This window comes from Paenibacillus sp. sgz302190 (assembly GCF_059820445.1).
Window position 1 is genome coordinate 55,374 of sequence record NZ_JBZYAO010000007.1, and the last position, 57,671, is coordinate 113,044.

Annotated in this window: 44 protein-coding genes and 1 riboswitch (2 of these 45 cut by a window edge); of the genes, 34 read left to right on the forward strand and 10 right to left on the reverse strand. The window is 50.3% G+C overall.

From position 1 onward, the window contains the following. The 5 genes from AC6RNO_RS10640 to AC6RNO_RS10660 form a co-directional block, all read left to right on the forward strand. Positions 1-650 carry the 3' portion of a GmrSD restriction endonuclease domain-containing protein gene (locus AC6RNO_RS10640; protein WP_497105419.1) on the forward strand. Its footprint begins 466 nt before the window's first position, so the window shows 650 of its 1,116 coding nt (coding positions 467-1,116); its start codon lies beyond the left edge, outside the window; the stop codon is at positions 648-650. Next, positions 644-1,759 carry a DUF3696 domain-containing protein gene (locus tag AC6RNO_RS10645; protein WP_497105420.1) on the forward strand — a complete coding sequence of 372 codons (1,116 nt, stop codon included), beginning with the start codon at positions 644-646 and terminating at the stop codon, positions 1,757-1,759. The genes AC6RNO_RS10640 and AC6RNO_RS10645 overlap by 7 nt, the downstream gene beginning before the upstream one ends. Further along, a complete protein-coding gene (locus tag AC6RNO_RS10650; protein ID WP_497105421.1) occupies positions 1,756-2,640 on the forward strand; it encodes a hypothetical protein in 885 nt (294 codons plus the stop codon). Before AC6RNO_RS10645 ends, AC6RNO_RS10650 begins: the two co-directional genes overlap by 4 nt. A gap of 302 nt (positions 2,641-2,942) precedes the next feature. Next, a complete protein-coding gene (locus AC6RNO_RS10655; RefSeq protein ID WP_497105422.1) occupies positions 2,943-3,281 on the forward strand; it encodes a DUF3139 domain-containing protein in 339 nt (112 codons plus the stop codon). A 34-nt stretch (positions 3,282-3,315) separates the two neighbouring features. Continuing rightward, positions 3,316-4,119, forward strand: coding sequence for a hypothetical protein (locus AC6RNO_RS10660; RefSeq protein WP_497105423.1), 804 nt, complete (start codon positions 3,316-3,318; stop codon positions 4,117-4,119). 160 nt (positions 4,120-4,279) lie between these two features. On the opposite strand, the gene AC6RNO_RS10665 is transcribed toward AC6RNO_RS10660, so the two are convergent. Genes AC6RNO_RS10665 through AC6RNO_RS10675 form a run of 3 tightly spaced genes read right to left on the reverse strand, consistent with a single transcriptional unit; the run spans position 4,280 to position 8,842 of the window. Next, positions 4,280-5,182 (reverse strand): ATP-binding cassette domain-containing protein, encoded by a 903-nt coding sequence (locus tag AC6RNO_RS10665; RefSeq protein ID WP_497105424.1) that lies wholly within the window; start codon positions 5,180-5,182, stop codon positions 4,280-4,282. A 4-nt stretch (positions 5,183-5,186) separates the two neighbouring features. Next, on the reverse strand, positions 5,187-7,607 hold the full coding sequence (locus AC6RNO_RS10670) for a hypothetical protein (protein WP_497105425.1): 2,421 nt from the start codon (positions 7,605-7,607) through the stop codon (positions 5,187-5,189). Positions 7,608-7,639: 32 nt separating this feature from the next. Next, complete coding sequence (locus tag AC6RNO_RS10675) at positions 7,640-8,842, reverse strand: hypothetical protein (protein ID WP_497105426.1); 1,203 nt, start codon at positions 8,840-8,842, stop codon at positions 7,640-7,642. A 747-nt stretch (positions 8,843-9,589) separates the two neighbouring features. On the opposite strand from AC6RNO_RS10675, the gene AC6RNO_RS10680 reads away from it, so the two are divergent. The 10 genes from AC6RNO_RS10680 to AC6RNO_RS10725 all read left to right on the forward strand — a co-directional run bounded on the left by AC6RNO_RS10680 (position 9,590) and on the right by AC6RNO_RS10725 (position 17,241). Then, on the forward strand, positions 9,590-10,414 hold the full coding sequence (locus AC6RNO_RS10680) for a helix-turn-helix transcriptional regulator (RefSeq protein WP_497105427.1): 825 nt from the start codon (positions 9,590-9,592) through the stop codon (positions 10,412-10,414). Between the two features lie 87 nt (positions 10,415-10,501). Beyond that, on the forward strand, positions 10,502-11,029 hold the full coding sequence (locus AC6RNO_RS10685; RefSeq protein WP_497105428.1) for a stage II sporulation protein M: 528 nt from the start codon (positions 10,502-10,504) through the stop codon (positions 11,027-11,029). 56 nt (positions 11,030-11,085) lie between these two features. After that, the gene (locus tag AC6RNO_RS10690) at positions 11,086-11,571 is read left to right on the forward strand and encodes a hypothetical protein (protein WP_474680151.1); all 486 of its coding nucleotides are present in this window, start codon (positions 11,086-11,088) and stop codon (positions 11,569-11,571) included. A gap of 33 nt (positions 11,572-11,604) precedes the next feature. Further along, positions 11,605-11,799 carry a hypothetical protein gene (locus AC6RNO_RS10695; protein WP_474680152.1) on the forward strand — a complete coding sequence of 65 codons (195 nt, stop codon included), beginning with the start codon at positions 11,605-11,607 and terminating at the stop codon, positions 11,797-11,799. Positions 11,800-12,006: 207 nt separating this feature from the next. Continuing rightward, a complete protein-coding gene (locus tag AC6RNO_RS10700; RefSeq protein WP_497105429.1) occupies positions 12,007-13,362 on the forward strand; it encodes a hypothetical protein in 1,356 nt (451 codons plus the stop codon). 3 nt (positions 13,363-13,365) lie between these two features. Further along, the gene (locus AC6RNO_RS10705; RefSeq protein ID WP_474680154.1) at positions 13,366-13,548 is read left to right on the forward strand and encodes a hypothetical protein; all 183 of its coding nucleotides are present in this window, start codon (positions 13,366-13,368) and stop codon (positions 13,546-13,548) included. Further along, a complete protein-coding gene (locus tag AC6RNO_RS10710) occupies positions 13,545-14,216 on the forward strand; it encodes an ATP-binding cassette domain-containing protein (RefSeq protein WP_497105430.1) in 672 nt (223 codons plus the stop codon). Before AC6RNO_RS10705 ends, AC6RNO_RS10710 begins: the two co-directional genes overlap by 4 nt. 10 nt (positions 14,217-14,226) lie before the next feature. Beyond that, positions 14,227-15,369 carry an efflux RND transporter periplasmic adaptor subunit gene (locus tag AC6RNO_RS10715; protein ID WP_497105431.1) on the forward strand — a complete coding sequence of 381 codons (1,143 nt, stop codon included), beginning with the start codon at positions 14,227-14,229 and terminating at the stop codon, positions 15,367-15,369. Continuing rightward, positions 15,353-16,027: an ABC transporter ATP-binding protein gene (locus tag AC6RNO_RS10720; protein ID WP_474680157.1), complete on the forward strand. Its 675-nt coding sequence runs from the start codon at positions 15,353-15,355 to the stop codon at positions 16,025-16,027. Before AC6RNO_RS10715 ends, AC6RNO_RS10720 begins: the two co-directional genes overlap by 17 nt. A 2-nt stretch (positions 16,028-16,029) precedes the next feature. After that, a complete protein-coding gene (locus tag AC6RNO_RS10725) occupies positions 16,030-17,241 on the forward strand; it encodes an ABC transporter permease (protein ID WP_497105432.1) in 1,212 nt (403 codons plus the stop codon). 151 nt (positions 17,242-17,392) lie between these two features. Here AC6RNO_RS10725 and AC6RNO_RS10730 read toward each other — a convergent pair whose 3' ends face one another. The 3 genes from AC6RNO_RS10730 to AC6RNO_RS10740 all read right to left on the reverse strand — a co-directional run bounded on the left by AC6RNO_RS10730 (position 17,393) and on the right by AC6RNO_RS10740 (position 24,276). Beyond that, entirely contained in the window at positions 17,393-18,196 is an 804-nt protein-coding gene (locus AC6RNO_RS10730) for a hypothetical protein (protein ID WP_497105514.1), read from the reverse strand. Between the two features lie 567 nt (positions 18,197-18,763). Beyond that, positions 18,764-22,504, reverse strand: coding sequence for an amino acid adenylation domain-containing protein (locus AC6RNO_RS10735; RefSeq protein ID WP_497105433.1), 3,741 nt, complete (start codon positions 22,502-22,504; stop codon positions 18,764-18,766). A 17-nt stretch (positions 22,505-22,521) separates the two neighbouring features. Continuing rightward, positions 22,522-24,276, reverse strand: coding sequence for a methyl-accepting chemotaxis protein (locus AC6RNO_RS10740; protein ID WP_474680160.1), 1,755 nt, complete (start codon positions 24,274-24,276; stop codon positions 22,522-22,524). Positions 24,277-24,768: 492 nt separating this feature from the next. Between AC6RNO_RS10740 and AC6RNO_RS10745 the strand changes: the two genes are divergently transcribed. Continuing rightward, positions 24,769-25,188, forward strand: coding sequence for a GNAT family N-acetyltransferase (locus tag AC6RNO_RS10745; RefSeq protein ID WP_497105434.1), 420 nt, complete (start codon positions 24,769-24,771; stop codon positions 25,186-25,188). A 145-nt stretch (positions 25,189-25,333) separates the two neighbouring features. Here AC6RNO_RS10745 and AC6RNO_RS10750 read toward each other — a convergent pair whose 3' ends face one another. From AC6RNO_RS10750 to AC6RNO_RS10760, 3 genes are read right to left on the reverse strand one after another with little or no spacing between them, the layout of a single operon-like run. Next, positions 25,334-27,406, reverse strand: a complete 2,073-nt coding sequence (locus AC6RNO_RS10750) for a glycoside hydrolase family 65 (protein ID WP_497105435.1) — start codon at positions 27,404-27,406, stop codon at positions 25,334-25,336. After that, entirely contained in the window at positions 27,403-30,075 is a 2,673-nt protein-coding gene (locus AC6RNO_RS10755) for a family 78 glycoside hydrolase catalytic domain (RefSeq protein ID WP_497105436.1), read from the reverse strand. Before AC6RNO_RS10755 ends, AC6RNO_RS10750 begins: the two co-directional genes overlap by 4 nt. A gap of 21 nt (positions 30,076-30,096) precedes the next feature. Next, positions 30,097-31,113, reverse strand: a complete 1,017-nt coding sequence (locus AC6RNO_RS10760) for a glycoside hydrolase family protein (RefSeq protein ID WP_497105437.1) — start codon at positions 31,111-31,113, stop codon at positions 30,097-30,099. Between the two features lie 216 nt (positions 31,114-31,329). Here AC6RNO_RS10760 and AC6RNO_RS10765 point away from each other — a divergent pair, with 216 nt between their 5' ends. The 15 genes from AC6RNO_RS10765 (at position 31,330) to AC6RNO_RS10835 (ending at position 52,643) form a co-directional block, all read left to right on the forward strand. Continuing rightward, positions 31,330-31,971: a GDSL-type esterase/lipase family protein gene (locus AC6RNO_RS10765; RefSeq protein WP_497105438.1), complete on the forward strand. Its 642-nt coding sequence runs from the start codon at positions 31,330-31,332 to the stop codon at positions 31,969-31,971. Positions 31,972-32,274: 303 nt separating this feature from the next. Then, positions 32,275-32,607: a hypothetical protein gene (locus tag AC6RNO_RS10770; protein WP_497105439.1), complete on the forward strand. Its 333-nt coding sequence runs from the start codon at positions 32,275-32,277 to the stop codon at positions 32,605-32,607. A 46-nt stretch (positions 32,608-32,653) separates the two neighbouring features. Then, positions 32,654-32,765: riboswitch (cyclic di-GMP riboswitch) on the forward strand. Between the two features lie 55 nt (positions 32,766-32,820). Beyond that, positions 32,821-34,122, forward strand: coding sequence for an S-layer homology domain-containing protein (locus tag AC6RNO_RS10775; protein ID WP_497105440.1), 1,302 nt, complete (start codon positions 32,821-32,823; stop codon positions 34,120-34,122). A 246-nt stretch (positions 34,123-34,368) separates the two neighbouring features. Beyond that, positions 34,369-37,368: a DUF5704 domain-containing protein gene (locus tag AC6RNO_RS10780; RefSeq protein ID WP_497105441.1), complete on the forward strand. Its 3,000-nt coding sequence runs from the start codon at positions 34,369-34,371 to the stop codon at positions 37,366-37,368. A gap of 17 nt (positions 37,369-37,385) precedes the next feature. Then, complete coding sequence (locus AC6RNO_RS10785; protein ID WP_497105442.1) at positions 37,386-37,619, forward strand: hypothetical protein; 234 nt, start codon at positions 37,386-37,388, stop codon at positions 37,617-37,619. Between the two features lie 35 nt (positions 37,620-37,654). Beyond that, positions 37,655-38,983 (forward strand): hypothetical protein, encoded by a 1,329-nt coding sequence (locus AC6RNO_RS10790; RefSeq protein WP_497105443.1) that lies wholly within the window; start codon positions 37,655-37,657, stop codon positions 38,981-38,983. Between the two features lie 13 nt (positions 38,984-38,996). Then, a complete protein-coding gene (locus AC6RNO_RS10795; RefSeq protein ID WP_488438546.1) occupies positions 38,997-39,620 on the forward strand; it encodes a pentapeptide repeat-containing protein in 624 nt (207 codons plus the stop codon). Positions 39,621-39,932: 312 nt separating this feature from the next. After that, complete coding sequence (locus AC6RNO_RS10800; RefSeq protein ID WP_497105444.1) at positions 39,933-40,703, forward strand: glucose 1-dehydrogenase; 771 nt, start codon at positions 39,933-39,935, stop codon at positions 40,701-40,703. Between the two features lie 19 nt (positions 40,704-40,722). Continuing rightward, complete coding sequence (locus AC6RNO_RS10805) at positions 40,723-42,048, forward strand: alpha-L-fucosidase (protein ID WP_497105445.1); 1,326 nt, start codon at positions 40,723-40,725, stop codon at positions 42,046-42,048. Further along, the gene (locus tag AC6RNO_RS10810; protein WP_497105446.1) at positions 42,045-44,792 is read left to right on the forward strand and encodes a hypothetical protein; all 2,748 of its coding nucleotides are present in this window, start codon (positions 42,045-42,047) and stop codon (positions 44,790-44,792) included. Before AC6RNO_RS10805 ends, AC6RNO_RS10810 begins: the two co-directional genes overlap by 4 nt. A 16-nt stretch (positions 44,793-44,808) precedes the next feature. Beyond that, positions 44,809-47,205 (forward strand): glycosyl hydrolase family 95 catalytic domain-containing protein, encoded by a 2,397-nt coding sequence (locus AC6RNO_RS10815; RefSeq protein ID WP_497105447.1) that lies wholly within the window; start codon positions 44,809-44,811, stop codon positions 47,203-47,205. Beyond that, a complete protein-coding gene (locus AC6RNO_RS10820) occupies positions 47,202-48,248 on the forward strand; it encodes an exo-alpha-sialidase (protein WP_497105448.1) in 1,047 nt (348 codons plus the stop codon). The genes AC6RNO_RS10815 and AC6RNO_RS10820 overlap by 4 nt, the downstream gene beginning before the upstream one ends. 114 nt (positions 48,249-48,362) lie before the next feature. Further along, complete coding sequence (locus AC6RNO_RS10825; RefSeq protein WP_497105449.1) at positions 48,363-50,534, forward strand: MGH1-like glycoside hydrolase domain-containing protein; 2,172 nt, start codon at positions 48,363-48,365, stop codon at positions 50,532-50,534. 47 nt (positions 50,535-50,581) lie between these two features. Further along, the gene (locus AC6RNO_RS10830; protein WP_497105450.1) at positions 50,582-51,649 is read left to right on the forward strand and encodes an exo-alpha-sialidase; all 1,068 of its coding nucleotides are present in this window, start codon (positions 50,582-50,584) and stop codon (positions 51,647-51,649) included. A gap of 103 nt (positions 51,650-51,752) precedes the next feature. Further along, the gene (locus tag AC6RNO_RS10835; RefSeq protein WP_474680179.1) at positions 51,753-52,643 is read left to right on the forward strand and encodes a helix-turn-helix domain-containing protein; all 891 of its coding nucleotides are present in this window, start codon (positions 51,753-51,755) and stop codon (positions 52,641-52,643) included. 173 nt (positions 52,644-52,816) lie between these two features. On the opposite strand, the gene AC6RNO_RS10840 is transcribed toward AC6RNO_RS10835, so the two are convergent. Beyond that, complete coding sequence (locus AC6RNO_RS10840; protein ID WP_497105451.1) at positions 52,817-53,383, reverse strand: hypothetical protein; 567 nt, start codon at positions 53,381-53,383, stop codon at positions 52,817-52,819. 422 nt (positions 53,384-53,805) lie between these two features. Here AC6RNO_RS10840 and AC6RNO_RS10845 point away from each other — a divergent pair, with 422 nt between their 5' ends. From AC6RNO_RS10845 to AC6RNO_RS10855, 3 genes are all read left to right on the forward strand, one after another. Beyond that, the gene (locus AC6RNO_RS10845) at positions 53,806-54,843 is read left to right on the forward strand and encodes an acetylxylan esterase (RefSeq protein ID WP_497105452.1); all 1,038 of its coding nucleotides are present in this window, start codon (positions 53,806-53,808) and stop codon (positions 54,841-54,843) included. Positions 54,844-54,953: 110 nt separating this feature from the next. Next, on the forward strand, positions 54,954-56,075 hold the full coding sequence (locus AC6RNO_RS10850) for a sn-glycerol-3-phosphate ABC transporter ATP-binding protein UgpC (RefSeq protein WP_497105453.1): 1,122 nt from the start codon (positions 54,954-54,956) through the stop codon (positions 56,073-56,075). A gap of 16 nt (positions 56,076-56,091) precedes the next feature. After that, positions 56,092-57,671, forward strand: the 5' portion of a protein-coding gene (locus AC6RNO_RS10855) for an extracellular solute-binding protein (RefSeq protein WP_497105454.1). Its footprint extends 1,393 nt past the window's final position; only the first 1,580 of its 2,973 coding nucleotides appear in the window; its start codon is at positions 56,092-56,094; its stop codon lies off the right edge, out of view.

The window sequence follows — 57,671 nt, forward strand, 5'->3', positions numbered from 1 at the left end:
CTAAATTTGACTTGTTTAGAAGGCTTAATACTGGGGGGGTACCTCTTAACTCCCAAGAGATTAGAAATTCTATAGCTACTGATAGTGTTCGTAGATTTCTTGTAAATCTTGTGAATGATCCTAATTTTCAATATATAGCCAACTATAGGGAAGATCCCCGAATGTTGCTTCAAGAACTAGTTTTAAGATTCTGTGCATTTTATGATGCTTATAATCGAAATGATGTTACGATATTCGGTTATAGAAGATTAGAAGAATTTCTAGACAGTTTTTTTGAGAAGTTGCTTAATATGCAAGTAGACAGTTTATATAATTACGAAACTGCTTTCAAAAGATCGATGGAAAATGCAAGAATATTGTTTGGAAATCTAGCGTTTCGACGCATACTTCCGTATGAACTTGATGAAACAAAAGCTAGAAATAAACCTCTTAATAAAACCCTTTTTACATCCCTTAGTGTTGAACTAGCGTATTATGATGTAGAAAATGTAAGGAATGCTGGAAATGCTGTCTTATGGAAACTCGCAGATACTTGTTATCAAAATTTCGAATTCGCACAAACCTTAAACAGATCTACTGCAAGCGTAGCAAGTATTAATATACAATTTAAGACTATTCATAGTATGCTAAAGGAGATATTTAAATGTTGAATTCAATTAAAATTGAGAATTTTAAATGTTTCATAGATAAAAAAATTGACTTAAAACCAGTCACTGTTTTAGTAGGTGCTAACGGAAGTGGAAAGTCGAGTGTGGTTCAATCCCTATTACTTGCACGTGAAGCAATTGAACAAGAAAGAATTAGTGGAGTTGGTAGAGAATTAGACATCTCAATAAACGGTCCCTTCATGTTGCAGATGGGACAAGCGTCGAGTGTTTTTTCTAATCCTGCAGTACCAAAAGTAGATGTAACATTAGAGAATACTAATGGAGACACAAAGGTATTTTCATTTACTTTTGATGGAAGAGATGCGTCGCATTTATTGAAAGGCATGATCAGTTCCAGTACAGAAGATCATTTATCTGGAGAATTTCAGTATTTACATGCAGAGAGATTAGGCCCCAGAAAATCCCTGGATATGCCGTCAAGTACTTTAATTGATATTGGATGTCAAGGAGAGTTTGTCTATCATTCTATATACATAGCTGATACTATGAAGATTTTAGTTCATGAAGCTCTTATGCAAAATGAAAATTCAACAAAGTTCTCTCATCAAGTAGAAGCATGGATGCAGTTTTTGTTTCCACATTTAAAATTTCAATATGAAACTATTAACGATTTGAATAAATTGACAATGAAGTTCAGTAATGCAACTGCTGATATAAGGTACTGTTCTCCCCCCAACACTGGATTCGGAATTAGTTATACCTTGCCAATAGTTACTGCAGGGTTAAAACTCTCTACTGGAACTAACCCTGTTCTTATTGTTGAGAATCCAGAAGCGCATTTACATCCTATGGGGCAGTCTAGGATAGGTAGATACTTGGGATTACTATCTTTAGCAGGTGTACAAGTGATTGTTGAAACACATAGTGAACACGTCATTAATGGGATACGCATTTTTATGGCGCGTTCGGGTCGCGCAAAAGATCTAGGTATCCAATATTTTTCACAAGAAGATGAGGGTATACGTGTTAAGTTGTTGGAACTTAAGGAAAATGGAGAGTTAACTGATTGGCCAATAGGTTTCTTTGATCAAGAACAAAATGATTTGAAGGAACTAATGTTTTTGAAAAGAGAGAAGGGGAATGCCAAATGAGTCTCGTACTTTGCCTTCATAATGACTCATTTTTATTAGCAGGTGAACAGGAAGACTTACATAGCAGACTAGAAATTATTCAAGAGGTTGCTGAGCAAGCCAAAATAGCTAGTGATAAAGTTTATTACAATCAAGAAATCTACAACATTCGGTTTAAGGAAGACACACTTCTTTGTGATTGGCTGTATGATACACAAACCAGCAAGATGCGTGATGAGCAGCGGTTATTAAATTTGATTATTAATACTTCTGAAGAAATTGATAATAATGAACTTCAAACGTTTTTAACAAAAATTCAGAGCGTAGAAGGTAGTCGAGAGTTTAGTCTTCTTTGTCTGTATGGAACAGATGAATCGCACTACTATATCTACGATCTTGAGGATCTACATATCAGACGTAGAATTTATCTTCATGGTGAAGATGATAAAATAGCTTTTTTAAGAGTAGCGAGATATAGTTTTCCAAACTTACATTTCCATGAACAAGTTGAAAAATCTTTGGACACTTTAAGTGCGCCTCTAAGGGAATATAGCAGAGAAATAATACGTCATTTATCTGCTTTGAATGACCAATTTCCCGGAATTTACAGAGAATGTAAGGGGAGGCAACTAAGTGAAGTTTTAAAAGTATTTTCAAGTACTGCTGAGATAGCATGTACACTCGAAGGTGATAGTGATTCTGCTAAAAGACGTTTTTCGTTTGTGTTTACTAAAAACTCTGGAGAAAAAATAATGCTTGTTTGTGAACCACACACTAAGCTAGAAAGTACTGGTAGTAGTGGAGATACTAAATACAGATTTGATCGTATTTATTTTTTTCAGGGGGAGCCTAGTATACACGATGGAAAATTATTAATTGCACATATTGGTGAACATCTATAAATTTGAAATGATTTTTGAAATGATTTGAGAGATTCAGTTTTCCGCGGTCCATTGAAAATGAAATGCCTTCATTTTCAGAAAATCGTTCAAATCCTTGCCACACAAGGCTTTACGCCTTAGTTCTCCTTATCTCCCACATCCCAAAAAACCCCTGAAATTTCGGAACCCACGCCCCGTTGGCCGGGTTCCTTTTTTTGTGCGGTGGAAGTAACTCATATGGGGTAAGGGTTTATGGGGTCTCTGGAGTGTGCCTAATGTGTCCTGTTGTATATAACGAACATTTAATTTAGCTTGAAGACGTGATGGGGTTGTTCAAAAGAAAAATTTTGCTATTAATCTTTATGCTGATTTTACTGTCAGTTCTGGGTATTTTTATAAAGATTAAGGTTGATATTCATCAGCTAGAAAAGAAGATGCATAATTATTTAATACATTCAAAAGGGTATAACGAAGATGAGATATTAAGCATCAAGTGTGAACTAAGTATTCTTCCAAAGTATCCTGTATATGTTACTTTCAAAGATGAACCGAATTATGTCTATCTGTATTCGTATTCTTCCGTATCAAATAGCTGGTATCAGTTCCCGCCTCAAGACAAATACGATCCGCAAAACTACAAGCACTTTGAGAAGAATAATTGATTCAAATGGAACAAGAAGTGAGGACTCGTGAAATATGAGTACTAGAACCGCATTCATTATATTACTGACGTGCATAATGCTGCTTGTTTGCTCTTGTGTAAAAGAGATTGGTAACGATGCCAATACCACTGTAGGGGCAGATCAAATGTTGCCCCCTGGCTTCACGACAAATAACATAAAAAATGCATTTGAAGTGTATATCAACTATCGGTTATGGTTTTATCCGAAAAAAGTAAACGGAAATAAAGGAGAGTTTGATCCCTATATCGGCAAAAAAATAGAAGCCGACACTCGACTTTACGAAAGCAACCCGAATGAAGTATTTCTCCATACTAATATCGGCAATTGGTTGGCGATAATCAAGGTTGATCATGGGATCGTGTATTTTGATGGTATTGTTGAAGAAAACGAAAGTAATGCACCGAAAGGAAATTATAAGGTTTTCGGCAAATTTTCGGTAACGGTAGAGCAACCTCATAATCCAAACTACGGACATTCGCCTCGAAAAGATAAAATGATAGCAGCTGTAGAAACTTATGTATTTGCCTATTGTAAAGATTTAATTAGTGGCGAGGAAAAAGAAAAATGGGCCAATGCCCAGATTTATATGGTTGATTTTTATGAGTACGAAACCAGTGTAAATGTTTGGATTGTCATGCAGGATGGCTACGCATGGTCTGCTCCTGCGATACTAATTGAAGAGAATGGGGATTTTAAAGCTCAAGGCTTAAAAGGCTATGGTTTGAAAAATATAAATAATTTAGATCCCTATGACCCCGGCCGCTATATGTTTGAAAAACAGATCAATGACGCAGTAAAACAATTTACATGTAAGTAAAGCGAAAATGGAACAAATTTGCCGCCGCGGAAAGAAGCCTCCCAGGCTCGGGAGGCTTTCCAATGGGCACACGGGACTACCCACCGCCAGGCAAGAACGTCAAGACGAGCGCTGAGACCCTGCCATAGCGCATAAGGTGGCGGCCAGCAACACGTTAACGCTATAACGACACCGTCGAACCGCTGGCATTCTCTTGCTCGAAGAGATACAAGTAGACGTCTTCCAGGTTCGGCTTGACGGGTGTCGCGGCCAGATTCTCCGGCGGATGATCGCCTACGATACGGACGCAGATGCCTTCTTTTTCGTTGGTAATATTGCTCACTTTGTACTGCTGTTCAATGCTTTCCAGTTGATTCTTCTCCGATACATATACCGTGTACACTTTGTCCTTCATCCATTCCAGCAGCGAATACGGGTCATTCTGCAGTACAATGTTCCCATGCCTCAGAAATATGATCTGCTTGGCGATAGATTCGATGTCGGAGACGACATGCGTAGCGATCAGAATGATTTTATTCGATGAGATTGCCGAGATAAAATTTCGTATTCGGATTCGTTCTTTTGGGTCAAGACCGGCGGTCGGCTCGTCCAACAGAACGATTTTGGGATCGTTTAGCAGCGCTTGGGCGATCATGATTCGCTGTTTCATGCCGCCGGAATAGGAGCCTAGTTTTTTGTGCGCGTCTTGCTGCAGGTTTACGATTTGGAGCAAATCATCGATTTGCGTCCTTGCTGCTTCTTTTTTCATGTCTTTTAGAGCGGCCATGTACCACAGAAACCGATGCCCGGTAAAGTCATCGTACAAGCCTTGCTGCTGCGGCATGTAGCCCAATATTTCTCGATAAGCTTTACCTAACCGGCGAATAGGGGTATGGTTGAAGCTGACCTCGCCGGTATCCGACAGCAGGTTATCCGTGATGATATTCATGAGCGTCGATTTGCCGGAGCCGTTTGGCCCCAGAATGCCGTATACCCCGGGAGTAAGCTCCAAATTGATGTTGTCCAAGGCGGCTTTTTTCCCCTGTTTGTAGTGTTTGCTGACATGATTTATTGTAAGCTGCACTTGATCAACTCCCTTTTTTCGATGGGGTCGCGTTGTGCTTGTGCCATGACATTCTCAAACACCAAGCGGCAAGCGCCCATAATGCGCAGAAATAATAGATGGTAGGCTGCAGGTGGACGCCGTTTGCGAGCTCAGTAAACAAGAGGCTGACATTGTTGAATGAAAACAGGCGGATAAAGTCAAGACCTGCATATTCGATCAATAACGGTATCACGAGCGCGGCGGACAGTATGAATAGCGACCAGGATTGCTTTTTCACGAGAAGGGTCAGATACAGAGCGCATTGTGTAATGGCTAAAGCGCCAAGCAACTGGAGCAAGCTTACAACAATCACAAACGTCCGAACGTCAACCGGCAAATTAAGCTCTCCGTAAAGCGCAATGCTCTGGATCGGCGCATCCCAATGGATTGGATTATAGCTTATGAGCAAATTTGCGTATTGCGGTAAATAAATAATAACCATGAGCAATATTGCGCAAAAAGCAGCTACGATGTTCTTCACTGCAAATAAGGAAAGCCGGCCTTTTGAAGAAGCTCTTAAAATAGCCATAATGCCGGTCTTATATTCGATCGTAAATATCGTGCTAAGACATAGGGTCAAAAGGATAGAGTAAACGATACTATTGGTAATATCGCGAAAATGATTGTCGAACAGATAGTCCGATGAAAGTTGATTGACAAAGTGCCCGTCGATTCCTTTTTCCTGCTGCAGTTTCAGTAAATGTTCATATTGGCGGTATACTTTATCGAAAGCTTTGCGCTTGAGCGCAAATAGTTTTAGGTCAGCAAGCTTTTCCGTGTACTCGCGTAGTGAAATCCGGCCTGCCGAATAAGCCTCGAATACTTCCTTTTGAGCGTTTGCAAGCTCGTCGAACTTGAGTTTTTCCGCTTCGATATCATTCTTTTTTTCCGCGGTAAGTTCACCGGACAGAGAACGCAGGTAAGTATTATAGATGGCATCCTCTTCATTGAAGCGGATTGCTTGCGAATCAATAGCGTTGTACCCGAAAAAGAGAGTGATAAGGATCACAAGTATGGAGCGGCCCGTGACAAAAGTCTTAAACAGCTCGTGCCGCAGCAGGTTCACATGACCCCTGGAGCGGAACAAGGGAAGTAAAGCCCTTCGTTTATCCCATATGACGGCCCACAATGCGGGGGAACCCCCGACGGTTTTTCGCGAATAGATTTGAATGATAGCAACGGGAAAGAGGAGCAACAGGACGGCGATGGCGCCTCCGGTTACCCAAATCTGGTTGATAGGGAAGCCAAAGAAGTCAATATTGTTATATTCAGCCATCAACCCGTACACATCGTAAAATGAAAAAAGGTTCACATACTTCGCCAGGTTGAGCGAGGACAAAGGATCGATAAGCACATAGGCGAAATAGCTGACTCCGAGAAAAGCCAACAGGTACATATAGATTTTGCTTGCGTGATGAAAGGCAAAGAAAAAAACAGCAATAACCAAGGCTGCAATCACGGACATGACGATTTTGCCGGCCCAAAATAGCGCCAAATATTGGCCGACGTTCAATGTCAAGTTGCTATGTTTGAATGAAGCCATGGACTGAATAAGCCTCGTTAAATCGCCGAATCCGTATAAAAGGTAGGCCGCGGCTATAATGGTTCCGTAAAAGACAAAAGCCAAAACGGCGCTCACTGCCGCTAATGCGAACACCTTGGCCCCCGCGATGCGGGCTCTGCCATTTTTGTTGGTGCGGATAAGGAGCGCAAGTCCGGTTTCTTTTTCGTACAAAAACAGAAGCATGCAAATCATAAACATCAATATCGCCAGCAAAATGTCCGTGACCTGAAATCGGGTGCTCGACACGATGCCGGTTTCCAGACCGATTTCAAGCGGAATTTGCTCCAAATGTTGAAAATCGCCAACCGTCTTCATAATATTGCGGTACGAAAATGAATTCTGTTCTTGAAATATGGATACGGAGAGCATGTCATTAGCCCGCTGCTGCATGCCCCCGATGTAGTCACGATGTTCCTGGATCGCCTGGAATTGCTTATAAATCAGATCGCTTAGATAGAAATCCAGGCCCAACCGCTCGGGGTCGTTCGCATATTCGCTGTTTATGAATGATTGTACCCATTCGGGCCGATTCTTTTTAATATCCTCCGAAAACTGCTTCAATATGGGGTCCTCGGGATCCCGCGCGGCATAGAACAAGGTAGAGAACGCACTTAACTCTTCTTTTTGCTGGGCAATCTTCTTACTGGCAGTAGGGATCGGCAGCACCTTGTAGGCTTGCTCCCAATCACGGTAAGCGCCGATATTGGCAATCGTATAACCGTGATTTGTCGTCTCCTGTTTATAATAAATGGCTGCGTTGGCCACCAAAAAGAGTGGAAGAAGGGCGACAAACCATTTCCTCTTGCATATTTTCAACAATTCGTATCCGATCAGCTTCATGATGTTCCTCCGCAGATAGGCGCTCAAGTAATTTAATGATATTTGGTTTCGATAAATGGTTTGAATGCGGCGTTTCCGGTTCCGATGTCACTTTTATCCAATATTTGCAAATGCTCAGCGCCATCCTTACTAAACCGGGCAAACATATAGCGCTCATCCCCGGGATTCAAGCTATGGGCCAAGGGCAGATACGAAAGGTTAAATTTATCGATAACTTGATATTTTTGATCGTATACGGTCATTTCGTCAGCAATATGTTTATTTTCTTCGCGGTTTAGATAAAACCATACGGGTCTTGCATAGAGAAAGGAACCGCTTGCGTATAAATGAGTGAGAAAATTCCTTTTTATTGGTACAACCTCTATTTGTTTGCCTTCCAGATCCGACGAGTACTGAACTGTAGATCGGCTGTCGTTCTCATCACCGTAAAAATACGAGAAATATAGCTTATCGCCGGCAATTCCGGAGATTATGGCGTTTCCATTGTCGGTATTTTCAAACATGGGCGAGACGTTGCTGGTCTTAAGGTCATACCGCATGGTTCGGTACATGTTTTTGCCTGACTCGAAGAAGTAAACATTACTGCGGTAAGGAATGATATCTAAAATATGGCCGGCTTCAAGACTTCCCGTATATATGGCTTGCGGTTTCGAGAAAATGCCACCGTTGAGATCGTACTTCATAATCTGATAATTTAATTCCGATTGCTTGGTGTAGCTCGAAGTTGAGTAATATACGACGCCCCTGTGAATGGCAATGGCATGCGGCGGGAAATCGAAGGTCATTATTTCTTTTCTTTTCGCCCCGTCCAGAGATACTTCAATAAGCTCCGTTTTCTGGGAGTTTTCTTTTTCAAAGCCGGGTTTGAGCCGGAGGGTATACAGCTTTCCGTTCTGATACTCAAGAAATCCATTATCTGACGGTATGTTGAAATAAGCGCGGCAGTTGGGCTTCTCGTCGATCTTGGTATCGTCGCAATCCGCGTTTGGACGATTGTCCAGCAGCACGGGCTTCATCGTATTTTTGTCGGCATAATACATATAATTGGCATTTAAAAAGTAATAGCCGTTTTTGCTGGCTGCCGTTTGAATCCTATGATTCTGTTCGTGAAAAACATATTGGTAGTCCGTCTCGCTGTTGTATTCGCCAGGATCATTCGCCTTGTTATTGCACCCCGATAAGCAGATGGGGATGATGGCGGCAATTAGTGCAAAGCAAAAAGATTTCTTATTCATTTTGTTTGACTCCTAGGGAAAAGGAATTCGCCTTTTGGACGATATGAACTCCAGAAAGGCGAACTCTTTTTATTTATTTAATAGTAAACATTAGGACGGTTATTTAATGTTGGTTGAATCCTTCCGATACCCTCCGTTGTAACTAACCTCATGGACTCCGGATGCCGAGAGGGATTGCGGATTGAAATGATTTGCGGTTGTACTTACGCTTGAGGAACCCGTGTGGTTTTACTGCTAATTCCGCCTGTTACTGATGTCGCTTCAAATGAATTGATTTAAAGGATAAATACCCCAATTGAACGTAGCATAACGGGAAAAAAATGTAAATAACATTAATCGTTAATTTCGAGACTGCCTTGCCTGAATTAATGCAAACGTTTCACCATTAGTCTATCGTCAAGTTCATTTTATTTCACGAGTGAAAGCATGAACTTCTTTTCGTATATGGGCCTAATGTCTTGGCTATTATTATTTAATCAATAAAATTCTACATAAAATAACATTTTTTTAGTTTTAAAAAGGGGAAAATAGTAATATATTACTATATTTAATTATCCGGAATAGTAATAGTATGTATGTATAATACAAAATTTTCCTGATAATTGCTTAAACAGGCGTCATCTGTTATTGCCCTACCCTAACTATTATTTATTATAATTGTAAGATAAAACTTACTACAAAGGAGGTACTTGATTAACAGCTTCTTCCCACTCACATAAGGGGTAAAATTTAATAAGGGGGATTCAAATGATTGACCTTTTTGGAATTGCCGTATCACAACAACCATGGATTAATCTTTCCGATGTGGAAATAAAGAAAATATATCTGTGGAATGAGTTGTTTAATAGAACGGGAATAAAGACAGACACTGCCAAACTTCCAGTTCGAATAGGAAAACTTCAGAGGCAAGAACTTGTAAAGAAAGAACAATTACTTGTTTCAATCATGCAAGAAGAGGTGAGTCCGCTAAAAAAAACAATGTCGGGCCTTTATTTAATCATTCTTACGAACCAGGACGGTGCGGTACTTGATATTATGGGACCCGATACAATCATAAGCTACTTGGAATCCGTAGATGTTGGCATTGGAACTTCTTTTTGTCTTGAACATGCTGGAATAAATGGCATATCAATGGCCATGCAAATGGATTCATTAGTGGCCGTCAAAGGTTTTGAGCATAGCTTAAAAATTTTTGAAAAATGGAATTGTATTTGTTCTCCGATTAAGCACAAAGACCAAAATCGCGGCTATTTGGAGATTTCGGTTTCTATTTCAGATGATGTAAAATTAATAGTTCCTTTGCTGGAGCGGATAGTGACAGATATTGAATTTAGTATTCAGTTAGCTGATCCTGGCATGAAGAAAGCAAAAATTTATGAACATTTTGACCAGTATGGTCTGACAAATCGGGAGAAGGAAATTGGATTTGGTTGGCTGCATAATGAAAGTGCAATACATATTTCTTTATGTTTAGGTATTTCAGAAGCAACTGTGCGGCATACTCTAAAAAAGATTTATAGCAAAACTAAGTGCTACGATAAGGGGGGATTCATAAGAAAGTTTATGAAATGATACCCTATTTATGGTATTTACTAGGATGTTCAGCTAGCGTATTATTAGGTTATAAGCAGCTGAGTGATGGCTAAGGGAGGCGGGAGGTTGAAAATTAAAGAGTTTATTTCCATCGAGCATAAAATTACTTTCATTATTATAGCCGCTAGTACAACAGTTGGTTTCATTTATGGGTTAGCATTTGATGAAGGTTCGAACATAACTCGCATGGACTTTTCCGGCAATAACTTTGCCAGTATTTTTTTTCAAATACTTTCGCATAACTTTTTAATTTCGTTGCTAGTTTTATTGTTATCCATATTTTTTTATGTAGGTTCTTCTGTTCCCGTTATGTTGACTTACTTTATATTCGGAGATAGTTTCGCGGTTATTGCTAAGAAAAATGGCATTTTAACAGCTTTCGCAACTTATCCGCATCTCATATTTGAGACTATTCAGATATTGTTGGTTTTATCGATAGCATTTAAAATATCTGGGAAAATATTAGAAATGGCTTCTTTAAAAAAGAAAAAAAATATTGGAGTTCGCGAGCGAATTCCTATGAACCTTATGGTTGCTTTGGTTTTTATGGTTTTGGCTGCAGTTACTGAGACAATCAGAATAGGTTACTTTTAAAACGTTAAAGATAGCTCAGCGAATGCTGGGATCCTTTAATCATGCAGGGGGACGCTATGAAGAATCAAAAGCTATTATTTTTCTTAACATTGACTGTATACATACTGATAGTAATCGTATTGAATTTTACTATAAAAAAGGGAGAGATTCTGGCTGTAATTAATAAAACGGCAAATTTATCGGACGATCAACTGATAGGTGCGATTGTGGTTGGGACCGTAATGACATTGGGTGTCTTGGCTGTAATCTTGGTCCTGATAAGGATTTTGCTTCAATTGGTGTTTAAGTTCATTTATAAAGGTTCGAAGGAGAGAACTTTTCTTAACGAATCTTACTTTGTTCCATTAACCTTCAAATTTATTTTGTTAATTACGGCGCAGCTTATGTTAGTCTTTGGAGTCTTATCCAGTAAATTGTGGATAAACATTGTTGTTATTCTTTTGTATACTCTGTATGTTTTGTTTTTTAATAATTTTGAAAAAATGAAAAAGGACAAGGGGGTTCAAATTGTTACAGGAATTTTATTAATCTTGGCCATTTAGGCTTATTTGGGGGCACGAAAGGAGGTGAAAAATATGTTTGAATTAGTAGCAACAGGGATTGCGGCTGATGTAGCAGCTAATGTTATTGACGCTATCTTGAACGGCTGGAGCATTGTCGCAGCACTGACGCTTATTGCTGGACTTGCTGGCGGAGCGGCAGCTGCACTGGAAGGCGCTCTTTCTCTCCTGATCAAATGGGCAGGAAGAAAAACCATTATCGCTTGGTAATCTAAGGTAACAACAAGGAGTAAGGAATGTATTAGATCCTCACAATACTAATACATTCCTTATTCCTATTCCTTTTTCCATAGAGCAACTGCCGACACCGCTTTATTAGCAGTATATCACAAAAAGAACGAATTATGCATGTATGATTTAAAAGTTGGGAATTAATTTGGAGTCTTGATGAAATCATAGACCAGGGTTGGAGGCAAAATGAACGCTGCATATATGTACCTAGCTCTTTTTTTAAAAAAGTATTACCGAAATTCATTTGAAAAGAAAATGTCCTACATTAGTACTGAATTTAGTTACCTTCATTCTAATATTTGCGCTTTGCTCAGCAAATTGTTTTCCGTTGTTGAGATTTTTGCGTTGTGTGTCATGCCCATATCCGCTTTTTTTTATTCGGCAATGTTCAAATACATTTTAATTGCTATTTTATTTATTGTATATATTTTAAAGATGAAGGAATTGAATGTGCGTAGTTTTAGAATGTTTTTTCATAAATTATTTGTTAAAGAAGCTGTTTTTCAATTTTATGGGATCGTTTTAATTTGTTTGAATTTAATGTTCTCGCTAGATATTAAAATATATGTCATTTTACTATTTTTACTCGGAATATCTTTTATAAATGTACAACGCTACTCCAGCGTCTTCATATATGCTTATTCTGCTATTTATTTGGCTCTTGCGATCTATTCTATTCATAGTTTTGAAGTTATTCTATATTGTGTTATATTATTCATGATTATGGTTGGTATGCTTTATTTTTACAGATACAGAGTGTTAAAATATAAAGAATATAACTTCAAAGAGAAGAAATCAAGCTTTTTAAGTATAAATTTGAAAAGGCTCATTAGAATGCTGTTTAGAAGCAAGCAAGAAATTGTCGCCTTTATATTCCCGTTCTACCTTCTTATATTTTTCTTTGCCAACTATATTTTACATAGCACAAATCAGATACTACTGGCTTCTGAAATACATAACATTGTTCTTCTTCTGGTTTATTTCTCTATTTATTATATTTACATCAAATTAAAAGTTTTGTCCTATGACGAATGTTTTTATTTTTCAACCACCAAATTGGAATTTTATAACATGGGCATTCTCTATAATTACTTCCAAAAGTTAGTTATTTTAATAGTATTCAATATTTTCAATGCAGGATGGGGAGTCATTTACTTACTCGCCTTGCTGAAGATCGATTGCAGCTTTCATAATATTTTGCTGCTGGGAACATCGCACTTTTTTATAACTATGATTTGTTTGTCTCCCAATATATTTGTTGAAAAAAATAAAGCTGATGTAACGAAGCAACCTGTGGATTTTCGAAGATACACCGGTTTAATTGAAGGTTTTTTAGTCATGTCGCTGTTTGTTACAATCAGTATTTATATCAATGTGAGCACCAATGAAGTGATTCCGAAAACGATAAAGGATACCCTTTTTAATATAGACCATGTTATTGATTTCGTGTTTTTGGCGGTATTGTTAGGGGCCGTTATTTCGGCAATAAAAACCGTTAATCACATTAGAATAGAGAAGCGAAATATTGAGAGGAGAATTTAAACTATGTATTTTCAATTGATCTTATTCGCCTTTTTGGCGTTGTACAGCATTCATACCTTAATTAAATCGTATAACGGGATTAAGAAAGGCGCTCATCCCAATTACTTGGTCATCGTTTTATCAATAATTGCTTTGATTGCATCGATTTTAGTATTGATTTTTCGCTTGGGAGGAATTAATGCGTGATCCTGCAATTAAATATTGATAAGTTTGCATTCGGCAAGAATGTGATTTTTTTAAATCAGGAAGTAAGTATCAGCGGCGGACATATGTTGGGGGTAGTAGGTGCGAACGGCACCGGAAAATCCACATTGGTCAATATTATAAACGGTAATTTAAAATCAACAGCAATATTAAAATATAACAATAAACCGCTAATACCCGGCTATAACAACACCATTGTATTCGTCTCTGATGATTTTATCGGGTTGGAGTATCTGACGCCTATAGAAGTCACACAGTACTTTTTACTGCTCTATTCCAGGAAGTTTGACGAAGTCAAGTTTAATGAAATAGTCAGTCTTGTGAACATGGACAAAGACACCGTTTTGAATCAAATGATTAAAACTTTGTCTAAAGGTACGAAGCAAAAAGTTATTTTTATCATTTACATGATGTTGGACAAGGATATTATTATTTTTGATGAAGGGCTTGAAAACATTGATGAAACTACGTTGAATCATATTTTAAAAGAATTGAAACAATGGACAAGCAACGATGCAAAGTGCTGCATCATCGCCACCCACAACAAGCTGATATTGGAATATGTGGACGAGTATATTTCTTTAGAAAGGCCGGAAGGTTATGTGGACGGTACGAAACTTACAACTATAAAAGGGAAGAAAAATAGTTGAGGGCGGTCAAATGAAAAATAAGCGTCTTTTGATGATACTCGGTATAGTGATTTTATGTTTCGTTGTGGTGAATGTGATTATATCCAAGTCAAAATCTTCTCTCACCAGCGTGACAAAAGTGCAGGTGGTTAAGGTGAATAAACAACAGATGTCGGATACCTTGATTGCTTCAGGTGTCATAACGCCTAGTGAGGAAGAGACCATATATAAAGATGAAACCATGGGATCGGTTAAAGATATATTTGTATATGAGGGACAGGAAATTACGAAGGATACTGAACTGTTTCGATACGATGAAGAAGAGATCGGGAATAAGATAACTTTGTTGGAAATTGCCAAGACGCGGCTAACCCTTGGACTTGAACAGCAGAGTGAAAAGCTGGATAATCTGGAGGCCGATTTTAAACATAATTTGAAAGATATTACACTTGTTGAGGAGTCAATTCGCCAGGCGGAGAAAGATAAGAAAGACTTGGAACGGCAGGTGAAGTATGCCATGCTGTCCATTAAGGAAAACGATATGGAAATGGAAAATCTTTTAAAGAAGAAAGATAAATTGGTCGTCAAAAGCACTATAGCAGGAGTTGTAGAGAAGGTTACCCGCAATGCGGGAGCACAAGAACCTATGATCCATATAGTATCTAATGAACCTTATAAAGTTAAGGGCACAATCACCGAATTTGATTCTGTGTTTGTAAAAACCGGCCAACCGGTAAAGGTAAAAGCCAAAGTATTTTCAAGTGAGATATGGAAGGGAAAGGTAGATACGATAAAGTTAAGCCCTGTTCAAAGCAGCACAAGTTCGACAGTAGAAAAGAAGGGATCTGTAACTTCATATCCTTTCGTAGTAAGCCTCATGGATAAACATGCTGAGCTGCAAGCAGGCTATCACGTATCTGTGGAAATAGAAATAAAAGCAAAAGATAGTGCACTTACCTTGCCGCATGATGCAACCTTTGTGCAAGATAACAAAGATTTTGTGTTTGTGGTTGAAGGCAACACGCTGTACAAGAAAGAAATAACGATCGGATTGATGAATGATCAGATTAAAGAAGTGCTTACAGGCGTTAATGAGGAAGATAACGTTGTCATACATCCAGCAGCAGATTGGAAAGAAGGAATGGAAGTGAAGGTTGATGCTGCATCTAAATAACATATGCAAAGCCTATAAATCCGATTCGCTTGAAGTGCCAGTTCTACATAATCTTAGCTTGTTGGTCGAACAAGGGGAATTTGTAGCTATAATGGGACCTTCGGGCTCAGGAAAGTCAACGCTTATGAGCATCATCGGATTGCTGGATACGATAACCTCCGGTACATACCTGTTGAATGGACAGGATGTATCGACATCTAGCGATAAGGAGTTGGCAAAATATCGTAACAAGCACATAGGCTTTGTTTTTCAACAATTTCATCTGCTCCCCAAATTAACTGCATTATCCAATACAGAACTTCCATTAATTTATGCCAGGGAGAAGAAAAGATCACGGATTGAAAAAGCGCATAGAGCTTTAGAAAGAGTGGGGCTTGGTGAGCGCAAGCATCATTATCCCAATCAACTGTCAGGCGGGCAAAAACAGCGAGTCAGTATTGCCAGAGCCATTATCAATAACCCCGATGTGATTCTTGCAGATGAACCTACAGGTTCTCTGGATACAAAGACAGGCGAACAAGTCATGAGTATTTTTTCCGAGTTTAACCGGGAAGGCAAGACGATTATTCTTGTTACCCATGAACCTGAAATAGCTCAGTATGCGCAAAGAACCATCCTTCTTCGAGACGGAAAAGTAGTAGAAGATCGGAGGATTTAGCGATGGACTTATGGGAATGCGTGAAGATGGCTATTACGTCTTTGTATGCGCATAAATTAAGATCGATGCTTACGATGCTAGGGATTGTTATCGCAGTGTCTTCTATTATTACCATTGTCGCTATCGGGCAAGGCGGCGAAGCTATTTTGAAAAAAAATTTCGTCGGTAATGGCAATAACTCGCTGGACATACTTTATCGAAAGCTGGAGACAGAAGGAGAAATAGAGCTGAGTGACGAAAAATCTACGGCCAGATTTGACGAGAGCGACGTCTTTGATCTGCAAAAGCTTCCTGAAATCTCAAAAATCATAACGATGAACTCCTCTTCTTCTGTGTTACATTATTTAGATAAGACAATGAATACTCAACTGATCGGAATGACAGAAGGATATTATGACGTATACCCTCTTGAGCTTGTATCAGGACGTTTTTTGACAAAGAGTGAGATCGAACAAGGGCGCAAGGTAGCATTGCTAAGTGAAAGTTCGCTTGAAAAATTAAGTAAAGGAAGAAGTGTAGTAGGAGAAATCATCGAATTGGAAGGAATATCTTTCAAAGTGGTGGGTATTTATAAAGAAAAAAAGAAAAGTTTACTAAATTTTGATATAAAAAAAACTCTTGTGCCTATTGCCGTTTGGCCTACTCTGTTCGGAGAGAATAACATTCATTCGCTGACTATTCAAGCCAAAGATTCCAGTAAGCTTCAGGAAGCTGGGCAGATGGCCGTTGACCTGCTTAATTTAAAATATCGAAGCAAGCAAACAAACGGAGAATATTATATTTTCAATATGGAGCAAATCCAGGAGTCCCTCTCCACGATCACGAATACGATGACCGCCATTATCGGCGGTATAGCTGGAATTTCATTGGTTGTAGGGGGGATAGGGGTGATGAACATTATGCTTGTTTCGGTCACGGAAAGAACGAGAGAAATTGGTATACGTAAAGCATTAGGAGCCACTCGGGGGAGTATTTTAGTTCAATTTTTAATTGAATCCATGATGCTAACGACATTAGGGGGAAGTATAGGCATATTGATCGGCACAGGTGGGGCCTACCTAGTGTCCGTGTTTACCCATTGGCCGCCACTTGTATCCATACCTGTGATTATTGGCGGGGTACTATTCTCGATGTCCATTGGTATTGTATTTGGGATGCTGCCGGCGAATAAGGCGGCAAAGTGCGATCCGAATGAATCCCTACGATATGAATGAGCCCATTCCGTCTTGGGATTCTCTCAAAAAGTCTTGTTGGCCTGTGAAACTGTAGTTCCATTGTGGAATATACAGAGATTCACAGGCCAAGACTTTTTCATTCATGGTTTTGACTGCCAGCTTGGCTAGTTTGGGTTAGCTTTTTGATCCGCTATTCCTGCTTCTGTATCTTAGCCGGGTTGTTGATTTTGTAAGGAACGGGGTGCTTGGTCAGCTTTTTGGCGACGATTTTGCCCTCGAATGTGAGGGTGTCTCCGACTTCCAGCTCCAGCTTCTTGAGTGTGGCGCTGTAGCTGGACCAGGCTTCGCCGATCGGCGTTTCCGGGTCGGTCATTGCTACGTTCTCGTAGATGATGACTTCATCGTCGTTATCGGAGAAGTGGTTCGGCACCGTCGTGAATTCCTTCACGGTCGCGGTCATTTTGACTTTTTCCTCGGGCAGCTCGAGCTTGGGGGCTTTTTCTTTTTTGCCCTTGGCTTTGGCCGGAGCGTCGGGGGCGGGCTCTTGTGCCGCGGGAGGTTCCGCCGGGGGAGCTACGGTCTCGGGCTCCGCTGGGATTGTCGCCGCGGGAGCAGCGGTCTCTGGCTCCGCCACGGTTTCCGCCGCGGGACCGGCAGGCTCGGCTGCGGACTCAAGGGGCGCGCTCTCCGGCTCAGCGGCTTCTTCGACGGTGGCGGCAGGTTTTTGCCCGTAGTTAGCTGCTTGCATTTCCTTCAGGAAGGAAGGGTGAATGCAATGTTTTTGCATGTTGTCCAGCTCGATGACGGCCGTTATTTTATCGACGAAACCGATGAGCCGGCAGGGCAGCGTCATGCCGTTCCTTTTGTAGAAGAACGCTTTGGTTTTGGAAGCTTTTTCGGACAGCAGCCCCCATTCTTTGCATTTTTCGATTTGCGCAGCCTCGTCTTCGAAGGCATTATAGGTTTGGGGCTCGATTATGAACGCGTATACCATCGCTTCTCCGCCTTTCTTCATATACAGCTCTAGTGTACCATTTTTCCACGGAATTGAGGCATATTGCTTCAGTATTTCCCGGCAAAAAGAGGCCGATACGAATGTATCGACCTCAGGCTGTTGAAAACCCCCCCCCACATTAGAGGAGATAGTCATAATCCGTTCGACTGCACGAAGAAAACCTGCAAAAATACATGAATTTGCGTCCTTGATCGCTGTCTACGAACAATTCCTGCAAAAGTGCAGGCTTTTCACCAAACATATAGACTCATGCTCACTTTCAGCGAAAATTCCTGCACTTTTGCAGGTTTTCCGCCAAAATAAGCCAGTCTCGGAGAAAAAACCTGCACTTTCGCAGGTTTTCTCCCTAGCAACCTGATTTTTGCCCAGTCGTGTAGTTCCGTGACCTACAGTGGGAGAGAGGTGCGCGCCCAGAAAAAGCGGCTGTCCCCCAAATTAGTCACATCGTTCCCCTATCCCTCACAGAGTGTCGCGACTTGCTTGGGTAAAAAGAAGCCGATACGAATGTATCGACCTCCTTATGAGGCTTGCAAAGCATGGCGTGTTTCAATTGGCCTGCAGCGCTGTGGCCGATTTCGGCTGTTGCGGCTGCAGCGAAGGCGGAGGGAAGTACCCGACATATACGGCATAGGCGATTAGCTTATGGATGAAGGAAAGGTCCGGCGCTGCGCATCGAAGTCCTGAAGCCTGGAGGTAAGCCAAGGTGCGCTCGCATCCGTACTGGCAATCGGAATCTTTGGCGCCGTCTCCTTCCAGTTGGGCCATGGCCAGTGCCCGCGCTTCCTGACTGACGGCTTGGCCGTCATCCAAAAGCCAGCTCGTATAGGCGCCGAATTCCATCGTCTCCACCTGATAGCCGCATTCGTTCACGTACTCGATCAATCGGGAGTAAGGGAGCGGCTGAGGGTTGCATATGTGAAAGACGTGCCCGATGGCGTCGGGCTGCATGACAAGCTCCGCGATGGCGCTGCTGGCATAATCGATGGGCGTCAGATCGACGTACCAATCGGCCGCAGGCGCTTTGCCCAAGAGGAGCATGGCTTTCAGCATCCGATAGAACGCGTTGCTGTCGATATTGCTCTGGAACTTGCCCGTGACCGAATGGGAGGTCAAGTTCGCCGGGCGGTAGATGCTGGCGGCCACGCCCCGTTTGGCTGCGGCCAGCACGAGCTTTTCGGCTTCCAGCTTGCTGCTGGTGTACACACTGTCGACGTGCAGATCGGGCGAAAAGTCATCAAGCTCCTCGACGGAATCCCACTGCCGGCTAAGCGCCAAGTCTTCGGGAATGGCGATGGTGGAAATGTAGTGGAACCTGATGCCCGGCCTCGTTTCCGCTAATTCGAGCAGATGCCGCGTGCCCTGTACGTTCGTTTGCTCGAACTGCTCCGGACTGCCAAAATGCCGCACGTCGGCAGCGGCGTGGAGAATCGTCCCGACGTTCAGCTGCAGCTCGCGCCAGGTTTCGGCGGGCAGCCCGAGCCTTGGAGCCGACAGGTCGCCTTCCAGCACCTGTACCCGCTCGTTCATGAGCTCCAGCAGGCTGTCTCCGAAATAATGCTGCATCACTTCTTGCAAGCGGGCGGTTGCTGTCTTACCGGCCGCCGGCCGAATGATAGCGATGATGCTCTGCGAGCTTATTTTCAGCAGCTCGTACAAAAGATGCGAACCCAGATAGCCGGTGGCTCCGGTCAACAAAATGCGGTTCGTCCGCTCATGTCCATCGGCAGGCGCAACATTCACCGCGGCGCGATATTTGATGCTCGGCAGTTCATGCAGCATGGTGACACCGCCTGACCGGGCAGGCTTGCGAACGCTGCGCGGCTCGTCGGCAGCCTCGTCCAGCTCTTCCATTCGCCCGGCCAGCTCGTCCATCGTTTTATGCCGGAACAGATCCTGAATCGTCAGCGTCTGGCAGTGCGGCTTGAGATGAACGAGCACCTGGATGACCGCAAGCGAGTCGCCGCCGATTTGGAAAAAATCGTCCTCGATGCTGAAATGCTTTCTGCCCAGCTGATGTTCCCAGGCAGCCGCAATCAGCTGATGATAAGCGGTATGCGGCTGCTTGTCCTCGTCCACGAGCGTCTCCTCGGGCTCTTGTTCGATCGGGTAGGCCGCGAGCTTTTTGCGTTCCACTTTGCCGGTCGGCGAAAGCGGCATTGTCTCCAGCTGAATGAGCCATTTTGGCACGTAGTAAGCCGGCAGCTTGCTGTGCAGGAACGTTCTGAGCACGGCGGCGGACAGCGGAGCGCCGTCCATGGTTGTATAGTAGCAAGCCAAAGCTTGCTGGCCGTTCGCTTCCTTGACCGGTATGACGGCGGTATCCTGCACGTTCGGATACTTCGTCAAGTAATCTTCAACCGCGCCGAGCTCGATGCGGTGACCGCGAATTTTGACCTGCGAGTCTCTGCGCGTCACGTATTCGATCGTCCCGTCTTCGAGCAGCTTCACGATATCGCCGGATCTGTACACCGTTTCGCCGGGGACGAACGGGCTCGGAATGAAGGCTTCGGCCGTTTTGGCCGGCTGATTCAGGTAGCCTTTGGCCAGTCCCACGCTGGCGATGAGCAGTTCGCCGGGCACGTTGAGCGGGCACAACTGCAGCTCGTTATTGACGATATAAACCCGATAATTGCCGTTGGGTGTTCCGATCGGAATATGGGTAATTTGCGATGAAATCGGCCCGATAATAGGGTGATAGGTCGTACCGATCGTACATTCCGTAGGCCCGTACAAATTGTAAACGCTAATGCGGCCGTTCGACTTCGTTTGAAAAGACCGAACCTGCTCGCCGTACAGCGCTTCGCCCGCCGTCATCACAGCTCTTAAGCTGGACAGCTTGCGGAAGCCGTCTTCGGACAGGCGGACTGCCAGCTGATTGAAGAAAACAGTCGGGATGGCAGGGATAAGCGTCGTCTGCGTTCTGGCTACGGCGTCGGCGAAAGCTTCCACGGATACGCGTTCCTCTGCGTTCAGCAAAACCAGGTGGGCTCCCGCATAAAGCGCGCTGATCGTTTCCCATACGGAAGCGTCGAAGCTGAACGTTGCGAACTGGGTCAGCACGTCATTTTCCGTGATCGCGAACTTGTCCCGGATAAAAGCGCCAAGATTAACGGCTCCTTCATGGGCAAGCAGAGTCCCTTTGGGCTGTCCGGTAGAGCCGGACGTATAGATGACATAGGCCAAATCGCTTGGCTGTACGCCGGCATCCGGATTATGCGCCGGCAAGTCCGGCCATTCGTCGTCCACCCGCAGTATGTGCTTCACGTCGCCCAAGTCGGAGGCCAGCTCGCGCAAGCGCTGCTCGTGAGCTCCTTTGGTCAGCACATACGCAGCTTTCGTATCTCCGATGATGTAGCGGATCCGCTCCTCCGGATAGTCCGGATCGACGGGCACGTAGGCGCCTCCGGCTTTCATGACGCCGAGCAGGCTGATGATCGTATCCAGGCTCCGCTCCATGAACAGCGTGACGAAGTCGCCTTTGCCAAGTCCGCTGCGGATCAGCATGTGCGCGATCCGGTTCGCCTGCGCATTCATTGCCTCGTACGTATACGACCGCTCTGCGGAAGAGATTGCAGGACGGCTGCCGAACTGCGAGGCGGCTTGTTCGATCATGCCGTGCACGGTGCTTTGAGCCGGATATTCGAAAGCCGTATCGTTCAATTGCTCATAGAGCGCCAATTCATGCTCGGTTAAAATAGGAATCGAGCCCACATTTACGGAGCTGTCCTCCAATACGGCCTGCATGAGTTTAAAATAACCTTGCATGTATCGATGAATCGTCGATTTCTTGAACAGAGAGGCGTCATATTCCATAGATAGTTCGATGTGCATCGCATATTCCGTGAATGACCAATTCAGTAAGGCACGATCCTGCTCATCCGGCTTCCGGTTTAACGTCAGAAACGTTTCCGGCTGCTTCGCTGCGGGTCCCGGCTTCCCGTCCAACTGGGCGCGCACATCGTGCCACAGGTCGAGGAACGATGTGCTCCGCTCCAAAGTTACAACGACGGGAAGCGGGGCAAGCCGGCTGCCGGCTGCGCCGACGGCAATCTCGTTCTCGCCGGAGAAGCGGTATATCCATGCCGCATACAGGCTGAGCAACAGCCCCAGACGATCCTGCTCGTCTGGGTACTGCTCGCAAGCTTTGAGGGCGAGATCCATCGGCAATTCGGCCTTGACCGAAGCTTGCCGGTAAGTTCTGGATTGGCGTTCGTAATCAAGCGGGACAGGAAGAATGTACAATTCGTTTTCTGCCGTTGCATCCGATGGTTTTCTCTCTATGGTCATATGGAATCTCCCTCACCTTACTTTTTCTTGACGCGAAATTGTTTAATGAGTTCACTGAGCTCGTCGGCTGTAGAAGAAAGAACGTTTGAAGAGTTCACGATCGATTCTAGATGATGTTTTTGCTCGTCAATGGAATGGCTGATTTCACTTGCATTGGAAGCCGTTTTGCTGACGGATACGCTGAGTTCGTCGGCGTTGGCGGATATTTCCTCCGTTCCGGCCGATATTTGCTGGGCTGCGCTTGACACCTCCTGTACTTGCGCCGAAACATTTTTGGTCGCAGTCAAAATGTCGGTAAACAACCGGCCGGTTTCGTCGGCCATGATCATGCCTTTTTCCACCACTTCCGTACCGTGTCCCATCGCCTGCGAGGCTTGATGAATTTCGTTTTGCACCTCTTTGATCAGGGATGAGATTTGATCGGCGGATTGATGGGATTGTTCAGCCAGCTTGCGGACTTCTCCGGCGACTACGGCGAAGCCTCGCCCGTGTTCGCCGACCCTCGAAGCCTCGATGGCCGCGTTCAGGGCGAGCAGGTTCGTCTGATTGGCAATTCCGCTGAGCACGTCGAGAATGCTGCCGATCTCCTGAGAACGGCGGTCCAGCAAGTTGACGGTGACGGATGTGTCGCTGACGAACTTCGTAATTTGGCCCATCTGATCGGCCATATTTTTCACTACGGTGTCGCCCTGCACAGACTTGTTTTCGACCGCGCTGGCTTCGTCGGCCAAGCTCGAAGAGCTTTGGGCAATCGTCTGGATGACGGTGCTGATTTCGGTAATGGCCCGCGAGCTTTCGATACTGGACTGCTCTTGGTGCTTGATGTTGCCTGTAATCATTTTGATATGGGAATTGATCGTTTCCGCATGATGGTTGTTTTGCTCCGTCGTCGCATACAGGCTTCTGGCCGATTCCGCAACTTGTACGGACAACTCCTGCACTTTGAGGATCGTGTTGTTCATGGTACTGGCCATTTGGTTGAATTTCTCGTTGATGATGCCGAGATCGTCCTTGCCTGTGCGGAGCTCTACGTCCAGGTTGCCGGAACTGATCTGTTCGATACCGCGAATCAGTTCGCGAATGGGGGACAGCGTCCTCCTTACGATAAAGTATTGCAGGGCGATGATGACAATCAGGGAAGCGATAAGTATGGTAATGCCGTATGTAATGAGCTTGCTCAGCCCTTCGGGAATCGCTTTGGCGTCGGTATCCACGGCGAAATAGGCGAAAATATTGCCGTTCGCGTCCTTAATCGGATAAGCGATCGTCGTCCACGTCCCGAGCTCGTCGTTATATACGTCGGAAAAAGTTTCCTTCTTCGCGTTCAGCATGTTGCGAACCGTGTCCGCAATCACTTTAGGCTGCTCGTACATATCGCCAATCGTCAGCTTGGACTCTTCAAGCGGTTGAATCAAATGCGTCGGAACGACGCCGAGCGACGTTTTATTGCCGTCCTGCAGCTCGGTACCGAATATGTAAGCTTGCGCGATGGTCGGGTTGTACTTGCTGATGGAATCCATCAGGCCGCGAAGCTCGGTTTGTACAGCCCCCTGGTAGCTTTTCTCCTGCATCGCTTTTTGAACTTTGCCGGCATCCAGCTGTTTGAACCATGCTTCCGTGACAGTCTTGATCTGGCTGTGAAGCTGATTCATTAAAATATTTTTCTGAATAAAATAACTGGAAACGATGAGTAAAGCGCCGATTAAGAAAATATTAAACGATGATAACAAAAGATTTTTCGTAAAAAAAGACATGCTGATTTTTTTTCTCATCTGGTCTGTCCCTCCACTCGGATGAAATATGGGCCCTATTTGTCAAATGGTTTCACAATGCAACCACATCCCTTCTATGTTAATTATCGGCCGAAATTCACAAATATGAAATCATTTTAGCCCATCTCCTCAAAATTGTCGAATAATGGGAGAAGGTAATCCCTTTAATTAAAATGGGTGTAACGTATGAATTTTGACTAAAAAAGGGCCAAATTCGCCTGATAATGGTCTTTTGTTTTTCATTTTGTTTTTTTGTAAATAGTGACAAAGTGGGGAATTCGAAAATAAATCATAATCCTGTAGTCCTGAGTCTATGAGCCGCGAACTGAAGTAAGACAAATAGATGGACAGCGCTTGCTTGCCGATGGTATATTATGGGTTGTTTGCGGTTTCAATGGAGAGGATGTAGGGGACAGATGCGAGGCGGTACTACGGTAGTATAAATTGAAGGAGACTCAGTCTGAAGAATGTACGTTAGAACGGAGTGAAAAAATGGATCTGCAAATTTCCAGTAGTTTAAATAGTGCTGAAAAGACGTTTATTAGAGATAAAATGATTGAGTTTAATCTGCAGCATTTCCCTGATGATTTAAAAGGCAGGTATCAAGAAGTAAATCTATTTTTGAAGAACGCAGATGGTCAGATTTATGGCGGAATCGTAGGTGAAATTAGTTGGAACTGGTTGGAAGTACACTACTTATTTGTTGATGAGAAGGTGCGTAAATTAGGTTACGGGAAAAGACTTTTGTCTGAAGCTGAAAAAATAGCTAAAGAGAAAAAGTGCGATTTCATAAAACTTGATACTTTAAGCTTCCAGGCTTTAGATTTTTACAAAAAGCAAGGTTTTGAAGTATATGGAGTTATACAAAACGCTGGGGGTCACACGCATTATTATCTAAAGAAAGACCTTTGACTTCTTGTGGAGAACCTGGGTGGCCATTTTAGTAAAAATACTTCAACGACGTTTGCCACGGCGGAATGATTATCTACATAGCGGCAAAAAGACGTACCGTCCAAGTCCATGACAGGACTTTCGGTACGTCTTTTTTTGCTGCATTTTACAACATTTTGGCCAGCCCCTCGTAGTTCACGCACCACGTGCCGTCCTGGGGAAATCCCGGGGCGTGGGCGTCCGGCCCGCCCTGCCAGCCGGCAGCCATCATCGCCGCTGCGGTCAACAGTCCTCCGTTTCCGGGGAGGTAGACGGTTAACGGCTTTCTTTGATAATTGTGGCCGTTCGGCAAAAAGGTGTTGGTGATTTTATCCATCAAAAGGGTGTCCACCGCCAATTGTCCCTCGCCAAGTCTGGCTGCGGTCATGGCCGCCATCGGATAGTCCCAACCCCAGGTCGCATCCCAATCCCATGCGTTCATCACTTCGCGAAGGGTACGGCGCATCGTTTCGGGATCGACTTTAACGCCGGGCAGGACACCTAGCGGCGCTAGCATCGTCGGGTGGTCTTTCGTTCCGCCGCCACCGCTGAACGTATCGGGAGCTGTCTCTGCGGCTGCGTACAGCCCGTCTGCCGCAGGCAGCTCGCTCAAATGCTCCAGGATGTGCTCCCACTTCTCCGTTCGCGGCAGCCCCAGACGTTCTTTCCACGCATTCGCCGTCAATAATCCGAACGCCCAGTAAGACAGTTCGAAGGCGGGATTCATCGTCACCGCATGGTCGTATATTTCTTGCGCAGGGGCGACGGGCGGTCCGAGCACATACCGCTGCCGCCCGGCATCCCATTCGGCGAAGGAGGCCATGAACGCCGCGCTTTCGAAGACGAGCTCGGCGTATTTTTCCAGCAGTTCGCGCCCGCCCTTGATGCTGTACAGCAGCTCGGCGTAATAGATCGGATGCGGCTGCTGCCAGATCAGAAACGGCTCGATGTAGCAGGGCGCGTTGACGCCGTCCGGGGCCGCGCATTTCGGCCAGCGCGCGCCTTCGTAGCCTTGCGAAGCGGCCAGCGCACGGGCTTTGTCCAATATGCCGAAGTACCATTCCAGGCTGTTCTCCATAAGTTCGGTCCGGTTCCAGAGCGCGAAGTGGACGGAATGCCACCAGTGCATTTCCAGATGAAATTTGCCGCCCCAGCTGTTATGGGTAAGGCCGGACTCCGCCGGAGGCAGCGCGCCGGACGATTGGATGGCCGTCACATATTGCGAGAGCACGATTCTGCGCTCCAGCTCGTGCGCCCGTTTATCCTTGCTGCCGGCCAGCTCGATGGCGCCGCCTGAATGCCAGAAGCCGGCCCAGTGGCGCTCGCTTGCCGAGCGCACCGCTTCGAACGACGGCAGCTCTTCGCCGGCCGGTTCCGGCGTGCAGCGGAATCTCAGCTCCAATTCATCTTGATCCGGGGACGGGGTCAAAAGCAGCAAATGTTTGTCGCCTTCATCGCGCGCCAACGTCCCGTTCGTCCAGACCGCGTGCATGACATAACCGTCCTGATCGAGCCGGCGGCGAATTTGGACGGAGCGTTCACCTTGCCGCTCGATGTGCGTTTCATGCCGGTCCGGCTTGCCCCAATCGGCGGCGGCGAATTTCCATGTGCCGTAAGGAAAATGGAAGGCAATCTGCAGGCGTCCCTGGCGGATCAGGCCGGATTTGACGCGAACGGCGATCGTATCCTGGCGGGGGTGGCAGACGGTCGTGACTTCGGTTCCGCTTCCCGCCATGGCGAAGCTGCTGCGGATGACGCCCGACCACAGATCGAGAACTTGCCGGATGTCTTCCAAATCTTCATGGGACGTCTCATTTCCGTCCGGCAGCGTCAGCCGGAACCCGATCCTCCCCAAATGAAGCTTGTGCGGATTGAATTTCAGCCATTTGTAGGCATCGCTCGTCTGGCCGGGCGGCATATACGGAAAGCCGACGCCTCTCCCGCCGAAGGTAGGGAAATAGGTGAGCGGAAACTTTTCCACAGCATAGCCTTCGGGATTTGGGGAGGTGTGCCATGCCCAGTTGGCCAAATGGCCCAGCGGCACGCCCCCGTCCGCGTAAAGCCCGGGAAACGTCTGCAATCCGGTGGCATCGACGGTAAACGCGTAGTTCCCGTTGCCGACCGACAGGGAGGATAATTTGTCAAATCCGGAAATATGCGGATTATGGCGCCAGACGAGCGCTTTACGGTCTATCTTCATAAGGGCACCACACTTTCAAAACGATACTGGCCCGATCCAGCTCGTACTACGGCATAACCGTGCTCATGCCGGACGATTTCGACAGCTTCGGCGGCTGTAACCGGAACTCCGCTTTCCATCAGCGTTTCCATACGCAATGAAGGAACGTGAATGTCTGCTGTGCAGTTGGCGGGGATGTCCGCGTCCAGCGTCAGCCGGTTCCGTCCGCTGCGCTTCCATGCGACGCGAATGCGTCCGGCGGGCAGGCGGTGTTCGGCGGCGGCTTCTTCAAGGCCGTCAGGCAAAAAAGGCCGAATCGACAGCCTGTAGCTTTCCAGGCCGGGATCGTAGCGGTAGTCAATGCCGGCCAAGCCGCTGTACAGCCATTCCTCCAAATGCCCGAGCATGAAATGGTTTTGCGATTTGCCGACGGTCGGACCGTCCCACGCTTCCGTCAGCGCCGTCGCGCCGTGTACGATTTGGTAGCCGTAGCTGGGATGGCCGGTTTGGCGGGTCATTTCGTAAATGATGTCCGAACGGCCGTTTTGCGCCAGCGCGAGGAGCACGTAACGGTGCCCGATGTCGCCTGCGGTCGTATGCCACCCGCGCTGCCGGATATCTTCTATAAGGCGGGAAAGGACGAATTCCTTGTCGAAGGCGTCGGCCAGTCCCAAAACGAGCGGCATCGCGTTGGTCGTCTGGCTGCCGGTCGCATACTGCCGCGTATTGCGGTCGAAAAAAGCGGCATTGAACGCCGATTTGATCTGTTCGCGGAGCCGTTCATATTCGGCCGCGTCCTGATGGTTGCCGACGGCCTGTGCGATTTGCGCGAACACATCCGTCATATGGTAAAACATCGCCGTTTCGGTATGCGCAACCGGCGTGTTTTGGACAAAACCGGGAGGATCGTCTCCCGCATCGTACCAATCGCCAAGGCCGCCCGTCACGATCAACCGGTCGGAGCAGGCGGCCACATAATCGACGTAGGCTTTCATCCCGTCGTAGTGCTCCTCCAAAACCCGGCTGTTGCCGTACATGCGCAGCAGGTTCCAGCCTGTAAGCACGTAGGCGGCGCCCCAGGATACGGAATCGCGGAAGCAGCGCCACTTGTCGGAGAAGACGACATATTCCGGCGCCGTCGTCGGCACCATGCCGTCCGGCAGCTGCGCGTCGCGGATGTCTTCCATCGTTTTCACGAACAAAGGCTCGACATCGTAGTTGAAGGCGACGGAAGGGCCCATCAGATGGACTTGCTCCAGCCAGCCGAGCTTTTCCCGATGCGGGCAATCCGTAAAAATGCTTTTCATGTTGCTGAGCACAGCCCGGTTAATGATGTCGTGCGTCCGGTTCAGCATCGCATCCGAGCTGGCGAAGCGGCCGCGAACGTCCGCAGCCGGGTAAATCATCCGGCCTTCGAGTCGGACAAGCACGGGAACGTCCGCGTCATTGCCGGCACGATCGGCGGGAACCGCGCCTTCGATTTGCACATAGCGGAAGCCGTAGTAGCTGAAGCGGGGCGACCATACTTCCTCCTCGCTGTCTCCGCTTAGGATGTAGGTGAACCGGTACGGGGAGCCGGTCCATTTTTGGTTGGCGGTGCCGTTGTCCTTCAGCAGCTCGGCAGGCGACAAGACGACTTTCGCCCCCTTTGGGCCGCGGACGGCTATTTCCACCCAGCCTGCAAAATTTTGCCCGAAGTCTGCGACGTACACTCCGGGACCCGGATGCGAGATGCTCGCGGGCAGGAACGTTTCCATTTCCTTCAAGGGGAACGTCGCTTGCGGCTTCAGCTTGCCCGCAGGGGGGGCCGTTTCTTCGGCAGGCTCCCACGCTTCGCCGGGGGCGAAGCCGGGGCGATCCCAGCCCGCTTGCAGGAGCCGCGCGTCGAAATCTTCGCCCCCATACATGCAGGAAAAGACGACCGGCCCCGGCGCGGTGCGCCAGCTTCCATCGCTGGCAATCGTCGAGCTCGTGCCGTCGGTATACGTAATTTCCAATTGGACGATGCATGTGGGCGTGCCGAATGAACGCTTGAACTTCGTATAGCGGCCGCCTGTCACGTTGAAAAATCCGTTCCCCAGCATGACGCCAATCGCATTGGCGCCCTCGTTCAGTGCGCCGGTCACATCGTACACGGAATAAAGGCACGTTTTGTTATAGTCGGTCCATCCCGGCTCCAGCACGCTGTCACCGACTTTATGCCCGTTCAGCCGCAGTTCGTACTGCCCCAAACCGCATATATAGGCTCTGGCCCTCGCCACCGGCTTGTGTACGCGGAATTCGCGCCTGAACAATGGGAGCGGAGCCTGCGCGTTTGCCTGCGGCGCGCTGCTGCGCCCGCCGATCCATCGGGCCGACCAATCGCCCTGGCCGAGCAGCCCCATTTCCCACCAGGATACGGGGCTTTCGGTCATTCGGCCGCCGCTGTCCCAAACCTGAATCTTCCAATAGTAGCGGTTTCGGGATTGGAGGGGAGCGCCGTCGTAGACGATGTGCACGTTGTTTCTGCTTAAGCGTTTGCCGCTGTCCCATACGCTGCCGCCTGCGCTGTCCGTTACGATGATCCGGTAAGCGCTTTGCATTTGCAGGCGTTCGGCCGCCGGCGGGAAGCTCCAGCCGAAAGCCGGGCGGCCGACGCCGACTCCGAGCGGGCAGCGCTTGCTTTCCACATACATTTCATCCACTTGCATCGGTTCCGGTCTCCTTTACAATCACGATGATGTGCCGAAAATCGGCTGTGAAGCGGCGACGCTGATTGTCCTGAACTCTTTGCCGTAGTTTTTGGTCGGATCGTCCTCCCGGTACGGCCGGCAGGAGCAGTAAAAATGATAAAGCACGCCTTGGTGCGTAATGACGGACGGCTTATGGGCAAAAATGGAGTCAATGCTGCCCTCATCTCCGACTCGGATAATCGGTTCGGGGTATTTGTCCCAATGCAGCAAATCGCCGGAAAGGGCAATGCCTTCCTGCGCCTGCTTGTAATTGTAGCCGAAGTAATACATGACCCACAGGCCGCGGTCGGGGTCGTGCAGCACGCACGGGTCGCTGGCGAAGCCGCAGTCCCATTCGTCCGGAGTCACGGGCAGTACAGGATTGCGCTCGTATCTTTGCCATTGCTGCAAGTCCCGGGAGAAGGCGACTCCCGTCTGTTCGATCCATCTGCCTTTATTTTTGTTTTTGGCGTTATAGAACAAATAAAATGCGCCCTCATGCTCAATCAGACATTCTTTATAGAGCCCGCCTTTTTCCCAATCTGCGCCTTCCTCGGGGGTCAAAATCGGATCCGGGCATTTGTGCCACTCCAGCAGCCGCTCGTCCTCCGTCCAGGCAATTCCGATTTTCGCCGAGCCCTCTTCGTACCCGGTTTCGGGATAGGCGTGGTAGACGAGCCAGTATTTGTCGTTCCATTTTTTCAGAACGGGAGGGGCATCGATGCGATTCTCTTTCAAAATCCACGTCCCGGCTATATTGACGGAATCCCAGGCCCCATGCTCGTTGCGCTGTAAAATGACGCTCAGATGCTCCCAGTCGAGCAGGTTTTTGCTGACGGCCAAAGCCGTCTGGTAGCCGATGCCGTCGAATCCGACATACATCATGTAAAACATATCGTTATGCTGAAAAACGAAGGGACAATCCACGGCTCGTTCATCGAAATGGCCGGGTTTACCGGAACCGGCAAGAACCGGCGCGCCCAATTTGTAAGGCGTCATATAGGGCTGGATTTGCAATGCGGCACGCTCCTTTATTTTCGCTGGCTTTTATCGCGGATATTGCCATTTTCAGCTTACAATTAACCGCTTTCATGCTGTGGGGGGGATTGTATCCGATATATAGGTCGATGCTACCTTCGGCCGCCGGCCGCATTGACTTGGCAGACAACCCGGCGTAGGATGAGGGGGTAAAAAGCCGCCCGTTTGCCGGCGGCAACATGAGGAGGCGTTACCGTGCCGTTTAAAGCCAAGGACAAGATCGTGTTTATCGGCGACAGCATCACTGACAAAGGAAGAAAAAAAGATCCCCTGAAGCTCGGGTCGGGCTATGTTCGCCTGATTCACGATTACTTGACGGCGGCGTACCCGAATCTTTCGCTGAAAATCATAAATGAAGGCGTTTCCGGCAACCGCGTGACCGACCTGGAAAAACGCTGGACACTCGATGTGCTCGATCACCGGCCGCAGTGGGTATCGGTTTCGATCGGCATCAACGACGTGTGGCGGCAATTGGACTCACCGGATGCGGAGCAGGTGTACCCCGACAAATTCGAAGCGGTATACCGTCACTTGCTGGAACAAACGAAGCAAATACCCGGCTGCCGCCCGATCCTCATGCAGCCTACGGTGATCAAGGAGTACCCGGATGCGACGGGAAATATACTGCTGCGCCCTTACGTGGACATCGTGAACCGGCTCGCCGGACAGTTCGACGCGATCCTGGTGCCCACGCATCAAGCGTTTATCGATTTTATTGCAAGTGAAACAGGCAAAGATTCGACTACCGACGGCGTACATATGAACCCGCTCGGGGACATGCTGATGGCCGTGACATGGCTGAAGGCCGTTATGGTGCCTTTTCCCGGAAACAAGTGATTCCGGGAGATTGTGGAATGGTCGGCCGGCTGCCGTCATGCGGTGCAACGCCGCGCGCTGGAAGCTGCGCGGCTTGGGTGGCGTTTGCTGGGGCAGCCAGGGGGGAGCTGATTTGGGGCGCGGTCATTCATGAAGCGGCTGGGTGTTGGCATTGGCACGGCATAGGCGTAGGCACAGCATCGGCATAGGCACAGGCAGCCCGAAAACCTGCAAAAGTGCAGGATTTTTCCATGAAAGTGGCTCGTTTTGGCGAAAAGCCTGCGATTATACAGGAATTTTCGCTTAAACGAGCCTGAGGTCCACGTGTTCGATGAAAAGCCTGCACATTTGCAGGAATTGTTTCATTGCCAGCCTATCAACGAGCAAAAACCTGCACTTTTGCAGGTTTTCTTTGTGTTGCTAGGCAGATGTGCCGCCGGTTCTAGCACGCCAGACCGAAAAGCTGCGTACCATCTTACGACGATGGGGGCGGCTTTTTATTTTGGGCGTGTCGATGAATCTTTTTTTGAAGGTAGCGATCACCTAAAAGCTGTAAAGCTAATTAGCGGGGGGTGTAAAACAAACGCGTTGAGCGCAAGGTATAATTTTTTTTGTGGAAATATGTTAGTTTATGGGTTAATATGGAACTCATATTAAATCTAATGTACTATTTTTATAGTTTTAAATACCTAAGAACCAAGTGGAATTGAAAAGGCAAACCTGTTCGAAAGACAGGGACGCAAAGCCACGGGCCTACTTCTACGGGGTACAAGTCGCTAGACTTCCCTCGGGGAAACGGCAGCCGGGCCGCCAAAGGCAGTTGGTTTTTTATTTTGGGAAAAGTAATTTTTTTACTATGGAGGCATAAAAATGAGAGCCCATTTGATTACATCACTGGCAGTTGTTGCACTACTGGGAAGTTCAATTCCGGATGTCAAAGCTGATTCAACCGCCGCTACGCCAGGCACGAAAACAACAAATGCCACCGGTACGGCTTCTACAGGCAGCTTCAGCGACACAAAAGGGCATTGGGCGGAGACGACCATCGCCGGCGCGGTACAAAAAGGATATGTCGACGGATACCAGGACCACTCCTTCAAACCGAATGCAAAAGTGACGCGCGCCGAGTTTATCAAACTGGTCGATACCGCGCTTCATATTCCAATCTCAGGGGTAACCGAAGGTAATGACTGGTACTTGCCTTACGTTAACGCGGCGACCAACGCGGGGATTTATAAGCGGAGCGATTTTACGAGCGGGGATTGGAACACGCCGATGACGCGTCAAGAAATGGCCAGAACGGCTGTTAGGGCCGCAACCGCCGACAAGAACATTGATGACACGAAGTGGATGTATCTAGCGACCAAAGCCGGTCTGATTACCGGTCTAGATGATAGGGGGACGCTCGGGGAAGACCAACCGACGACACGGGCTCAGGCGGTAACGACAATTGAACGCATTTTGACTGTTAAGGGAGGTCATTCGCTGGCCGTCGATGAAAAAGCCGTTGCCAGTGCGGAGCAATCCACGAATGCCCCCAAAGATCCTTGGGGACGCGCGATTCGCACAACAAATCTGCCGTCGAATAGCGGTGATTTCCCTTACATCCTACAGGATATTCCCAATGAAATGTACGAACATAAACATCCGTTTCAGACGGATTTGACCCGTTTTACTGCAAAGGAAATCATCCATGACTCCAGATATTACTCTAGGGATACAGTCGATCGATGGGTTAAACTCGTATCACAGTTTGGCAATCAGATACTGAATGTGGATTACGAGACAATAGACCAAAACTGGGTGGATGCTTTCGTACAAACCGTTAATATTCCGAAGCACGTCAGTGGTGATGCCCAAAAGTATGTCGAGTGGGTGAAGCAAAATCACATTCGAATTGAAGGCACTGTGACACCAGAACCTTCTATCGTTTTTTTCGGCGATAATAAGCATTGGGTACGAAGTATGTTTCGGTTTAGAGTAACCAGTTTTGATGAAAACAAAAATTTGTTTGTCGATATATGGGGGCCGAAAAATATTGAAAAAGACGTGTGGTATATTGGTTATACAGATGTGGCCATTGCGTCAGAAAATTTTGCTTCGCAACTTGCAGAAAAGAAAATAACATCTGATGCTGCATTCTTTGCTTATAAAACCTATCATGCAGAGTAGAAGGCAAATAACCTATGAAAAGAACTACAAAAAAATATATCAATTGTATTTCTTACGGCACTGTTACTAGTGCTTTTGCCATCTTTGTGGACGTATGCCTACCCAGTGTCAATTTATTTGGAGGAAAGTTCACATGATGTAACAATTGACATTACTTCAACTGCTGCCACAACCGGTATTCGGTACCGAATTGTCGGGTGGATGATTCATAGTGCTCCGGCATGTTCAAGTGGCAATTGCAAGCCGATGGATCTAACCGGTACTGTAGTTTATAACAATGCGGCGAATATAACTCAATTTCCGAATACGCCAATCCCTGGCGAACCGGTAAGAACTACCTTTAAATTTGACGGAGCTACGGTCGATCGGGATTTTTTTGACAGCTTTGACTCTGTCCTGCAGCCGGGGCAACCCATCTATTTCAGCGCAATCATGGAATCGTTCAATGCGTCCGACGGGAGCACAAGGCGTGGACCTTTTTATACACTTCAAGAAATTAAACGTGCGGAACCATGGGCCCACCCGGATGATCTTGATGATTATTATGATATACCTGCATCGTATACGCCTTATGAACCTTTAACCGTAGAAAGATATCTGGTTTCAGCAGACGGAACCACGAGAACGCTCATTGATATAGTGAAGACCGAAAATGTGTACCGTTATTTGGAAAGTGTGACTTACAACCTTCCTCCTGTTTATGATCACAATGGACAAACGGTCCCGATTTCAAAATCATATATTTACCCCACGATGGATCCGAGCGACATCAAGTTTCCGCAAGTGATAGGGGATGCTCACTTAACAAACCGAAATATAACGATGAATATCGGCGGTACCACCATTGTTGCCGAATACCGACCGGCGGCAGCCGGTCTAACGGTAAACGTTCCTGCAGGCTGCTTAAGTCCCGGTATGAACGCAACCAAACAATTGACGGCGACTTTAACAAAACCGGACGGGACGACTCAAAATGTTTCCAGCAGCCCGAACACGACATGGTCAAGCTCGAATCCGGCAGCAGCTTCCGTGAACTCAAGCGGATTGGTCACGGCAAGCTCGGCCGGCAGCGCTACGATCACAGCGCGCTATGTCGATCCAGCGGCAGGCATCAATCAAACGGGTACCGCATCGGTGACGGTATCCAGCAGCTGCGGGTCTCCACCCAGGTGCACCCGGCAAATCGGCCCCCCGGCCAAAGGAACGATCAATCAGGCCGCCGTCATGGACCCGGCGACAAGCGGCGTGCTTCTCGCGGATATGCGGGATGCGGAAAGATTCGATGTGTTAAAAGGAATCCCGACTTCGGAAAGCCTCTATGCGAACGTGTTGGGGCTGAATTATTTATTTCAAAATCAATTTGCGAATATGACCGGCGAGGTGTCGTATGCGGTTGAAGTGACCAAAACATACGTCTGGACGGAGGGCGGCGGGGAAGGGGTGCCACCGGCCCCTATGAAGGAAACCGTAAACCAAACTATGATCGTCAAACGGCCATATAGTTACTGGCAGATCGACAATTTAGAAGTCTACGGATTAGAGAAGTCCACGATCACGAATTATGCGCTCGGCGGCTATCCCGATGATACGGTTCAGTTGGACCCTCATGGTTATACGGCGCCAACGCTGCAATCCGGCAATAACGACGATGTGGCCACGCATGTGCATCTGGCTGCTTGTAATCCGGTTAACCTGGGAACAGGCGCCGGACCGCCGCCGGAGTTTCAATCAGCAGCTGAGAACGCCGTGGGCCGCAACCAGGTGAACAATGACCTGGTCGTGTTTAACGGCGTAACCGTTATGGAAAATTCCCGGCACGCCGATCAGGGACAGACGCCGGGAACGATTCCGCAGCCGACGCAAATCGGCCGGGATGTGCTGTTCGGCAATGGCTACGTCGTCAGCAATTCGTTCGTCAACCGGGCGGACCAGCCGACGACCGGCACGATCTATTACCCGCTGATCCCGGGGAATGTCAAAGGCGGATCGGATAAAACGTATCCGATCGACGGCATCAACCCGGTGACGGTGCACACACCGGTGGTCATGTATCCGTCTGTGACCGACGATCAGGCGCACAACGAAAAAGTCGTGCCCACCGCAGGGCGGGCGGCGGTCATTTTGGATCGGCCGTTCACGGTGTTCGTGCCGACGACCGGCCAGCATGACGCGTACCCCGGTTTCGGCGGGTACGGGGTCACGGGCGGTTACGGCGATTACGCCAAGTACACCGCCAACAAGCAAGTCCGCTTCGAGTTCGACGTCTGGAATGCGGACAAGTCGGCGTACATCACGGCCGGCACCTGGGTCGACATTCCGGTGAATCAGCCGGACATGACGTTCATCATGCCGACGTGGATCGACGAAGGCTTCTATACGGTTCATTTTCGGTCGATTGCGATCAATGCGCCTACTGACTTTACGACACAAACGAGCGCCAATTTCGATTGGCCGAATCATGTTGCGACGAACACGATCCCGGTGGAGGTGATCGGCAGGCTGTATGATTTTCATATCACGGATATCGGCGACTACGACTGGCAGTACGTGTTCCGCACGAGCGACGGCATCTCGCCGACAGGCGTTTCGTACTGGACCGGCACGAACGATATCGACGGAAACCCGCGGGGCAACAGCTATCCGTATGTGCTGCCGATTCACCCGGGAAGCCACCCGTTTCCAGGCTATGACCATACCGTGTCGATCAAGACCGGGTATCATTTTAAATTCGACTTGAAGACGAAAGGGAACATGTTCGGACGCCGGGATGGAATTCGGATCACGCCATCGTTTTATTTTGTGAATAAGGATGGCACGGGGCGCATCCCGGTGGATTTGTACTACCACGCCTACTCGGAGAAACCGGTGAGGTATTTTGTAAAAATCGGCTCCGCGGACGACAAGCAGCAGCGGCATGTGCTGCTGAACGACACGATGCGCAATGTGCCGGGCGAGGAGCTCGCCGATACGGCTGCGTATGTGGCGGACAACTATGGGGTGAGCGATTTTTTGTACCGGGCTAAGCGCAAGTCGTGGGTCGGCAACGCCTACGCATGGTTCACATCGCCATGGCTGACGCGGACGATGATCGGACCGAAAACCGGCGTGCCGAGCACGGTCGATCCACAGCGGGCGCTGGCTTCGATCCAGCACTGGTATGGCGAGTACAGCTTGCCGGCGGCTCCTTATGTGGTAGCAGCGGGCACGAACATCGCGGGCTGGACGATCATTCGCCGATCTTTTTGAAGGATGGCTACATCATCGTGAATTTCAACTTGGAGAGCATCAAGAGTGCCGATTATGTGAATCCCTTTTTGCGCTATTACCGGCTGTCCGGGGAGAGCGTCCCGCTGGACAACCAATGGCAGATGGAAGGATTCAGCAATACGACGACGGATAAATACGGCAACACGTTCACGCTGATGGATGGCGATGTGGCGTTCTATCACGGGGATTTGTCCAGTTATGACGATTTTGGCGCGAGGGTAACGCATTAAAAGAGCTTCGGTCCACTAACGAAAGGGGAACTTAGGTGCAAATACGTGTAGACACATCGACGCTGCGAGCCACGGCGAGCGAGCTTTATGCGACGATCGGGACACTGGAGCGCATCCAAAGCCAGCTTCGCGGCGCGATGAACGGACTCGCAATGTCCAGCCGCCAGCGGTACGATGTGGACAGCGGCTACCAATCGATTGACCGGATGCTGCAGGACCTGCGCTGCGAACTGCGGCAAATCCAGGACTTCGCCACGAAAAAAGCGAATCAATTCGATGAGGCGGACGGGAAAGGCAAAGCGATAACTGCCGGCGGTATTCTTTCTTTTGTGAAGAATGTCGTCAGCAAAGGGCTGGACTTTCTATCTCCGATTAACAATACCGCGAAGGTGATGTTGGCATTATTTGATCATGTTTATGCAGATATAAGTCAAGCGAATTTGAAGGAACTGGGATTGACAGCACTTGAAGCCTACGCGACAATGGTGAATACGAAAGCCAAGCTGATGGATTATGTAGAAGGAGAAATTGAGGAGTTTTTCCAATCTACAGTGGCGGGCTCATTTCTTCAGGGTGCAGGCAATGCGGCATTAAGCAATGCGACAATGGGAATAATAGAGAACGAAGCCATCACCGAGCATCCGAAAGCCTATTTGGCGGGGAAGATCGTCGGAGATATCGCTTCTATGGTAGGAGCTGCTGGGGAAGCAACGATAGGCGGAGTGGGTGAGGTCATCGGAACCGCTCTGGACGGCACTTTAGTTGGCGTCGTACCGGGCGTGGCCTTAAATATTGCCGGTGCGGTTGTCATCGGCCATGCCAGCTCCATGGCTTTTCAGGGTGCGAAAAATCTGGGCAAAGATAGCAGTGATTTGGTGCAGAGCTTTAAGAGCGATTCTTCCGGGGGGACGGGACAAGGTAATAAACCTAACCTCTATGATAAGGATGGGAATTATACTGGAGGAAGAACTCAAGCAAAGTTAGACGAATTGGCACACGATCCGGCTCATGCAGGTTCCACAAGGCAGATTGATATTGATAAAGGAAACCATGAGGCAAGGGTCGGGTTAGAACTAGAGCAGGCAAGAAAACTAGACGGGCCTATAACTAGAGATCCATCTGGAAAGGCGGAATTTATAGATGCCAAAGGGCAAGCGTGGGATGTTAAGTCATTTAATTCAAATTATCCGCCCAAAAAGGGAGGTTATAAACTTTCAAGCGCCATGAGGTCAGTTAATAACTCTCTAAGTGAAGGTGAAAATGTAATACTTGATGTCTCAAATTTAAGTATGGAGAACAAAGCAGAGCTTTTGCGAGAAATTTCAAATCAAGGTTTAATGGATAAAATAGTTGTATGGCCTTAGGAGGTGGTAGTAAATGGATCTATTTACAAAGTTAAAGAAATATACTGAATTTTCAATGGGGCTATCCAAAGAAGTGTGCGAACTTATTTATCAAGATACTTCTTTTGATGGAATAGTATTTACGGGATATGATTTGAACAATAGCAGTTTTTTAGAAGTAGTATTTAATAATTGCGACTTTTCAAAAGTATATTTAAGCGGAGCATCGCTATGCGGCAGCACCTTTAATAGCTGCAAATTTTCGGAAAATGTATTTAGGAAAGGTAAGGCTGATTATTCGAGTTTTAATTCAACAGTTCTCAATAACTTAGATTCATTTAGAACTACTTATTATGAATCTCAATTTTACGACGTGAAAGTTTCCCATTCCAAACTTGAGCTAACTTATATGGATGACTCAACATTTTCAGAAGTAGAATTTGAAAACACAGAGTTTCTATCATCAACATTTAATAATTCAACTTTTAAGAATGTAAAATTTACCAATTGTCACTTTGCGAATACGAAATTCCAAAATATCATTGGCTTTGGTGAAGCACATTTTATAAATTCAAGTATTACAATAAATGGAGAGCTGAAAATTGGCTTATCAAGCCACGAGATGAAGACTTTATTAGAATCTAACATTTCTCACTAACTGCTGTACTTTTTGCAACTCCTACAACCGGATGCACAGAACAACCCAAAAAACAAATATTTGAACTTTCAAAGGCTTATTCCAACTTGAATCATGAGTTAGGAGTAGGCCTTTTTTGCATACCCCCGCACTAAAGGCGAAGGATGTAATAATTGGAAGGTGAAGTGCGCCGCCCTATATTTTTGATGAATTCGCCCTATAATCGGCTTCGGACTTTCTTGTAAACTGATCAAGAACTCGATGCCGCCGGTCGCAAGCAGCGCGCAGAAGCCGGGCACGGGTCGTTAGCGGATCGTCAAAGGGGAGAAAAGCATGCGGTTGGAGCGCAAGGTGGCCGTCGTTACCGGCGGGGCTTCGGGGATCGGAGAGGCTGTCGCCAGAAGGTTCGCCGAAGAGGGAGCGAGTGTGGTTATCAATGATATCGCCGAAGATGGGGAACGGGTCGCCCAAGAGATCGTCCAGGCGGGCGGGAGGTGCATGTTCGCCCACGCCGACATACGCGCCGAGTCCAGTGTGATGGATTTGATGGAGGCGGCCGAAGGGCGTTTTGGCGCTCTGCATATTCTCGTAAATAACGCGGGAGTCAGCGGCAGCGCGAACGTCGTGACTTCCGGCGAGGCGGAGTGGGATCATGTGATGAATTTGAATTTGAAAAGCGCATGGTACTGCTGCAAGCACGCGATCCCGATCATGCTGAAGCATGGGGGAGGCAGCATCGTCAATATCGGCTCGACCCATGTGTCGCGCACGCAGAAAAATCATTTTCCGTATCACGCTTCCAAAGCGGGCATGCTGGCTATGGCCCAGGGGATTTGCGTCGATTTCGGCGGGCAGGGCATTCGTGCGAATACGGTCAGTCCGGGGTATATCGAGACACCGATGGCCGAGAACTACATGAGAACTTATCCGAACCGGGAGCAAAAGCGCAGCGCGATGCTGGCGGCTCACCCGCTGGGGCGATTCGGGAAACCGGCGGATGTCGCGAATGCGGCGCTGTTTCTCGCTTCCGATGAGGCCGCATTTATTGCCGGGGCGAATCTCGTCGTGGACGGGGGCCGGTCCGTTTTGCAAGTTTTTGATTAACGAAGGGGGAGAGAGATTGATGTTTGAAGTTGAACCGACGGCCGGAGACAGCGGATGGTTTACGCACGACCGCTTCGGCATGTTCATTCATTGGGGGCTGTATTCGCTGGCGGCGAGGCATGAATGGCTGCAGTCCAGAGAGCAATCGAGCGGGGAAAAGTACCGGAGCAAATATATGAACAAATTCGATCCCGACCTGTTCGATCCGGAATTGTGGGCGCAGCTCGCCGCCGGCGCAGGCATGAAGTATGCGGTGGCGACGGCCAAGCACCATGAAGGATTTTGCCTGTGGGACAGTAAGCTGACCGATTACAAGGCGCCGAACGCGCCGGCCGGTCGCGATTTGATCAGGCCGATGGCCGAGGCGTTCCGCAGCCGGGGCTTGAAAATGGGTTTTTATTATTCGCTGCTCGACTGGCATCATCCGCATTATACCGTCGACACGAAGCATCCGCTGCGGTTCGACCCGGAGGCTGCCGGCTCCGAAGAAAGCGGGGCGAAGGACTTTTCCATGTACCGGGAATATTTGTACGGACAAACGAAAGAGCTGCTGACGGAATACGGCAAGGTGGATCTGCTGTTTTATGACTTTTCGTTCCCGGCGGAAAAAGGGCTGCCCGGCAAAGGGAAGGACGATTGGGGCAGCGAGGAGCTGATCAGGCTTGTCCGTTCGCTGCAGCCGGACATTTTGCTGAACGACCGGCTGCAGGTCGGCGGCGATATTACGACTCCGGAGCAATATTTGCCGACCCGTTGGGTGAATATCGACGGCAAGCGCGTCGTCTGGGAGACGCCGCATACGTTCAGCGGTTCGTGGGGGTATTACCGCGATGAGGAATCGTGGAAAAGCGTCGATATGCTGGTCAAAATGCTGATCGATATCGTGAGCAAGGGCGGCAACCTGCTGCTGAACGTCGGCCCGACCGGGCGCGGCGAGTTTGACGAGCGCACGATAGACCGCCTGAAAGGGATCGGCGAATGGATGAAGCGCCACAGCCGTTCCATCTACGGCTGCACGCAAGCGCCGGACGATATCGGGTGTCCGCAGGACTGCCGGTTGACCTATAATCCGGCAAGGAACCGGCTGTACGTTCACGTATACAGCTGGCCTTTTAAAAGCATTCACCTGTACGGCATGGCAGGCCGGGTGGAGTATGCGCAGCTGCTTAATGACGCATCGGAAATCCGGTTCAAGGAAGGCTTCGTGGCAAGCGGCATCGAGAACGGGGCGTATAAAGAGGGCAGAGACGAAGGTACGCTGGTGCTGTCGCTGCCTGTCAGAAAGCCGGATGTGCCGGTGCCGGTTATCGAGCTGTTTTTAAAGGAAGGGGGCGGCCCGAGATGAAAGCCGTAACGTTGGGCTGCGACCGCAATCCCGCGCCGCGGGTGGAATACGGCATTTTGCAGCTGAAACAGGCGCTGCAGGATTGCGGCTTCGTGGTGCGGACGGAAGAAGGACAGTGGACGCCGGATAATTACCGATCGGTACAGGGAGCGCAGGGAACACAGGGCACACAGGGAACACAGGGAACGAAAATTTACATCGGGAACCGGCTGGAGTCCGAATTGCTGCAGCAATTGGAGCGGAGCGAAGTTTTGCTGTACCATACGGAAGCCCCGGAGGGAGAAGGATTTTATTTGGCCTCCTGCCCGGGGGGGCTGCTGGCGGTTTCCGGAGGAAGCGACTCCGGCGCGCTGTATGGCTGTCTGGAGCTCGCGATGCGCATCCGCGCCCTCGGCAAGCTGCCGGGCGATATCGCTTACGGCGATGCGCCGCGCTTTAAACTGCGAGGGCCGGCAATCGGCCTGCAAAAAACGACCGTCGAGCCGCCGCGCCAGACGTATGAGTATCCGCTGACCCCGGCTCGGTTTCCGTGGTTTTACGACCGGGAGTTGTGGCGCGATTTTCTCGATATGATGGTCGGGCAGCGGTGCAATGTCGTTTATTTGTGGTCCGGCCATCCGTTCTCATCCCTGGTAAAGCTGGAGGATTACCCGGAAGCACTGGAGGTATCGGAAGAGGAATTCGCGCTGAACGCGGAGACGTTCCGCTGGCTCGCGGAAGAAGCGGACCGCCGGGGCATATGGGTCGTGCTGAAATTTTACAACATCCACATCCCGCTGCCGTTCGCCGAAAAGCACGGCTTGAAGCTGCACCAGCCGAAGCCGCTGCCGATTACAAGCGATTACTACCGCAAGTCGATTGCCGCTTTTGTCCGCTCGTTTCCGAATGTGGGGATGATGATTTGTCTCGGTGAGGCGCTGCAGGGGCAAATTTACGGTGTCGAGTGGTTTACCGAAACGATTTTGGCCGGATTGCTGGAAGGGCTGCGGCATTCCGGGGCGAAGGAGAAGCCGCCGATTATTTTGCGTTCCCATGCCATCGAGCTGCAAAAAGTGATTGAAGCCGCGCTGCCGCTGTATCCGAATCTGTACACGGAAGCCAAATATAACGGCGAATCGCTGACCACGTACACGCCGCGAGGCAAATGGCAGGCTATCCACAACCGGCTCGGCTCGCTGCAGACGATTCATATTGTAAATGTGCATATTTTGGCCAATTTGGAGCCTTTCCGCTACGGCGCGCCGTCGTTTATTCAAAAATGCATGCAGGCGGCCCGCTATCGCCTGAAGGCGAACGGGCTTCATTTGTATCCTTTGTTTTTTTGGGATTGGCCGTACGCCCCGGACAAGGCGGAGCCAAGACTCAGGCAGTTGGACCGCGACTGGATCTGGTTTGCGGCCTGGTTTCGCTATGCCTGGAACCCGGACCGCGATCCGGAAGCCGAGCGGCATTATTGGGCGGAAGCGCTGGCCGCGCGGTTCGGGAGCAGGGAGGCGGGCGAAGCGGTTTTGGACGCCTGCGAAGCCGCAGGGGAATGCGCGCCCAAATTGCTGCGCAGATTCGGCATTACCGAAGGCAACCGTCAAACGATGAGCCTCGGCATGACGATGAGCCAACTGACGAATCCGGAGCGGCACATGCCGTGGCCGGATTTGTGGGAATCCCAGTCGCCGCAGGGCGAGCGGCTGGAGGAATATGTCGTCCGCGAGCTGAGCGGCGGGACGCATACCGGCGAGACGCCGGCGGATGCGATCGCCGACGCGGAGCGGCACGCCCGCGATGCGGCGGCGGCGATCGAGCGGGCGCAGGCTCACGTCGCCCAGGGCCACGGCGAGTTCGAGCGCCTGACGGGCGACGTGCAGGCGATCCGCCATATGGTGCAGGCGTACGCGCATAAGGTCCGGGCGGCGATCCTCATTTTAACGTATAAGCATACGGTAAAAGGGGCGTATTTCGACCGGCTGGACTTGCTGGAAGAGGCCGCCGTTCATTTGGAGCGCAGTCTGGACAGCTACCGCGAGCTGACGGCTCTCACGGAGCAAACGTATTTGTACGCCAACAGCATGCAGACGCCGCAGCGGAAAGTGCCTGTCCGGGGCGGGCTCGAATTCCGGCACTGGACGGATTGCCTGCCTGTCTACGAAACGGAGCTGAACCGCTTCCGGTTTCATTTGGACGAATTAAAGTCCGGCATTTTGCCCGAAGCGCTCAAGCACCGGGAGGAGCCGATCGCCGCCTACCGCGAAGCCCCGTTCACGCTGCATTCCGGGAACGCGGAGACGTACCGCGTGGAGAAGGAGGCGCAGGTGTTCACGGACGGCGATATTCACATTGTCGGCTGCGCGGAGGAATTGCAAGGGCTGACAGGGATACGGTTCAGCCAAATGGAAGCGGGCCGGGGCGGCACGGCGATCGAGCTTGAACTGCATCAGCCTGCGAACGTGCTGATCGGCTATTTCAACTCCAAGGATGAGCAGTGGCTGCAAGTTCCGAGTCTGGAGGAGAACACGCATGCGGACGACCGGGGCGGGTATGCTCCGGTACTGCGCAAAGGGCTGCGCCTGTACGCATACCCTTCGGTAAATATTCACGCCTTCAGGTACGAAGCCGGGCGGCATACGCTCGATTTTGGCAGGGGAGCTTACTTGATTGCGGGCGTTATCCCCGCCGGACAGGCGCTCCGGCCGCGCGATGTCGAACATAAAAACGACGGCATTGACACCTTGGATTGGCTGTACGAGTAAAAGTGGAGGGAACCGTATGTCGATGAACAAATTGGCGCTGTGGTATGCGCAGCCGGCCAGGTCGTGGTTCGAAGCGCTGCCTGTCGGCAATGGCCGGTTCGGCGGTATGGCGTACGGAGGCGTGGACCGGGAACGCATTCAATTGAACGAGGATACGCTCTGGTCGGGGGAACCCCGGGAAACGGTCAATCCTGATGCGGCGGGCCATCTGGAGCGGGTGCGCGGGCTGATTTTTGCGGGAAAATACGCGGAAGCGGAGGCGGTTATCGAGCGCCATATGGAAGGGCCCGAGATCGAATCGTACATGCCGCTCGGGGATTTGGAGCTTATTTTCGATCAAGAAACCGCCCCCTCGGACTATGCGTATACGGACTATCGCAGGGAACTGGACCTCACGGAAGGCATCGTGCGTGTGCAGTACCGCATGCACGAAGCCGAATATGTCCGCGAACTGTTCGTATCGGCCGTCGATCAGGTGATGGCGATACGTTTGCACAGCGGGCGCAAAACCGGGTTTACCGCCGTGCTGCACAGCCCGCTGCAGTTCCAGGTTTGCAAAGCGTCGTGGAACCGGGTGACGCTGTCCGGGAGCTGCCCTGTACATGTTGAACCCAATACGGTCAAAACGTCCGATCCGGTGCAGTATGCCGAAGGGAGAGGCATAGGCTTCGAGCTTCACCTGCTCGCGCTTGCCGACCAGGGCAGGGTGGAAGCGAGCGGCGGGCGGATTCGCGTCAGCGGGACGGGCACGGTCACTTTGCTGCTGGCCGCAGCGACCGGCTACAGCGGCTTCGACCGGGACCCGGCCGCAGCGGGCACAAATCCGGGCGGGCTGTGCGACGCGCGGCTGGCCCGGGCCGCTGCGCTCGGGTACGACCGCTTGAAGGAGCGGCATATGCGCGATTACCGCGCGTTTTTCGGCAGAGTATCGCTCGAACTGGCCGGCGGCGATAAGGCGGGAATGCCGACGGATACGCGCATTCGGGCGGTCCGGGAGGGCGGGGACGATCCAGGCCTTGCCGCCCTGTTTTTCCAGTACGGCCGCTACCTGCTCTTGTCCAGCTCTCGTCTGGGCACGCAGCCGGCGAACTTGCAGGGCATTTGGAGCGACAGCGTCCGCCCGCCCTGGTGCGGCAGTTGGACGACCAATATCAATGTAGAAATGAACTATTGGCCGGCGGAAACGGCCAATGCGGCGGAATGCCATCAGCCGCTGTTCGAGCTGATCGAGGACCTGCGGGTCACCGGCCGAAAGGCGGCAAGCGTTCATTACCGCTGCCGGGGTTGGACGGCTCACCACAACATCGATCTTTGGCGGACTGCGACGCCTGTGGGCGGATCGCCGAGCTGGGCCTTTTGGCCCTTGGCCGGGGCGTGGCTGTGCCAGCATTTGTGGGAGCATTACGCGTTCAGCCAGGACGAAGGCTTTCTCAGGCAAGCTTACCCCGCGATGAAGGAAGCGGCGCTGTTTGCCCTGGACTGGCTCGTCGAAGCGCAGGACGGCAGTCTGGTCACTTGCCCTTCCACGTCGCCGGAAAATTTTTTCATAACACCGGATGGGCAAAAAAGCAGCGTGACCAAGGGAGCGACCCTGGATATCGCGCTGATCCGGGATTTGTTCGCCCATTGTCTGGAAGCCGGCCGCAAACTGGATACCGATGCCGCCTTTGTAGGGCAATTGGAGCAGGCGCTGCTGCGGCTGCCTCCTTTTCGCATTGGGAAATACGGCCAGCTTATGGAGTGGGACGAAGACTTTGCAGAGTTCGAGCCCGGGCATCGCCACATGGCGCATTTGGCGGCGCTGCATCCGCTGGGCCTCATCACGCTGCATGGCGAGCCGGAGCTTGCCGCCGCCTGCACGAAAACGCTTGAGCGGCGTCTTGAGCACGGCGGGGCGCATACGGGCTGGAGCTGCGCTTGGATGGTCAATCTATGGGCGCGATTGGAAAATCCGCAGGAAGCCGGCCGTTTTTTGAACGAACTGCTCGCCGGGCTGCATCCGAATCTGATGAATGCCCACAGGCACCCGAAGGTGAAGCAGGACATTTTTCAGATTGACGGCAATCTGGGCGGCGTGGCCGGCATGGCCGAAATGCTGCTGCAAAGCCACGGCGGTGAAATCCGCCTGCTCCCGGCTTTGCCGCCGGCGTGGAGCAGCGGCAGCGTGAAAGGGCTCAGGGCGCGCGGAGCGTTCGAAATCGCCATCGAATGGGCAGGGGGCCGGCTTGTGCACGCCCGCATCCGATCGATGGCCGGCAAGCAGTGCCGGCTGCGGACGGCGGAGCGGGTGCAGATACGGGGCGTGCAGGACGGGCGCCGTATCCGGACGGAGAGCTGCGGACCGGGCGTCGTCGCGTTCGGCACAGAGGCCGGGCAAATTTACGAAATCGTGCCGGGAGGCGATGAAGCGTGACGTATACCGCTCAAATCAAAGAATTTATTTTCGGGGAGGACCGGCCGTTCCCGAGCTGCCACGCCTCGACGCTGGAGCTGCTCCCCGGCGGGGAAGTGATCGCCGCCTGGTTCGGCGGAACGAAGGAGCAAGCCGGAGACGTGGCGATCTGGACGGCGCGCAGAGGGAAGGATGGCGGCTGGACGCCCCCCGTAAAAACGGCCGATCAAGACGGTCTGCCCCACTGGAATCCCGTCCTTTTTCGAAGAGCCGACGGCTTGCTGTTTCTTTTTTACAAAGCTGGAGCCGCTATCGAGAATTGGGAAACGCGGGTCATGCGTTCGGCGGACGGCGGCAGGACGTGGACCCCGCCGGTTCCTTTGGTCGAAGGGGATCAAGGAGGCCGGGGCCCGGTCAAAAATAAACCGGTCGCGCTTCACGACGGCACGATTGCCGCTCCGGCGTCGCTCGAACCCGCGTGGGAGGCGTTCGTCGACCTTTCCGCCGACGGCGGCGAGACGTGGACCCGAAGTGCGCCGGTCCCTTTGGACCGCAGCGGATTTTGCGGCATCGGCACCGGCGAGGGCGAGTCCGCGGGCGCGGACAGCAGCGAGGCCCGGGGGGAGAAGCGGGGCCGGGGCATCATTCAGCCCGCTATATGGGAATCCGCGCCGGGCATCGTGCACATGCTCGCCCGCAGCACCGAAGGGGCGATATTCCGCAGCGATTCGGCGGATGGCGGAAGAACATGGTGCCAAGCTTACCCGACTACGCTGCCCAACAATAACAGCGGGATCGACCTGGCGAAGCTCGATGACGGCACGCTGGCGCTTGCATACAATCCGACGCGCCCGGAAAAAGGCAAGCTGAAAGGCCCCAGAACGCCGCTCGTGATTCGCCTGTCGCGGGATAACGGCTTGACCTGGGACGACGAGCTGCTGCTGGACGAAGGGGAAAAGCAGTATTCCTACCCGGCCGTCATCGCAAGCGGGCGCGATTTGTACGTGACTTATACGTGGAAAAGGGAGCGCATCGCCTTCCAAAAAATTTCGCTCGGAGATTGAGCAGGATTGCCCTATATATTAGGGAAAAAAAGCCACTATTCGCGCATCGCAGTGTTATATAATGGTATGGGATCATTTAACTTCTCAACAAGTAGTTGGAAAGGGGCGGATTCATTGCTGACTGGCAACCAATTGGACGAACAATTGCAAGCGGGCAAAAAAACGCTTCGAACGCGTCCGGGCGCACTGCTGCTCGGCCCTACCGGAGCGAGGCTGTGGGCGGATTATTTGGATCCCGTTCCCGGATTTGCCGGGAGATTCGATTTTATACACAAGGTTAATATCCCGATGCTGTTTCAAATAGACAACAATTTGACGGAAAGCTTCGAGCCGTGCCGGACCGAATGGTATCCGAGCCATCTGCTCATGGAATATGCGGACAACCGGCTTGCGCTGGTCGAGCGCAAATTTATCGCCTGGAACGACTGCGCCGTTTCCTGCCAGACGTGGACCAACCGGAGCCGTGAAGAGCTTGTGCTGCGCCTGAAAACGTACGGTGACGCGTTCGCAGGAGGGCGCAGCGGAAATACTTTGCAGGGGCTTTTTCGCATCGAGCACTACAGTTTCGATATCGCTGGAGCCATTGCCGTCAGCGATCCCGCAATGCTAACGGAAGTGCGCTTGAAGCCGGGGGAGTCGAAAGCATTCGTCATCGCTGCGGCGCTCGGCATAGCGGGCAAGGACGGCATGGACATGCTGGAAGCCCGGGCGTCGGCCTATGCGGAGTATGGACCCGATGGGGACGGGGTGATCGACAAGCAGCGAGCGGAATACGGGCAATGGTTCGAAAAAACGCCTTCGTTCAGAAGCAGCGACCCGGTGCTCGACAAAACGTGGACGTACCGCTGGTTCCTGCTCCGGCACAATTTGGCCGATCCGCAGTACGGGCATTTGACGTATCCGTTGTTTTATGAAGGAAGATCGCACAAAAAAAGCAAGACGCCCTTCGGCAAAGGGGGCTGGGAGTTCAGCAAGCTTATCAATTTGTCCGTGCCGCTTCATCTGATGGACGCCAGGTGGCACCATGATCCGGCATACGGCGAAGGGCCGCTGCGCAATATGGCCGCCTCGCCGGGAGAGGGAGGGCTGTTCTGCTGCCTGACGGTAGATACCGTGATGCACGCCTTCGCCAACTTTTCCTGCTGGGCCGCTTACCAGTTGTATCTGGTGCACCGCAACCGCGATGCGATCGTCGAATTGCTGCCTGCGTTCAAAACGCAAATCGCCGAATGTAATCGCATTCATGGGAGCGGGAACGATCATTTGATGATCGAATACAAGCATACGCGGACAGGCAAAGAGTATCAGCCGAGCTACTGGTATTTCCATCAATTCCCTAGAAACCCGAAGGATAAGGCAACCTACACCCATCTGAAGAGGGTGGATCGCACCGTCTACCATTATTTAAACACGCTGGCGGTAGCCTGCATGTGCGAGCTTGCCGGGGATCCGGAAGCGGAAGCTTTTGCCCGGATGGCCGAGGACATCAAGCAGGACATTCTTGAAAAGATGTGGGATGAGGAGACGCGGTTTTTTTACGATCTCCACTATGAGACCGACGAGAAGGCGCTCGTCAAAAATATTGTCGGCTTTTACCCCGGTTGGGCGCAAATCATCGACGATAGCTATAACGGCATGGCGGAGCATTTGTTGGGCGATAGCGAATTCCGCACGAAGTGCCCGTTTCCGTCGGTTGCAGCCGACTGCCCGGCCTATTCGCCGGATGGGGGCTGGATGGGCCATTTTGTCAAGGGGCGCAACGGCTGCGTATGGGACGGCCCGACCTGGCCTTACACGAACTCGATTGCGCTCGACGCGCTCGCCAAGGAGAGCAAACGGCGGAATCATCAATTTGACAAAGCATTCGGCTATTATTTGCGCGAATATTCGTTCCTTCATTTTATGAAAAGAGATCTCAGCCAGCCCGGTCTTGTCGAGCATTACAACAGCGCTACGGGCGAACCGCTGAGCGACGAACAGGAATACAACCACTCGTTCTATATCGATTTGCTGATTTCGCATGTGGCGGGCTTAACCGTCGAAGAGGATCGCATCGTGCTTGATCCGCTGGATACGGGCCTGGATTATTTTTGCCTGGATTCCGTGAAAGCGGCGGGCAGGGAGCTGCGGATTACATACCGGAAACCGGATGCGCCGGCGGGCCCCCCGGATTCTCCGGATCTTATGTATCTTGAAGAAGGCTATTGCCTGTACGTAAACGGCAAGCTCGTGTTTGCGAGCGAAACGTTATGCCGGAAAGAGCTGCTCTGGAAGGAGCTGTCATAGATTGCAAACGTGTGCAAACAGAAAGAAGAAGGGTGGGGCTGTGTGTCATGAGTCGTTATAACGGAATTGTCGCGCAATCGGGAACAGACCCGGCGCTGGAGGAAGCATACCTTCCTACCCCGCAGCCGAGCGACAACCATGCGTCCAATTTGCTGGAGGTGGATAGCGGCGACCTGCTGTGCGTCTGGTTCTCCGGCAGCGGAGAGGGGAATCCCGATACGGATATCGTCATGTCGAGGCTGCCGGCCGGTTCCAGGCAGTGGACGGCTCCGGTCAAGCTGTCCGCAGACCGCGAACGGTCCGAGCAAAATCCGGTCCTGTTCCAGGCTCCTGACGGCAAGCTCTGGCTGTTCCATACGTCGAACGAACCGCACAACCAGAGAACGTCCAGAATCGTGTACAGGACTTCCGCAGACCGCGGGCTTACATGGAGCGAAGCCGGGGTCATACCCGCCGGGCCCGGCATCTTTTTGCGGCATCCGCCCCTGGTCCTGCACAACGGCGATTGGCTGCTTCCAGCCTACTACTGCCGGCTTGAAGGGCATTACAGCGTCGTCCTGATCAGCTCTGACGAGGGGGCGACGTGGCAAGAGCACGAAGTGCCGGGCAGCCTGCACCGCGTGCAGATGACCGCCGTGCAATTCGACGACGGCACGCTGTTTGCGATGTTCCGCAGCCGGCAGGCGGACCGGATGTACACGAGCGTTTCCGAAGGCAGCGGAAAGACATGGTCGGTTCCGGCCAAGAGCACCCTGCCGAACAACAATTCTTCGACGCAGCTCGTCAAGCTGCATAACGGCCATCTGGCTTTGATCTACAACAATTCCACGCTGGAGCGCGATCAGTTCAGGTGGGTGCAAAGAAAAGGGGAATTCCGCAAAAAACCGCTGCGCACGCCGCTTACCATTTCGATTTCGGAGGACCGGGGCGAGACTTGGCCGTATTTCAGAAACGTGCAGATGGCGGATCTTGAATATAAAGAAACCGAAATCGGTTATTCGTACCCTTCCATTATCGTGACGCGCGACGGCAAAATTCATCTCGCATTTTCGTATTTGCGCCAAGGCATCAAATATGTTTGTTTGACGGAGCAGTGGATCAAGGAAGGACAGTAGCATGTTGTTCAGCCGGAGCGGGGGATGCGCGTATGGCGGGTTCCCGCGTTCCGCGATCGATGGTTCAGCGGATAACAAATACCTGTATTAGAGGGTGATGGTTATGAATGGGAGAATCCAGCATTTAAGCGGCGATCTGTTTTTCGAGAAAGGCATGAACATCTTTTTGAACCGTGAATTGGAATCGTTTACAACGCTGCAGCACAGCCATGATTTCGTTGAAATCAGTTTTGTGGGAGAAGGCTGCGGGTATCACTACGTGGAAGATCAGGTCATACCCGTGAAGCAAGGGGATTTGTTCGTCATTCCGATCGGCACATCGCATGTATTCAGACCGTCTTCGCCGAAGCAGGACAAAATGCTCGTCATTTACAATTGCATTTTCCGCCTTGAGCTGCTGGATTCGTGGAAGCATTTGCTGCAGAGAGATTCCATGACCTACCATACCATACACGATTACGAAAAATGCCAGGAACGGTGGCTGCATTTTCAGGATAAGCACGACACTTTCTCGACGATTATGCAGAACATGTACAGGGAATATTTGAAAAAAAGCACCGGGTTCGAGACCGTTCTCACCGCCATGCTGATCCAGATGATGGTGCTGATGCAGCGTTTTGAGATGATCAATGAAATGGAAACGGTTTCGTTTAAAATGTTCGATGAAGTCGTTCATTTCATCAAATCCCGGTACACGCACAATTTGACGGTGCAGGATGTGGCCGATTACTTTTTTTTAAGCGCCAGCCATTTTCAACGATTGTTTAAAAAATCGACCGGATTGTCGTTCACGCAATATTTGCAAAACGTGCGCATTCAAAAATGCTGCGAGCTGCTAAAATCCACTGATATACCGATTTATCAGATCGCCAATCAGGTCGGGTATCAGGATATGAAGTTTTTTCACGCCCTTTTCCGCAAAAAAACCGGGGTGACGCCGAGGCAGTACAGGCAAAACTTCCAGGAGCTCGACGAAACGGACATTTCCTGCTAGGCGTCCGACGGGCGGGTGGGGCTGCTGCTTTTTTCAGTAGATAAGAAAGTATATGTTTTATACTTTTGCTTCGCATCTACTTTGATAAACGCGCTCGTCCCAGAAGGACGACGGTGTCGTTTATCCTTGACATATAAGAATTTATATGTTCTCGGGTTTTGGCAAGCGTAGATTCAATGAACACCGCGGCCCGGCGTAATGAAAGAGGTATCGCGCACTTTTCTAACGCCATCAGGACGTTTTTTGAAAGACATGTCCTTTTGACATCCAAAGATTGTAGTGCTGGTGTTGTGCAATGGCTCTTTCCTAATAAGCGCCTCTCCCGGCGCGGGTTGCAGTGCTGTACGGCGGGTGGTCATGCGGTGGCTTGGTAGGGAGAAAACCTGCAAAAGTGCAGGTATTTCCTGCGAAATTGGCTTGTTTTGGCGAAAAACCTGCAAAAGTGCAGGAATTTTTGCTGAAAGTGAGTCTGTGTCCATGTGTTCGGTGAAAAGCCTGCACTTTTGCAGGAATTGTTCATGGCCAATGATAAAGGACACAAATTCATGTGTTTTTGCAGGTTTTCTTCGTGCAGGTAGGCAGGCTGTGGCAAGGATTTTCGATAATGGCAAAAAGCCTGCACAAATCAGGCTGTTGAGAAAGTCTAACGGGTTTCCTCTCAGATCAATTTTTATGTGGGGGCACTCATCTCGAAGAGAAAAAATTGATATAAAACGATCTGAGAGGGGTATTTGGCTCATGCTTTTGGTGCTTTTTTTGAGCAGCCGGGAAAAAAGGGGGTTTCTCAACAGCCTGACAAATGCAGGAATGTATCGTCTTCAGCGTATGAACGAAAGAAAACCTGCACTTTGCAGGCTTTCTTTCTCCGCGTAGCCAGACAGCAAGGCGTTCAGGCCATCCGGCTCTGCGCGAGTTCCACTGCCTGACTTTCGCAGATTTTACGTGCTCAACAAGTTTTTTGAAAGTCTCTTTTTTGCAGGTTATCTGCGAATGGCTAGTGATATTGGTCATTCATGGGTTTTTCATGCTATGCCGGCATCCTCAAAAGACCTCGATGGAGGTTTATCTCAGGGACAGATTATTGGGGTACGGGGCTGACCATCGCGATGGAGCAGCTCTTTTTGCGGTATCGGAAAATAAGGATCGAGGAGGGAGTCCGTCTATGTCTACATGGTGCCCGGATCTCTATTTGGAGCGCCTCTACGAAAGCGCCGGCAAGGAGGCGGCGCATGGAACATGGAGCGAGCGAAAAGCCGGCGTGCGGGCGAAGCTGCTGGCGGCGATCGGCGAAATGCCTGCGGCTCCTGCGCCGGCGGCGGCAGCCCCGGTGGTTATCGAACGGCAGGAGATGGAGGATTGCATCCTGGAACGCGTCGTCTACGCGACCGATCTCCATCTCCAAATGCCGGCCTACGTCCTGCTGCCCAAGCGGCTGGAGGGCAAAGCGCCGGCGGTGCTCGCCTGGCACGGGCACGGATACGGCAGCCGGGAGATCGTCGGCCTGCGGCCGGACGGGGCCGCCGATCGCGGCGAACCGGGCATTCACGGGCATTATGCCGTGAAGCTGGCGCAGCGGGGCATGGTCGTGATTGCCCCGGAAATAATCGGCTTCGGCGACCGGAGGCTGTCGGCCGATATGGGCAAGGACCCGCGGAAAAGCAGCTCCTGCTTTTCCCTCGCCTCGCGGCTGCTGATGTACGGCCGCACGCTGGCCGGCTTGCGCATCTGCGAAGCGATGCGCTCGCTCGATTATTTGGCGTCGCGGGAGGAGGTCGACCCCGCCCGGATCGGCACGGTCGGGTTCTCGGGCGGCGGTCTGATCGCCTCGTTCTCCGCCGCTCTGGACGAGCGCATCAAGGCCGCCGTCGTCTGCGCTTTTACGAGCACGTTCAGGGGCAGCCTGCTGGCGATGAATCATTGCATCGACAATTATTTGCCGTCGATTAGGCCTTTTGCCGATCTGCCGGAATTGATCGGATTGATGGCGCCGAGGGCGCTTTTTGTCGAGTCGGGCGTGGAAGATCCGCTGTTTCCGGCCGATTCGGTCAAGGAGGCCGCCGCCAGGCTGGCGGACATTTATGCGGAAGAAGGGCGCGGGGACCGGTTCGAGGCCGATTTATTTCCCGGGAAACACGAAGTGTCCGGACGCAAGTCGTTCGACTGGCTGGCCCGGCAATTGAAAGCAGGATTCCCCCTATAACTCGGCAATCATCACCTATAATGCGTGCAAATACGGAATGTATAATGAATGAATAAGTCATGAAATCGCTGTCATTCGGGCTTGAAAAGAACACTATGGGAGGTGCTGCAATGGGGCGAATACTTCTAAAACATGTGGAAAAACGTTTCGGCAAAGAACGAGCTTACGCCGTGAAAGATTTCGATCTGGATATTCAGGACGGAGAGTTTATCGTCATGGTAGGTCCTTCCGGCTGCGGCAAATCGACGACGCTGCGGATGATCGCCGGCCTTGAGGACATTACTTCGGGCGAGCTGTATATCGGAGATAAGCTGGTTAACCATTTGCCGCCGAAAGACCGGGATATCGCCATGGTGTTTCAGAACTACGCTTTGTATCCGAACATGAGCGTATACGAAAACATCGCATTCGGCTTGCGCCTGCGGAAAATGGCGAAACATGAAATCGACCAGGCGGTCAAAAAGACGTCGCGAATTTTGGAAATCGAGCCTTTTCTCGACCGCAAGCCAAGGCAGCTCTCCGGCGGGCAGCGGCAGCGCGTGGCGCTGGGCCGGGCGATCGTGCGCAATCCGTCCGTTTTTTTGATGGATGAGCCGCTGTCCAACCTGGACGCCAAGCTGAGAGTCCAAATGCGGACGGAGATCATCGCGCTGCAAAAAAAACTCGGCGTCACGATGGTGTACGTGACGCACGACCAGGTCGAAGCGATGACGATGGGGCACCGCATTGTCGTCATGAAGGACGGGATCATCCAGCAGGTGGATTCGCCCAAGACGATCTACAACAATCCGCGGAATACGTTCGTGGCCGGATTTATCGGGACGCCGCCGATTAATTTTATCGAAGGAAAAATAATCGAGGGTGCGGACGGCTCGCTGGAATTCCACACGAACCGGTATTACCTGAAAATCCCGGCGCATCAATCGGACTTGTTGAAAAAAAAGAAAAAAGTCGATCGAACCGTTTTGCTTGGCATTCGCTGCGAGCATATCCATTTGGACCCGGCCTTACACGAAGCCAATCCCCATGCGCAAATCGCCGGCATTCAGAAGCTGAACGAATTGATGGGGGCGGATATGTATGTGTATTTGGACATCGGCATGCCGAATTTGCTCATAGTCAGAGCCCAGGCCGATCATGCGTTTACGGAAAACGAAAAGCTTGTTTTGACACTCGATATGCAGAAAGCGCTGTTTTTCGATAAAGATTCCACGGAAAACTTATCATACTAAGCAGTATGGCGGGGGGATGGAGTTGAAGGTGTTTTATCAAGCAAGGGTATGGATGACGATCCTGCTTGCACTTGTGCTGGTGCTGGGTCCGGCGTTTCCCGGCCTGGCGGTTGACGGCGGCGCAGCGGCAGCGAACACGCGGGCTGCCGGATCGGATTCGTCCGACCATAAATCTCAAAAGCTGGAGCCCTATTACTCCGAAGTGCTGGAGCAGTGGCAGAAGGAGGGGGCGGCTCCCGCCCGTGGCGGCGGGCTGACCGTTCAGGGAGCGAAGCTGAGCGGCCGCTCGGACAATGCCCACGTTTCCGTCGGGTCGTACGGCGGGAAGAACGGCGTATTGGTCTGGAACGCCAAAGGCGACGAATGGATCGAATACGAGCTGAGCGTCGCACAGGGCGGTTTGTATGCCATCGACTTGTCGTACCATCCGTTCGTCGACACGAAAAACCGCAAGCCGATTTCGCTGAACTTAACGGTCGACGGCGCCGCACCGTTCGTGGAATCCAAGTCGATCCAGCTGTACAGGCACTGGAAGGACAAAATGCCGGTCCGCAAGGATGACAACGGGGACGAAATACGGCCGGTGGCCGAGGACATTTCCGGCTGGCTGACGTGGGAGCTGCGCGATTTGTCCGGCGCTTATTCGGACGCACTGCTTTGGAAGCTGACGCCCGGCAAGCATACGATCCGCCTGTCCGGCAGCGATCCGTTCGCGCTGGAGTCGATTGCGTTCAAAGCGCCGGAGCTTGCGGCCGATTACCGGACCGTCAGGAGCGGATTGCCCAAGGAGGCGGCTCCCGTACAGGCCGATCCGATCATCATCGAAGCGGAGCAGGTCGCATGGAAGAACGATTCTTCCATCGCGCTCGCTTTTGACAACGATATTGCGAACAGCCCTTATGTGCGGGGCAAAATGACTTACAATACGATTGACGGCAACCACTGGGCGTCGGGCAATCAGGAAATCAGCTGGAACTTCGATGTGCCGGAAACCGGCTACTATACCATCGCTCTGCGCCAGCAGCAGTCGTTCGTGTCCAACCGCTCGTCGTTCCGCTCGATTTTGATCAACGGCAAAGTGCCGTTCGCCGAGCTGAAAGCGTATCGTTTCTCCTATGCGTCGAACTGGAAAGGGACGCCGCTGGCCGACGATCAGGGCAACGCCTACGAGTTTTATTTGCAAAAAGGGGCCAACACGATTTCGATGCGCGTTACGCAAGCTCCCGTCATCCCGATTGTCGGCGATATGAATCGCGCCACGGATACGTTGACGAAACTGTCCGGCGATTTGCGCACGCTGACCGGCGGGGTCGACGATAAAAACCGGACCTGGGATCTGAAAAAAGATTTGCCCGGCTTTATCGAGCAGCTCCGACAGCTGCAAGATCAGCTTGCGGCGACCCGGGACCGGTTGATCGCGATCAACGGGCGACCGGATTCGGTTTCCCAAGGGCTGGTCACCGTCGGCAAAGATATCGAAACGCTGCTGAAAAATCCCGATGAGATTCCTTACGATGCCGGGCGCTTCAACAAAATGCAAAGCAAGCTGTCCGATCTCATCGGCCAGCTCGGCTTTCAGCCGCTCCAGCTCGACCG

What these genes read in the sequence shown, in the direction of transcription:
- AC6RNO_RS10645 (WP_497105420.1), top strand. Translation starts at nt 644, where the DNA reads ATGTTGAATTCAATTAAAATTGAGAATTTTAAATGTTTCATAGATAAA.
- AC6RNO_RS10650 (WP_497105421.1), top strand. Translation starts at nt 1,756, where the DNA reads ATGAGTCTCGTACTTTGCCTTCATAATGACTCATTTTTATTAGCAGGT.
- AC6RNO_RS10655 (WP_497105422.1), top strand. Translation starts at nt 2,943, where the DNA reads ATGGGGTTGTTCAAAAGAAAAATTTTGCTATTAATCTTTATGCTGATT.
- AC6RNO_RS10660 (WP_497105423.1), top strand. Translation starts at nt 3,316, where the DNA reads ATGAGTACTAGAACCGCATTCATTATATTACTGACGTGCATAATGCTG.
- AC6RNO_RS10670 (WP_497105425.1), bottom strand. Translation starts at nt 7,607, where the DNA reads ATGAAGCTGATCGGATACGAATTGTTGAAAATATGCAAGAGGAAATGG.
- AC6RNO_RS10675 (WP_497105426.1), bottom strand. Translation starts at nt 8,842, where the DNA reads ATGAATAAGAAATCTTTTTGCTTTGCACTAATTGCCGCCATCATCCCC.
- AC6RNO_RS10680 (WP_497105427.1), top strand. Translation starts at nt 9,590, where the DNA reads ATGATTGACCTTTTTGGAATTGCCGTATCACAACAACCATGGATTAAT.
- AC6RNO_RS10690 (WP_474680151.1), top strand. Translation starts at nt 11,086, where the DNA reads ATGAAGAATCAAAAGCTATTATTTTTCTTAACATTGACTGTATACATA.
- AC6RNO_RS10695 (WP_474680152.1), top strand. Translation starts at nt 11,605, where the DNA reads ATGTTTGAATTAGTAGCAACAGGGATTGCGGCTGATGTAGCAGCTAAT.
- AC6RNO_RS10700 (WP_497105429.1), top strand. Translation starts at nt 12,007, where the DNA reads ATGAACGCTGCATATATGTACCTAGCTCTTTTTTTAAAAAAGTATTAC.
- AC6RNO_RS10705 (WP_474680154.1), top strand. Translation starts at nt 13,366, where the DNA reads ATGTATTTTCAATTGATCTTATTCGCCTTTTTGGCGTTGTACAGCATT.
- AC6RNO_RS10715 (WP_497105431.1), top strand. Translation starts at nt 14,227, where the DNA reads ATGAAAAATAAGCGTCTTTTGATGATACTCGGTATAGTGATTTTATGT.
- AC6RNO_RS10720 (WP_474680157.1), top strand. Translation starts at nt 15,353, where the DNA reads ATGCTGCATCTAAATAACATATGCAAAGCCTATAAATCCGATTCGCTT.
- AC6RNO_RS10725 (WP_497105432.1), top strand. Translation starts at nt 16,030, where the DNA reads ATGGACTTATGGGAATGCGTGAAGATGGCTATTACGTCTTTGTATGCG.
- AC6RNO_RS10730 (WP_497105514.1), bottom strand. Translation starts at nt 18,196, where the DNA reads ATGGTATACGCGTTCATAATCGAGCCCCAAACCTATAATGCCTTCGAA.
- AC6RNO_RS10735 (WP_497105433.1), bottom strand. Translation starts at nt 22,504, where the DNA reads ATGACCATAGAGAGAAAACCATCGGATGCAACGGCAGAAAACGAATTG.
- AC6RNO_RS10740 (WP_474680160.1), bottom strand. Translation starts at nt 24,276, where the DNA reads ATGAGAAAAAAAATCAGCATGTCTTTTTTTACGAAAAATCTTTTGTTA.
- AC6RNO_RS10745 (WP_497105434.1), top strand. Translation starts at nt 24,769, where the DNA reads ATGGATCTGCAAATTTCCAGTAGTTTAAATAGTGCTGAAAAGACGTTT.
- AC6RNO_RS10750 (WP_497105435.1), bottom strand. Translation starts at nt 27,406, where the DNA reads ATGAAGATAGACCGTAAAGCGCTCGTCTGGCGCCATAATCCGCATATT.
- AC6RNO_RS10755 (WP_497105436.1), bottom strand. Translation starts at nt 30,075, where the DNA reads ATGCAAGTGGATGAAATGTATGTGGAAAGCAAGCGCTGCCCGCTCGGA.
- AC6RNO_RS10775 (WP_497105440.1), top strand. Translation starts at nt 32,821, where the DNA reads ATGAGAGCCCATTTGATTACATCACTGGCAGTTGTTGCACTACTGGGA.
- AC6RNO_RS10780 (WP_497105441.1), top strand. Translation starts at nt 34,369, where the DNA reads ATGGATCTAACCGGTACTGTAGTTTATAACAATGCGGCGAATATAACT.
- AC6RNO_RS10795 (WP_488438546.1), top strand. Translation starts at nt 38,997, where the DNA reads ATGGATCTATTTACAAAGTTAAAGAAATATACTGAATTTTCAATGGGG.
- AC6RNO_RS10800 (WP_497105444.1), top strand. Translation starts at nt 39,933, where the DNA reads ATGCGGTTGGAGCGCAAGGTGGCCGTCGTTACCGGCGGGGCTTCGGGG.
- AC6RNO_RS10805 (WP_497105445.1), top strand. Translation starts at nt 40,723, where the DNA reads ATGTTTGAAGTTGAACCGACGGCCGGAGACAGCGGATGGTTTACGCAC.
- AC6RNO_RS10810 (WP_497105446.1), top strand. Translation starts at nt 42,045, where the DNA reads ATGAAAGCCGTAACGTTGGGCTGCGACCGCAATCCCGCGCCGCGGGTG.
- AC6RNO_RS10815 (WP_497105447.1), top strand. Translation starts at nt 44,809, where the DNA reads ATGTCGATGAACAAATTGGCGCTGTGGTATGCGCAGCCGGCCAGGTCG.
- AC6RNO_RS10830 (WP_497105450.1), top strand. Translation starts at nt 50,582, where the DNA reads ATGAGTCGTTATAACGGAATTGTCGCGCAATCGGGAACAGACCCGGCG.
- AC6RNO_RS10835 (WP_474680179.1), top strand. Translation starts at nt 51,753, where the DNA reads ATGAATGGGAGAATCCAGCATTTAAGCGGCGATCTGTTTTTCGAGAAA.
- AC6RNO_RS10840 (WP_497105451.1), bottom strand. Translation starts at nt 53,383, where the DNA reads ATGAGCCAAATACCCCTCTCAGATCGTTTTATATCAATTTTTTCTCTT.
- AC6RNO_RS10845 (WP_497105452.1), top strand. Translation starts at nt 53,806, where the DNA reads ATGTCTACATGGTGCCCGGATCTCTATTTGGAGCGCCTCTACGAAAGC.
- AC6RNO_RS10850 (WP_497105453.1), top strand. Translation starts at nt 54,954, where the DNA reads ATGGGGCGAATACTTCTAAAACATGTGGAAAAACGTTTCGGCAAAGAA.